Origin of the sequence: Microbacterium sp. WHRI 7836 (genome assembly GCF_040223885.2) — a bacterium.
Taxonomy (GTDB): Bacteria; Actinomycetota; Actinomycetes; order Actinomycetales; family Microbacteriaceae; genus Microbacterium; species Microbacterium oxydans.
This window is the reverse complement of sequence record NZ_CP168171.1, coordinates 167,199-224,869: the sequence shown is the minus strand read 5'-3', so window position 1 is coordinate 224,869 and position 57,671 is coordinate 167,199. Positions and strand designations below refer to the sequence as shown.

The 57,671-nt window shown below is 68.4% G+C and carries 47 protein-coding genes (2 of these 47 cut by a window edge); 18 read left to right on the top strand and 29 right to left on the bottom strand.

Annotated features, from left to right (window positions below; genetic code table 11):
• Both ABRP18_RS01060 and ABRP18_RS01055 read right to left on the bottom strand, forming a co-directional pair.
• A protein-coding gene (locus tag ABRP18_RS01060; protein WP_046748129.1) for a carbohydrate ABC transporter permease crosses the window boundary here: on the bottom strand, window positions 1-493 show its 5' portion. The gene continues 413 nt to the left of window position 1, outside the view; only the first 493 of its 906 coding nucleotides appear in the window; its start codon is at window positions 491-493; its stop codon lies off the left edge, out of view.
• A gap of 91 nt (window positions 494-584) precedes the next feature.
• Complete coding sequence (locus ABRP18_RS01055; RefSeq protein WP_113680801.1) at window positions 585-1,826, bottom strand: ABC transporter substrate-binding protein; 1,242 nt, start codon at window positions 1,824-1,826, stop codon at window positions 585-587.
• Window positions 1,827-2,027: 201 nt separating this feature from the next.
• Between ABRP18_RS01055 and ABRP18_RS01050 the strand changes: the two genes are divergently transcribed.
• The 4 genes from ABRP18_RS01050 to ABRP18_RS01035 all read left to right on the top strand — a co-directional run bounded on the left by ABRP18_RS01050 (window position 2,028) and on the right by ABRP18_RS01035 (window position 6,705).
• Window positions 2,028-3,212, top strand: a complete 1,185-nt coding sequence (locus ABRP18_RS01050; RefSeq protein ID WP_179516441.1) for an ROK family transcriptional regulator — start codon at window positions 2,028-2,030, stop codon at window positions 3,210-3,212.
• On the top strand, window positions 3,209-4,234 hold the full coding sequence (locus ABRP18_RS01045) for a Gfo/Idh/MocA family oxidoreductase (protein WP_349885286.1): 1,026 nt from the start codon (window positions 3,209-3,211) through the stop codon (window positions 4,232-4,234). The genes ABRP18_RS01050 and ABRP18_RS01045 overlap by 4 nt, the downstream gene beginning before the upstream one ends.
• On the top strand, window positions 4,231-5,256 hold the full coding sequence (locus tag ABRP18_RS01040) for a Gfo/Idh/MocA family oxidoreductase (protein WP_349885285.1): 1,026 nt from the start codon (window positions 4,231-4,233) through the stop codon (window positions 5,254-5,256). The genes ABRP18_RS01045 and ABRP18_RS01040 overlap by 4 nt, the downstream gene beginning before the upstream one ends.
• 444 nt (window positions 5,257-5,700) lie before the next feature.
• Window positions 5,701-6,705 carry a magnesium and cobalt transport protein CorA gene (locus ABRP18_RS01035; protein ID WP_349885284.1) on the top strand — a complete coding sequence of 335 codons (1,005 nt, stop codon included), beginning with the start codon at window positions 5,701-5,703 and terminating at the stop codon, window positions 6,703-6,705.
• Window positions 6,706-7,002: 297 nt separating this feature from the next.
• Here ABRP18_RS01035 and ABRP18_RS01030 read toward each other — a convergent pair whose 3' ends face one another.
• The 12 genes from ABRP18_RS01030 to ABRP18_RS00975 form a co-directional block, all read right to left on the bottom strand.
• Window positions 7,003-9,180, bottom strand: coding sequence for a S8 family serine peptidase (locus tag ABRP18_RS01030; protein ID WP_349885283.1), 2,178 nt, complete (start codon window positions 9,178-9,180; stop codon window positions 7,003-7,005).
• Window positions 9,181-9,314: 134 nt separating this feature from the next.
• A complete protein-coding gene (locus tag ABRP18_RS01025) occupies window positions 9,315-9,650 on the bottom strand; it encodes a hypothetical protein (protein ID WP_113680073.1) in 336 nt (111 codons plus the stop codon).
• An 85-nt stretch (window positions 9,651-9,735) separates the two neighbouring features.
• A complete protein-coding gene (locus tag ABRP18_RS01020) occupies window positions 9,736-10,266 on the bottom strand; it encodes a hypothetical protein (protein ID WP_061016051.1) in 531 nt (176 codons plus the stop codon).
• Between the two features lie 73 nt (window positions 10,267-10,339).
• Window positions 10,340-11,698, bottom strand: a complete 1,359-nt coding sequence (locus tag ABRP18_RS01015) for a glycosyltransferase family 2 protein (RefSeq protein ID WP_349885282.1) — start codon at window positions 11,696-11,698, stop codon at window positions 10,340-10,342.
• Window positions 11,699-11,720: 22 nt separating this feature from the next.
• A complete protein-coding gene (locus ABRP18_RS01010; protein ID WP_061016047.1) occupies window positions 11,721-12,362 on the bottom strand; it encodes an exosortase/archaeosortase family protein in 642 nt (213 codons plus the stop codon).
• Window positions 12,363-12,450: 88 nt separating this feature from the next.
• Window positions 12,451-14,193 carry a DUF11 domain-containing protein gene (locus ABRP18_RS01005; RefSeq protein WP_349885281.1) on the bottom strand — a complete coding sequence of 581 codons (1,743 nt, stop codon included), beginning with the start codon at window positions 14,191-14,193 and terminating at the stop codon, window positions 12,451-12,453.
• Between the two features lie 34 nt (window positions 14,194-14,227).
• Window positions 14,228-14,893, bottom strand: coding sequence for a hypothetical protein (locus ABRP18_RS01000; protein ID WP_061016043.1), 666 nt, complete (start codon window positions 14,891-14,893; stop codon window positions 14,228-14,230).
• Between the two features lie 97 nt (window positions 14,894-14,990).
• Entirely contained in the window at window positions 14,991-15,182 is a 192-nt protein-coding gene (locus ABRP18_RS00995; protein WP_061016041.1) for an LPXTG cell wall anchor domain-containing protein, read from the bottom strand.
• A complete protein-coding gene (gene wecB / locus ABRP18_RS00990; protein WP_061016039.1) occupies window positions 15,182-16,327 on the bottom strand; it encodes a non-hydrolyzing UDP-N-acetylglucosamine 2-epimerase in 1,146 nt (381 codons plus the stop codon). The genes ABRP18_RS00995 and wecB overlap by 1 nt, the downstream gene beginning before the upstream one ends.
• Before the next feature lie 58 nt (window positions 16,328-16,385).
• Window positions 16,386-18,518: a hypothetical protein gene (locus ABRP18_RS00985; protein WP_349885280.1), complete on the bottom strand. Its 2,133-nt coding sequence runs from the start codon at window positions 18,516-18,518 to the stop codon at window positions 16,386-16,388.
• Between the two features lie 107 nt (window positions 18,519-18,625).
• Window positions 18,626-20,062, bottom strand: coding sequence for a sigma-70 family RNA polymerase sigma factor (locus ABRP18_RS00980; RefSeq protein WP_349885279.1), 1,437 nt, complete (start codon window positions 20,060-20,062; stop codon window positions 18,626-18,628).
• A gap of 105 nt (window positions 20,063-20,167) precedes the next feature.
• Window positions 20,168-21,934 carry a DUF5979 domain-containing protein gene (locus ABRP18_RS00975; RefSeq protein ID WP_349885278.1) on the bottom strand — a complete coding sequence of 589 codons (1,767 nt, stop codon included), beginning with the start codon at window positions 21,932-21,934 and terminating at the stop codon, window positions 20,168-20,170.
• 598 nt (window positions 21,935-22,532) lie between these two features.
• Between ABRP18_RS00975 and ABRP18_RS00970 the strand changes: the two genes are divergently transcribed.
• The 5 genes from ABRP18_RS00970 to ABRP18_RS00950 all read left to right on the top strand — a co-directional run bounded on the left by ABRP18_RS00970 (window position 22,533) and on the right by ABRP18_RS00950 (window position 29,453).
• A complete protein-coding gene (locus ABRP18_RS00970; protein ID WP_349885277.1) occupies window positions 22,533-23,270 on the top strand; it encodes a GDSL-type esterase/lipase family protein in 738 nt (245 codons plus the stop codon).
• 100 nt (window positions 23,271-23,370) lie between these two features.
• Entirely contained in the window at window positions 23,371-24,111 is a 741-nt protein-coding gene (locus tag ABRP18_RS00965; RefSeq protein WP_349885276.1) for a peptidase E, read from the top strand.
• Entirely contained in the window at window positions 24,108-25,463 is a 1,356-nt protein-coding gene (locus tag ABRP18_RS00960) for an anaerobic C4-dicarboxylate transporter family protein (RefSeq protein WP_058633065.1), read from the top strand. The genes ABRP18_RS00965 and ABRP18_RS00960 overlap by 4 nt, the downstream gene beginning before the upstream one ends.
• 20 nt (window positions 25,464-25,483) lie before the next feature.
• Window positions 25,484-26,812, top strand: a complete 1,329-nt coding sequence (locus ABRP18_RS00955) for a threonine/serine exporter family protein (protein WP_349885275.1) — start codon at window positions 25,484-25,486, stop codon at window positions 26,810-26,812.
• Window positions 26,813-26,939: 127 nt separating this feature from the next.
• Window positions 26,940-29,453 carry a LuxR C-terminal-related transcriptional regulator gene (locus ABRP18_RS00950; RefSeq protein ID WP_349885274.1) on the top strand — a complete coding sequence of 838 codons (2,514 nt, stop codon included), beginning with the start codon at window positions 26,940-26,942 and terminating at the stop codon, window positions 29,451-29,453.
• A gap of 75 nt (window positions 29,454-29,528) precedes the next feature.
• Here ABRP18_RS00950 and ABRP18_RS00945 read toward each other — a convergent pair whose 3' ends face one another.
• The 3 genes from ABRP18_RS00945 to ABRP18_RS00935 all read right to left on the bottom strand — a co-directional run bounded on the left by ABRP18_RS00945 (window position 29,529) and on the right by ABRP18_RS00935 (window position 38,297).
• Window positions 29,529-34,724 carry an isopeptide-forming domain-containing fimbrial protein gene (locus ABRP18_RS00945; protein ID WP_349885273.1) on the bottom strand — a complete coding sequence of 1,732 codons (5,196 nt, stop codon included), beginning with the start codon at window positions 34,722-34,724 and terminating at the stop codon, window positions 29,529-29,531.
• A 286-nt stretch (window positions 34,725-35,010) separates the two neighbouring features.
• Window positions 35,011-37,530, bottom strand: coding sequence for an ABC transporter permease (locus ABRP18_RS00940; RefSeq protein WP_058632919.1), 2,520 nt, complete (start codon window positions 37,528-37,530; stop codon window positions 35,011-35,013).
• A complete protein-coding gene (locus ABRP18_RS00935; RefSeq protein WP_058632917.1) occupies window positions 37,530-38,297 on the bottom strand; it encodes an ABC transporter ATP-binding protein in 768 nt (255 codons plus the stop codon). The genes ABRP18_RS00940 and ABRP18_RS00935 overlap by 1 nt, the downstream gene beginning before the upstream one ends.
• Before the next feature lie 108 nt (window positions 38,298-38,405).
• Here ABRP18_RS00935 and ABRP18_RS00930 point away from each other — a divergent pair, with 108 nt between their 5' ends.
• The 6 genes from ABRP18_RS00930 to ABRP18_RS00905 all read left to right on the top strand — a co-directional run bounded on the left by ABRP18_RS00930 (window position 38,406) and on the right by ABRP18_RS00905 (window position 42,756).
• Window positions 38,406-39,638: a sensor domain-containing protein gene (locus ABRP18_RS00930; RefSeq protein WP_349885272.1), complete on the top strand. Its 1,233-nt coding sequence runs from the start codon at window positions 38,406-38,408 to the stop codon at window positions 39,636-39,638.
• Window positions 39,626-40,264 (top strand): response regulator transcription factor, encoded by a 639-nt coding sequence (locus ABRP18_RS00925; protein ID WP_349885271.1) that lies wholly within the window; start codon window positions 39,626-39,628, stop codon window positions 40,262-40,264. The genes ABRP18_RS00930 and ABRP18_RS00925 overlap by 13 nt, the downstream gene beginning before the upstream one ends.
• Before the next feature lie 234 nt (window positions 40,265-40,498).
• Entirely contained in the window at window positions 40,499-40,849 is a 351-nt protein-coding gene (locus ABRP18_RS00920; RefSeq protein WP_046748117.1) for a PadR family transcriptional regulator, read from the top strand.
• 1 nt (window position 40,850) lies between these two features.
• A complete protein-coding gene (locus ABRP18_RS00915) occupies window positions 40,851-41,222 on the top strand; it encodes a DUF1048 domain-containing protein (protein WP_349885270.1) in 372 nt (123 codons plus the stop codon).
• Window positions 41,219-41,992 carry an ATP-binding cassette domain-containing protein gene (locus ABRP18_RS00910; RefSeq protein WP_349885269.1) on the top strand — a complete coding sequence of 258 codons (774 nt, stop codon included), beginning with the start codon at window positions 41,219-41,221 and terminating at the stop codon, window positions 41,990-41,992. Before ABRP18_RS00915 ends, ABRP18_RS00910 begins: the two co-directional genes overlap by 4 nt.
• Window positions 41,989-42,756 (top strand): ABC transporter permease, encoded by a 768-nt coding sequence (locus ABRP18_RS00905; RefSeq protein WP_061017443.1) that lies wholly within the window; start codon window positions 41,989-41,991, stop codon window positions 42,754-42,756. Before ABRP18_RS00910 ends, ABRP18_RS00905 begins: the two co-directional genes overlap by 4 nt.
• A 151-nt stretch (window positions 42,757-42,907) precedes the next feature.
• On the opposite strand, the gene ABRP18_RS00900 is transcribed toward ABRP18_RS00905, so the two are convergent.
• The 4 genes from ABRP18_RS00900 to ABRP18_RS00885 are packed head-to-tail and all read right to left on the bottom strand — an operon-like array spanning window position 42,908 to window position 46,630.
• Entirely contained in the window at window positions 42,908-44,095 is a 1,188-nt protein-coding gene (locus ABRP18_RS00900) for an ABC transporter permease (RefSeq protein WP_058630819.1), read from the bottom strand.
• A 17-nt stretch (window positions 44,096-44,112) separates the two neighbouring features.
• Window positions 44,113-44,823: an ABC transporter ATP-binding protein gene (locus ABRP18_RS00895; protein WP_061017445.1), complete on the bottom strand. Its 711-nt coding sequence runs from the start codon at window positions 44,821-44,823 to the stop codon at window positions 44,113-44,115.
• Entirely contained in the window at window positions 44,820-45,875 is a 1,056-nt protein-coding gene (locus ABRP18_RS00890; RefSeq protein ID WP_349885268.1) for a peptidoglycan-binding protein, read from the bottom strand. The genes ABRP18_RS00895 and ABRP18_RS00890 overlap by 4 nt, the downstream gene beginning before the upstream one ends.
• Window positions 45,872-46,630: a hypothetical protein gene (locus ABRP18_RS00885; RefSeq protein WP_349885267.1), complete on the bottom strand. Its 759-nt coding sequence runs from the start codon at window positions 46,628-46,630 to the stop codon at window positions 45,872-45,874. The genes ABRP18_RS00890 and ABRP18_RS00885 overlap by 4 nt, the downstream gene beginning before the upstream one ends.
• 136 nt (window positions 46,631-46,766) lie before the next feature.
• Between ABRP18_RS00885 and ABRP18_RS00880 the strand changes: the two genes are divergently transcribed.
• Window positions 46,767-47,435 carry a response regulator transcription factor gene (locus ABRP18_RS00880; RefSeq protein ID WP_349885266.1) on the top strand — a complete coding sequence of 223 codons (669 nt, stop codon included), beginning with the start codon at window positions 46,767-46,769 and terminating at the stop codon, window positions 47,433-47,435.
• 5 nt (window positions 47,436-47,440) lie between these two features.
• Window positions 47,441-48,709, top strand: coding sequence for an ATP-binding protein (locus ABRP18_RS00875; RefSeq protein WP_349885265.1), 1,269 nt, complete (start codon window positions 47,441-47,443; stop codon window positions 48,707-48,709).
• 6 nt (window positions 48,710-48,715) lie between these two features.
• Here the strand turns inward: ABRP18_RS00875 and ABRP18_RS00870 are convergent, their stop codons facing one another.
• Genes ABRP18_RS00870 through ABRP18_RS00845 form a run of 6 tightly spaced genes read right to left on the bottom strand, consistent with a single transcriptional unit; the run spans window position 48,716 to window position 55,028 of the window.
• Window positions 48,716-49,570 (bottom strand): ABC transporter ATP-binding protein, encoded by an 855-nt coding sequence (locus tag ABRP18_RS00870; protein WP_046748107.1) that lies wholly within the window; start codon window positions 49,568-49,570, stop codon window positions 48,716-48,718.
• Window positions 49,567-50,364 carry an ABC transporter ATP-binding protein gene (locus ABRP18_RS00865; protein ID WP_113680819.1) on the bottom strand — a complete coding sequence of 266 codons (798 nt, stop codon included), beginning with the start codon at window positions 50,362-50,364 and terminating at the stop codon, window positions 49,567-49,569. Before ABRP18_RS00865 ends, ABRP18_RS00870 begins: the two co-directional genes overlap by 4 nt.
• On the bottom strand, window positions 50,365-51,213 hold the full coding sequence (locus tag ABRP18_RS00860) for an ABC transporter permease (protein ID WP_061017457.1): 849 nt from the start codon (window positions 51,211-51,213) through the stop codon (window positions 50,365-50,367).
• Window positions 51,210-52,160 carry an ABC transporter permease gene (locus ABRP18_RS00855; RefSeq protein ID WP_349885264.1) on the bottom strand — a complete coding sequence of 317 codons (951 nt, stop codon included), beginning with the start codon at window positions 52,158-52,160 and terminating at the stop codon, window positions 51,210-51,212. The genes ABRP18_RS00860 and ABRP18_RS00855 overlap by 4 nt, the downstream gene beginning before the upstream one ends.
• Window positions 52,161-52,165: 5 nt before the next feature.
• Window positions 52,166-53,809, bottom strand: a complete 1,644-nt coding sequence (locus ABRP18_RS00850) for an ABC transporter substrate-binding protein (protein ID WP_349885263.1) — start codon at window positions 53,807-53,809, stop codon at window positions 52,166-52,168.
• A gap of 34 nt (window positions 53,810-53,843) precedes the next feature.
• Entirely contained in the window at window positions 53,844-55,028 is a 1,185-nt protein-coding gene (locus ABRP18_RS00845; RefSeq protein ID WP_349885262.1) for a C45 family peptidase, read from the bottom strand.
• Window positions 55,029-55,131: 103 nt separating this feature from the next.
• Between ABRP18_RS00845 and ABRP18_RS00840 the strand changes: the two genes are divergently transcribed.
• Window positions 55,132-56,019 (top strand): MurR/RpiR family transcriptional regulator, encoded by an 888-nt coding sequence (locus ABRP18_RS00840; RefSeq protein ID WP_193762169.1) that lies wholly within the window; start codon window positions 55,132-55,134, stop codon window positions 56,017-56,019.
• Between the two features lie 41 nt (window positions 56,020-56,060).
• Here ABRP18_RS00840 and bsh read toward each other — a convergent pair whose 3' ends face one another.
• Both bsh and ABRP18_RS00830 read right to left on the bottom strand, forming a co-directional pair.
• A complete protein-coding gene (gene bsh, locus ABRP18_RS00835; RefSeq protein ID WP_141368065.1) occupies window positions 56,061-57,038 on the bottom strand; it encodes a choloylglycine hydrolase in 978 nt (325 codons plus the stop codon).
• 143 nt (window positions 57,039-57,181) lie between these two features.
• Window positions 57,182-57,671, bottom strand: the 3' portion of a protein-coding gene (locus ABRP18_RS00830; RefSeq protein ID WP_046748102.1) for a glycine betaine ABC transporter substrate-binding protein. The gene runs 419 nt beyond the window's last position; the window shows 490 of its 909 coding nt (coding positions 420-909); its start codon lies off the right edge, out of view; the stop codon is at window positions 57,182-57,184.

The following is a 57,671-nucleotide window of genomic DNA, read 5'->3' as shown; positions in this document are numbered from 1 at the left end:
CGGTGCTGCCGAGCCAGGAGCCGCCGAGCCCCAGCGGAGTCATCAGCGCGGACCACGGCCCGTTGGCGGAGAAGATCCAGACGAAGATCGACCCGGCGAGCACGAGCGAGGTGATGACGGGGAGGAAGAAGATCGAGCGGAAGAAGCGCGCGCCCCGGAAGGCCCGACGCACGCCGAGGGCCATGACGGTCGAGAGCACGAGCGCGATCGGCACGGCGAACACCGTATAGATCAGTGTCGTACCCATGGCCCGCCAGAACAGCGGGTCGGCGATCATGCGCTGGAAGTGGTCGAGACCCCGCCAGGAGATCTCGCCGGTGATGTCGTAGTCGAAGAAGCTCAGTGCCACACCGGCGATGCTGGGGCCGAAGCGGAAGGCGATGAACAGGAGGAAGGCGGGGAGCACGAACAGGAACGCGATCCGCGCCTCGCGTCGTGCGATCAGCCTCGTCACCCGCCCTGCGGGCTTCTTCGCCGTGGTTGCCGTGGTCATCAGTGCTACCTCACGTGGGGAGAGGGACAGGGTGCGGGGGCATGCGGAGTTCGGGTTCCGCATGCCCCCGGTCGACTACTTTCTCGATCGACTACTTCTTGATCAGAGGAGCCGCAGCCGTCGCGGCGTCCTTCAGTGCGTCCTCGGGAGACTTGTCGCCGAGGAGGGCGGCCTGGATCTCGGGGGCGAGCACACCCATCAGCGCGCGGGACGAGGCGTTGAGCTCACCCACGGTGGTGTCCGGGACGTACTTCTCCACCTCGCCGAGCAGCGGGTCATCCGCGTACAGAGGCTCGGTGGTGCTGAGCGCCGAGAAGTAGCCGGCGGCCTTGAGGTAGGGCTCGACGACGTCCGCACCGGTGGCGTACTCGACGAACTTGGCCGCCGCGTCCTGTGCCTTGGAGCCCTTGAGCACCGAGAGCGAGCCGACCGTGCCGTAGGCCACGGACTCCTTCTCGGTCAGCGGCGCCAGCACCTTGACGTTCTCCTCGCCCCAGAACGGCACGACCTCGTTGACCGCGTTGTTCCAGGTGCAGGCGACCTTGCCCTGAGCGACCGCGGTCTGCTCCAGCGGCACGTTCGTGGTGAGCGCCTCGGGGTCGAGCGCACCAGCCTCTGCCAGGTCGGTGAGGAAGGTGAGCGCCTGCACGCCCTCCTTGCTGTCGAAGCCGACGTCGCCGTCCTTGGTGTAGACCTCGCCACCGGCCTGCCACAGCAGCGGGTAGTACGTGAGGTTCAGGGTGTTCTCGGCCGATGCCGGGTAGTTCAGGGCGTACATGCCCTTCTCCGTGAACTTCGGCGCCATCGCGGTGATGTCGTCCCAGGTCTCGGGGTACTCCGTGACACCGGCGGCCTCGAAGGCGGCGGTGTTGCAGATGAGGGGCTGGGCGCTGGTGAGGATGGGCGCGCCGAGGATGTCGCCGTCGAGCGTGACCGACTTCTTCACGTTCGGCAGCAGGTCGTCCTGTCGCTCCTGGCTCAGCAGATCGTTGAGCGGAGCGATCGACTTCTGGTACGCCGCGAGCTGGTCGGGGATCAGGTAGACGACGTCGGGCCCCTTGCCTGCGGCGATCGCCGTCTGCAGCGCCTCGTCGCGGTTGGCCCACGGGAAGATCTCGTACTTCACGTTGACGTTCTCGTTCTGCTTCTCGAAGTCGGCGATGGTCGAGTCCCAGAAGTCCTTGTGCACCGCCTCGTCGGCGATGACCGGGTAGAGCCAGACCGTGATGTCCTGCTCACCCTCTGCGGTGTTGCCTCCGCCGGCCGAACATCCGGCCAACAGGGTGGCGGCCGCGAATCCCGCGACGACGCCGGTGATCTTGCTGACGCGCATGGTGCTCCTTTGCTTATACCGTGCTGAGTACGGTTCATTATGACACTGCAATGGGATAATTCGTCAAGTACAAGTTCTCAGGCCCGTGTTTCAGCGGTGTTTCCGGTTCGAGAACAACAAAGCTTGATCTGAGAATTCGGTGTGCTAATTTGATCGCACCCGACGTTGATCGCAACGAAGCCGGAGAAGAGGGGGCAGCACATGGCCGTGACAGGTCCGCTTTCGATCGTTGCTCGATCCGCACTGCAGCTGCGTGATTCCGGCCCCGCCACCGTCAACGATCTGTCTCGTTCCCTCGAGATCTCGCGCACCTCCGTCGAGAATGCCGTGACTGCCCTGACCGACTCCGGTCTGATCGTCGACGCCCCCGCGCAGAACGCCGGCGGCGCGGGTCGGCCGGCCCGCCGCTACTCGTTCCACGCCGCCGCCGGAACCGTCGTCGGCGTCGACATCGGCGTCGCGAGCGTGCGGGTCGTGCTGGCCGACCTGGCCGGACACGTGATCGCGCAGCGCAGCTTCCCCGGCGTGGCCGAGCGGCCCGATGGCGCGTCCAAGCTGGCTGCCGTGATCGAGGACGTGCGGGGTACGCTCTCCGCGGTCTCGATCCCGGGATCGAAGGTCCGCGCGGTCGGCGTCTCGCTTCCCGGCATCGTCGACGACACGGGACGCGTCACCACCTCGGTCGTCATCCCCGAGTGGTCGGGCATCGACATCGGCTCCCAGCTGCGCCAGGCGTTCGGCTGCCCCGTCGCGGTGGACAACGGCGTTCGTCTCGCGGCCGTCGCCGAGCATCACCTCGGCGTCGCGCAGCTCGTCGACGACGTCATCTACCTGTCGGTCGGCAATCGCATCGCGATGGGACTGATCCTCGGCGGACGCCCGCGCCGCGGAATCCACAACGCTGCGGGCGACATCGGCCGCCTCGCCTTCCGGGGACTGAACACCGAGACGGGCCAGATCACGTGGCGCACCGCCCCGACCGCTGCCGAGGTCTTCGCGAAGGCACGCGGCGGTGACGCGGCCGCACAGCAGGAGCTCGACGGATTCATCGGCGAGCTCGCCCATGGCATCGCGACCCTGATCATGACGGTCGACCCGGCCATGATCGTGATCGGCGGTGGACTCTCGGCAGCGCATGAGCAGCTGCTCGACCCCCTGCGCGCGGCACTACCCGGCCACCTCGGCCTGCCGTTCCAGGTGCCGATCGCGGAAGCGCGCCTGGGCGCCGAAGCCGCCGCCCACGGAGCGGTCGTGCACGCGTTCCAGCGGCTCGCCGCCGAGATCTACGGCATCGAGGACATGCCGGCTCCGCCGATCACCCCCCTGCGGGTCGCACCTTCGGTAGCCGCTGACCCGACCGACGAGACAACCGAGGAGAAGCAGTGAGCACGTTGAAGGTCGGACTCATCGGCGCGGGCGGGATCTCCCGCGTGCACGCCGACGCCTGGCGGGCGCTCGGGGTGGAAGGCTACGTCACCTCGCTCGTCGGAGCAGAGGAGATCGCCGCGGAGTACGAGTTCGAGCTCGTCGACGATGTCGACACCCTCATCGGCCTGGTCGACATCGTCGACATCGTGACCCCGAGCAGCACGCATGCCGACTTCGCCCTGCGCGCCATCGCCCGCGGGCTCGACGTGATCTGCGAGAAGCCGCTCGCGGAGACGGCTGAGATCGCAGCGACCGTCGCCCGCGCCGCCGAGGAAGCGGGCGTGCGCCTGTTCCCCGCCCACGTCGTTCGGTACATGGGCGAGTACGCCCAGATCAAGGCGGGCATCGACGCCGGTCGGATCGGCACGCTCGCCGTGCAGCGGTTCAGTCGGGCAGGCTCCGCCCCGCAGACCCCGTGGTTCTTCTCGGAGCGCGCGGGCGGCGGTGTCATCCGCGACCTGATGATCCACGACATCGACCAGGCGGTCTGGTTCGCCGGACCCGTCGAGTCGGTCTACGCGGTACAGAACCCGCCGACCGTCGACGACCGCGTGCCCGCACCGGTCACTGCACACGTCGTGCTCACGCACCGCAGCGGCGTCATCAGTCACATCCACGGCAGCTGGGTCGCGCCGGGTATGCCGTTCCGCACGAGCGTCGAGGTCGCGGGGTCGGAGGGTCGCCTGCGCTACGACAGCGCCGAGGACAACGCGCTGCGCACCGACGCCGTGCTTCCCGAAGCCGACACCGACTACCTGCCGCCGATGTCGCCGCAGGAGAGCCCGTACTTCGCCGAGATCGCCGACTTCGTGGCCGCCCTGCGCGAGGGGCGCGACGCCAGGGTCAGCCCGGCGGACGGAATCGAGGCCGTCGCCGTCGCCGAGGGCGCGTACGCCTCGATCGCCTCCGGCGCCCCGGTCGCTCTGACCGTCACCACTCCCACATCATCTGCACGCACGGCCGAGGAGGCCACTCGATGACCGCCACCACCCCGCTGCGGATCGCCGTCCTCTCGTTCGCGCACACGCACGCTCTGAGCTACGTCCACGCGCTCAACGCGATGCCCGGCGTCGAGCTGATCGCCGCCGACCCCGACGGTGCCACGGCGCCCGACGACGCACCCCGAGGAGCGACACTGGCGGCGGAGCTCGGTGTCGCCTACGTCGAGACCTACGACGAGGCCTTCGCCTGGAAACCCGATGCGGTCGTGATCGCCGCGGAGAACTCCCGACACCGCGCCCTCGTCGAGCGCGCGGCCGCCGCCGGGGTGCACGTGCTGTGCGAGAAGCCCCTGGCCACGACGGTCGAGGATGCGATCGCGATGCGCGAGGCGTGCGAGCGTGCCGGTGTGATCCTGATGGTCGCCTATCCGGTGCGGTTCGCCCCGAGCGTGCGCGACGCGATCGCCGAGCTGCGCAGCGGACGCCTCGGCACGGTGCTGGGCGTCACCGGGATCAACAACGGCAAGCTTCCGCAGGACCGGGCCTGGTTCACGGATCCGGAGCTGGCGGGGGGCGGCGCACTCGTCGACCATGTCGTGCACTGCGCCGACCTGCTCGACGAGCTGCTCGGCGAGCGTGCCCAGTCCGTCCGCGCCGTGTCGAGCGGGATCCTGCATGCGGAGCGCGACCTCGAGGTCGAGACCGGCGGCCTGGTGACGATCCAGTACCCGAGTGGGGTCATCGCCACGATCGACTGCTCCTGGAGCTGGCCGATGAGCTCGGCCACCTGGGGTGGACTCACCCTGCAGGTGATCGCCGAGCGCGGCACCGTGACCGTCAGTCCCTTCGCCAAGGGCGTCGCCGGGCACGACGCGCACGGCGAGACATGGAACCCTGTGGGCGCCGACCTCGACGCGCTCCTGCTCGACGAGTTCGTGCACGCCGTGCGCCAGGGACGCCAGCCACAGCCCGACGCCGGCGTGGGCATCCGTACCGTCGAGATCGCCAAGGCCGCCCAGGCTTCGGCAGCTCGCGGCGGCGAGGTCGTCACGCTCGTCTGATCCACCGAAGCTCCGACCATCGTCCATCGACCCTGGACAAAGGTCGCTATACGGTGTTGACTGAACCGGGCCGCACGCCCGATCACCCGACTGCGGTCGGGGCGCCGCGAGTCGGCAGATCAGGATCCGCCTTCGACCCGAACGAAGGCGGATCCTGATAGCCGGCGGGTCGAGGCAGCCCCAGCGGGGCCGGCGCTCAGCATCGAGGAGTATGCTGACCCCTTGGGTCGTTCGGCCCGACGAGTCCCGAAAGGTGGTGATGGCGATGTCCGGTGATAGTTACGACGCCGCCTTCGCTGCGTCGAGACTCCCTGCGCTAGCGCGTTGACCCTCTGGTCCGCTTTCGCACGTCCTTCCCCGCAGCCGTCGGCGGCGTCATCCGCCCCCTGACGAACCGCGCACGGAGCTCTCCGCTGCCGTGCGCCTGCGAGAACGGAGCCGATCATGGCCCTCATCGACAACGGCGTGTACGTCCACGGACGTCGCGTGGAGACCCCCAAGAACCTGGACGAGACCTACCGGATGCTGGACGCCGCCGGAGGCATCGCGTGGATCGGCCTGTACCGACCCAGCCCGGAGGAAGTGGCGTCCGTCGCTCGCGAGTTCGACCTGCATCCGCTGGCCGTCGAGGACGCCCTGTCCGGCCACCAGCGGTCGAAGGTGGAGCGCTACGGCGACACCCTGTTCGCCGTCCTCCGCCCCGCCCGGTACCGCGACAAGGAGGAGTCGATCGAGTTCGGCGAGCTGCACCTGTTCGTGGGCCCCGATTTCGTGGTGACGATCCGGCACGCCGAATCCCCGAACCTCGCCGCCGTGCGCGCCCGCATGGAGGCGAACCCCGAGCTGCTCGCGATGGGACCGGAGGCCGTGCTCTACGCGATCCTCGACGAGGTCGTCGACGGGTACGAGCCGATCGTGGCAGGGCTGCTGAACGACATCGACGAGATCGAGGACCAGCTCTTCGGCGACGGCGACGACGACAGCGCGCTCTCCCGCCGCATCTACGAGCTGTCCCGCGAGGTGATCAACTTCCAGCGGGCGGTGCATCCGCTGAACGGCATGCTGGAGTGGCTGCGTCGGGGCTCTGCGAAGTACCGCATCGACGAGGAGCTGCAGCGCTCCCTGCGCGATGTGCTCGACCACACGATCCGTGTCAACGAGAAGATCGACTCGTTCCGGGCGATCCTGGAGAACGCGCTGACCGTGCACTCCGCACTGGTCGCCCGGCGTCAGACCGAGGCCGGGTTGGCGCAGAACGACGAGATCAAGAAGATCTCCTCCTGGGCGGCGATCATCTTCGCCCCGACGCTGGTCGGCACCGTGTACGGGATGAACTTCGACGTGATGCCCGAGCTGCACTGGGCCTTCGGCTATCCGATGGCCATCGGCGCGATGCTCGCCTTCGCGCTCGGCCTGTTCGGGGTGTTCAAGTACAAGAAGTGGCTCTGACACGGGCATCGCTCATCGTTGGCGGCGGGTGCGGGCGAGGTCCGACGACCGACCGTAAGAACTTCACCCGTTCGTCGTCTTGCTCATGCCACGCTTGCTCGGCGCGTCGACAGGATGGGGATCCGTCACGCAGGCGGACGGTGAAGCCACCCGGCTCACCATCTGGTCCGCAATCAAGCACGCGGCTGCGGCGGGGATCTTCCCGGACCCGTCGCAGCCGCACTCTCCACGGGGAGGGGGCGAAGCCGATCGCACAGGGATATGCGGATAGCGGACTGGTCTTTCCCCGCGCACGCGCTACTTCACGACGATCACCGCGAACGACAGGTCACCGGCGCCGGCATTCACCGGGATCTGCAGCTGAACCTTCTGCGCCGAATCGAGCGTGAGCTTCCAACGCAGGCCCCTGTCGGTGCGCTCGACCTCGCCTGTCGGGGGCACCGGGACCTCGAAGCCGTCGTAGTCGGCGAGGTCGATGTCCACCACGGCCTCCCCGCCCGACGCCCCTGCGTTCGTGAGGTCGAGGAGGATCAGGCTGTCCTCAGCGCCCACCTGCGGGGCGATCTGCACCGAGTACGACATCGCCGACGCTGTATGGACGGAGAACTTCGTTGGGGCTGTCACGGCTGACATGTCCGATCCGACGAACGTGCGCGCCGTCAGCTCATAATCCCCTTGCGGAAGTGATGCAGTGGTCGACCACCGACCGTCCATGCCTACCCGCAAGAACCGGACGAACGGGGTGAGTTCGCCGACGAAGACGTGCACACGCACCAGAGAGCCGGGGACTCCCGTGCCCGTGATGTTCGTGCTCTTGGCATAGACCGTCGATCCAGCGACGGGAGTGACCACAGTCGGAGCCGCTGGGGATTCGCGGATGATGACCGGGGCGGATGCGCTTCCGCCCGTGAGGGTGGCCTCCCCCAGGGGTGCGTCCGCCGGAACGTCGAAAACGGTGGCGAAGCGACCGGCACCGTCGGTACGCACCTGCTCGACAGCGTCGCCGATCTTCAGGTCGACGGTGGTGTTCGCCGGGTATCCGCTGCCGTTGACGCGGAACGGCTGCCCGGTGAGGGCGACCTTCGAGTAGACGCCGACCGCCGGAGTCGAGCTTGCTCCGGCGTCGACGAGTCCTGCCCCGACCCGGTCCGCGCTGAGCCCAGCGAGCGGATCCGCCGTGTCCGTGATGCGCTGGGTCAACTGGTCCGGCGTGAGACCTGGAGTCTCCGAGAGGATGCGGGCAGCGACCCCGGCCACGTGCGGGGACGCCATCGACGTTCCGGGATACAGCGCGTAGACGGAGCCGTCGTCCTGGCGCGGCACTGCTGACCACACGAAGCCCGGCGCGGTCACCGTGACCTTGCCCGCACCGTAGTTCGAGAATCCCGCACGCACGATCGCGCCCGTCGCCTCGTCCTGATCCGCGGCAGCGACGGCGATGACACCCGGCAGCGCGCCAGGTGCCTGAAGACAGGAGGAGTTCACCGGCCGAGGCTCGAGCGTCCCGTCGTTCGGACTCATCTCATCCGTGCTCATGGTGGCGAGATCCTGACCCTCATTACCGACCGCGGCGACGTTCAGCACGCCCTGGTCGTGGGAGTAGGCGTACGCGCGACGGAGCGCTTCGAGAGCCGCACCCTGTGAGTCGACATCAGCGCACCAGAGGTACCAGGGGTCGACGTAGTAGCTGTGGTTCACGATCGGGATGTCGTGGTCAGCAGCCCACATGGTCGCGCAGATGCTGGCCTCCGGGTAGATGTGGCCGTCGTCGTTGACGACTTTGATCGAGGCGACGCGCGCGTCAGGGGCGACGCCGACGATGCCGGTGCCGTTCGCCGCTCCCGCCACGCTGCCGGCCACGTGCGTGCCGTGCGCGCTCGCGCCGTCGGTTCCCGGCTGCCACGCCTCGGGTCTCGTGTCCGGTATGCCGTTGACGGTGCAGCCGACGGACAACGCCGGGTCGATCTGGCCGGCGAGGTCCGGATGTCCGGTATCGATGCCGCTGTCGGCGATGCCTACCACCACTCCCTTCCCCGACGGTGACGTCGCCCCGATGGCGACGGTGTTCCACGCGGTGCCCTCGGCCGGCATCGTCGTCGGCTCCGTCGTGTCGCCGGCGATCGGTGGCCCGGGTGCGGTCGGCGTGTCCGGATCGGTCGACGTTCGGGTCGGGCCAACGGACTGGACCCAGGCGAGACTCTCGAGCTGAGTGGGGAAGTCGCCGTCGGGTGCGCGGGCGACCGTCACCCCGATCTCGGGATAGGTGATCAACAGCTCCCCGCCGGCTCCTTCGATGGCCGACCGCAGCACATCCGCGCTCGGCGCTTCTGGTCTCGTGTTCACCACCCAATTCAGTGCGGACTGCTCCGCTGCTGCGGCGACGGGCACGGCGGCCGTCAGCGGGACGCTCATTGCGAGCGCCGCGCCGACGGCGAGGACTGCACAGGTGCTGCGGACGATCACGCGGCTGGTCATTCAGGTCTGCCTTTCCGCAACGCTCGACGGAACACCGTCGAATCGAGTTCTCTCCTGCGTACAGGAGTGAAAGGTCGCGGCACCATTACGCGATCCGTTTGCGATCGGCGCGTTCCGCCTGCGGGCGTTGAGTCCTACTCCCGGCGGAACATCCCCATCAATGCGGGTAGAGCGACCATGCCCACCAGCCAGAACGCCGCGCCCCAGATCACACCATCGGCGATGAACGGCAACCACTCGTATTCGGTCGGATAGGCGATGCCCGTTCGACCGGTCAGGCGCAGAACCACCTCTGCCGGATAGGTGGCGAAAGGGTTGGACGAATGGTCCTGCGAGACCCACGGAAGAGGGAAGCCGAACGAGACGGATGCGAGGTCGGCGTCGGACCTCACGGGGATCCGCTGGACCGTGGTCACCCACCAGGCGACGGCGAACCCCGCAACGATCGCGCCCAGCACGGACAGCACCACGCGTGCTGCTCCCCCGACACGATACGGAGAAGACGCAGCAGAACGAGGATCCGCGGTCATCAGCAGGAGGTCGGCACTCAGCAGATCAGCTGTCGGAGCGGCTGATCTCGTCGAGCAGGTCGTCGAGGGTGTCGAAGTCGATCGTCTCCGAGCCGTCGAGGTCGCGCACCTCGACGCCGTCGACCTCGAAGTCCTCGTCGAGCTGCACGAGGATGCGCGACTCGGGGAACTGCTTCGGCGCGAGGAAGGCGAGAAGCACCGCGTCGGCGAACACGACGACCGAGGTGGCCTCGAGATCATCGCGCAGGTCGATCTGTTCCGCGACGGGCTCGTCGTCGACGGCATCCTCGATGTCGGCGACGATCTCGTCGATCACCGAGCGCCACCGAGACTCCCCGACCGAGAGGGTGCGGGCGACTGCCGCGACCAGCGCCTCATGATCCACGTCATCGCTCTGGACGTCCTCCAGCTCCGGATCGACGTTCACGTTGACGGTCGTACCGGCGGCGTCGATGATCGCGCGCCCGTACACCAGCCCGTTCTCGGCGATCGGATCCTCGAGCAGTCCGCTCTCGACGATGCGGGCCAGGAGGGTGTCGAGTGCAGGCGAAGTCATGCCTCCAGTCTTTCGCATCTCGCTCGTGCGGGGGCTGCGAGCCGTGAGTTCGCCGGAACGGGCGTCCCCCGCATCACACCTCGACGGCGACCGAGCCCCCGACGACGACGTGCGCTTCCGCATTACGTCGCGTCTTCGCCCAGCCGTTCTTCCGGCGCATGATGCGCAGGAAGGCCCGCGCGATGCAGATGTACATGTAATACACGTAGAGCCAGACACCCAGCCCCCACATCAGGGCCGTGAACCAGCTGGCCTGCGGCTCGCAGCGCACCTTGTAGACGAAGCCCCAGACAGCGAAGGGGGCGATCGAGAACACCGAGAGAAGTCCGACGAGGCCCAGGACGCTGCCGAGCGCGAGCTGCACCTGAGCGGGATCCTGGATCAACAGCGAAACCTGCGCACCCACCAGGATCGTGAATGACAGCGCGCCGAGCATCTGCAGGAACGGGAGGACGAGGTAGTAGCTGGTCTCGATCACACCCGCGCTGTCGACATGAGGAGACTTCACCACTTCGCCGATGTACTTCACGCACTGGATGTTGCCCTGCGCCCAGCGCGTGCGCTGTGTGAGGAGACGGCGGATGGACGGGAGCGCCTCCTGGTTCACATGGGTGTCGTAGACGTGCTTGACCTGGAAACCGGCGAGCACGACGTGCACGCCCAACTCGTAATCCTCCAGGAGAGCTCCGTGCCATGGTTCGCCGAACTTCTCGCCGATCGCGTCGAGAACCGACAGCCGCGTGAACTGTCCGTTCCCCCCGAGCCCCACGGTTCCCGTCTTCGCGCGCAGCGACTGCATCGCTGCGATGGTCGTGCGGAATTCGAGGTCCTGCATGCGCAGCAGGAAACGGGCGAAGGTGTTCGCGAACCGGCCACTGTTCGGGTAGGGCTTCTTGTCGTCGCGGTTCTTCATCCACACCGCGATCTGCGCCGCACCGACCGCGGGATCGCCGAAGGTGTCCTCGGCCGAGCAGATCTCCAGGGCGTTGGGCTCCATCTCGCCGTCGGCATCGATCACGACGACGACGATCCGTTCATGGTCGGCGTCTTCGGGCAGCCAGCTCAGCAGCTGATGGTAGGCCGCATTGAGGGCGTCGCCTTTGCCGGTGCGGGCTTGCGGACGGCGGCGCTGCACCAGGTGCACGTGCGAGTCCTCTGCGGCCCACCGCGAGACGATCGCCGAGGTGGCGTCTTCGCTGTCGTCGTCGATCACCCAGGTGTGCGCACCGGGGAAGTCCCGACGGGCGCGCGAGATGGTGGTGTCGATGACCGCCTCCTCGTCACGGCACGGGATGAAGAAGTGCCATTCGAAGTCGGCGGGGTCCCCCGGGACCGCCTTCGGGTACCGGAGGTACGGAACGAGGATGAAGACGACGTAGGTGACGAAGGCGACGCCGAGAAGAATCGTGAAGGCGTTGAGTATGGAGAGCATGGAACGGCCTTTCAGGTTCGCGTCAGAGCGCGCCGTTTCGGTGGTAGCGAGGCCCCTCGGTCTCTTCCGGCACGACGCGGCGACGGCGACGCGGCCGCACGCCGACGATGAGCAACAGGGCGGCGAGCCCGAGCGCATAGCCGATGATGCCGACGACGGAACCGACGAAGACATGGCTGATCTCATAACCGGGGTCGAGACCCCAGGTCTGCGTCGACCATCCGATGATCACGAGCCGGAGGAGGTTGACGACGAAGATGATGGCCCACATCGCCAGGATCCCGAGCACACTGCGACTCCATGGCACTCGCGTGCTGGCGAGGATGACCGCGCCGACGACCGTCAGGGGAACGCCGATCAGCAGCGTGGTGCACTCGACGGTGACGCGAAGGGCGATGAGCTCATGCTCGGGCGTCCGCACGAAGTAGTGCTCGGCGATGGGAAGACGCTGACCCTCGACGAAGGGGGAGAGAGCCCAGGTCGCAGCAGAGGCTTCGAAAGAGCGGAACGCCTCGTTGACCCAGACGAGGGCCAGCACCGCGAGGATCAACAGCAACGCCGCGAGGATTCGAGCGGCGCGGTCCCCCTTCGGCCCGCCGAGCGCGAACCGCACAGGAGGTCGGAGTTCTCTTCGCGGGTCTTCGACGATCGTGCTGCTGGCCATGACTACCTCTCACTGCGGGTGGTGCAAAACGGGGCGAGGAGAGGACCGCCCTGGAAGGACGGCCCTCTCCTGTTCGCCGGGGCGCTCCTTAGCGGGCGCTCCCGTAATAGGTGACACCGGGGAAGGCGAAGCCGTCTCCGTTGCCGTTCCAGACACCGGTGAAGGTGATCACGACGGTCTGGCCGGACGCCAGCGGACCCTTCCAGTCGATGGTGTTGCCACTGACCACGACGGTGCCGCTGTTGGCCGTGACGCTGGACGGGTTCCAGGTGGAATCATCCAGCACGCCGGCCAGGGCGTACTCGATCTCCGCATTCGCCGAGTCGACGTTGCCGTTGTTGCCGAACTCCATCCGGTACGTGACCGCCTGACCCGGCTGCGGGTCGGTCGGGTTCGAGTTGAACGTGTACTGGAAGAACTCGCGCTTGACGGTGTCGGTGTCGGTTGCGCAGACGTTCGCTGCGTTCGACGCGGCGGCGCACGCCTGGTTGGACAATGCACCCGGCGCTGCCGACTGGTTGACCTTGGCGTTCACCTTGAGCGTGACCGACTGCCCTGCGGCGAGGTCGCCGAGGTCGGCGGTCACGTTGCGCCCGGAGGCCGTGACCGTGATGCCGGCAGGACCGCTGCCCGACACGAAGTCGAGACCGGCCGGGAGCGGATCGCTGACCACGACGCTCTTGGCAGCACCGTCACCGGTGTTCCGCACCACGATGTCGTAGGTCAGGTTCTGACCCAGCTTGACGTCACCCTGCTGGTCGTCCTTGGTGATCGTCAGGACGGGCTTGGTCTGCTTGTCGATGGTCGTGTCGTCCCCGTCGCACGCCTGGTTGGACGAGGTCGCGACGGCACAGGCGTTGTTGCGCAGGTTGCCGAGCGGAGTCGACGTCCCGACCGTCGCCTTCACCGTCAGAGTCGACGAGGCTCCGGGAGCGAGCGACGGGATCGTGCCGCGCACCTGCTGTCCGGAGACCGTGACCTGACCCAAGGTACCCGCCGTGTAGGACGCGGTGATACCGGTCAGACCGGCGGGCAGATCGTCGCTGATGGCGACGTTCGTCGCCGCCGCATCGCCGGAGTTCTTGACGACGATGTCGTAGGAGAGCTGGTCGCCGATGACAGCCGCGTCGCGGTGGTCGTTCTTGTCGACGGTCAGCACGGGCTTGGTGGGCTTGTCCACATCGATGTCGATGCTGTGCAGGTCGCTCGGCACCTTGGTCCACGTGGGGATCAGGCCGAGGAAGGCACCCTTCGACCGCATCGTGACCTGGAACACGACCCTGGAGACCGTGCCATTGACCCGCACGGTTCCGCTCTTCGACGCGAAGTTGGTGGACGTGATGGTGTTCGAGGTGACGTCGAGGTCTCCGGACGTCGAGCTCAGTGTCACGCCGGAGGTCGTCAGCGTGTACTTGGCGGAGCTGTTCACGACACCGCCGAGCGCGTAGACGTCGCCACCGAGCTTGTCGAGCTTGATCTTCGGGTTCGTCACCTGCTGACCGAAGTCGACCACGACGTTGCCGCGGACGCACTCGATGCCGTTCTTGCAGGGAAAGTCCTCGTGGAAACCGATCACGTTCAGCCCCAGCTCACCGCCGTCGCGGACGGTGGCGAGGTTGACGACATCACCGGAGCTCTTCACCTGGATCTTGTCGGTGGTGGTGATCTTGGCAGTGGCGCCGGCCGCGGATGCGGTGCGGGTGTCGCCCGAACCGGTCCAGCCGTTGACGTCTGCGGCCGTGGCAGCCGGGGCCGCCGCGAGGGCGCCCACCGCCAAAGCGGCGAGCAACCCCCCGGCCAGCGCACCCCGGAGGATGGATTTCTTTTTCACTGTGGTTTCTTCCTCTTGAGTGAGCCGAGCGCGGTCAGTCGGTGGCCGTGGAACGACGGCGCAGAGCGAGCGCGCCGAGCGCGCCGACCCCGATCACACCGGCGCTGGCGAGTCCGACACCGGCATCGATCACCGGCACCGGAGGGCGCTGCGCGAACTGGTGCGCATAGTTGTAGGTGAAACGGACGTCGTCCGTGAACACTCCGCCGGTGTAGACGACTTTGGCGCTGTTGGTGATCGTCGGTCCCCAGTAGTCGTCGGCGACCGTGAACGACGCCATCGGCTGCACGATCCGCGTGCCACCGTCATGCGCCACGTTGAAGGTCCACACGACGTTGGAACCGACCAGCGCGCCGCCCTCGGTCGCCGAGGCGAACGTGGTGTTCGCCGGTACCGGAAGGATCACCTTGTAGACGCCGTCGATCTGCTCATCATTGACGAGCTGCACGACGGCACCTTCTTTGATCTCCGATCCGGGAGTGACCCCGGTGGCAGCCGTCTGTGTGGCGCGACCGAGGTAGCCGCGGACCAGCTGGGGAGAGCTGACCCTTTCCGTTCCGCTGGTGCTGGTGGTCGTCGTCGACGAATCCGGCGTGACCGGCTGGTCGTCGGCCATGGCCACCTGCCCACCGAGCACTGTGCCTCCCACGATCAGCAGGCCGATGCCGGCGGTGCAGGCAGTCTTGAGGATGCTCTTCATCTCGAGCCCCTTCCTTCCATTTGAGTGACGCGCAGAGTGCATCGCCGCCGATAGGACCGCGGATCGAACGTTCGATTACGCCCGCCCGGGAAACGCCTCAACGGCATGGCCGGCGTCGATCCCGCCCGACGGGGGCGGCCCTGCGCAGCACGCGCCGACGGACGGTGAGCAACGCTCCAGCTCCCATGGCTGCCGCACCCACGATGACCCAGGTGAGCACCGAATCCGGACCGGTCATCGCGAGGAGGCCGACGGCGGCGAGAGGCGTGGTGAGATCGCTGCTGTACATCAGGACTCCTCTGCGGCGAGGCGGACGACGGAATGGATGTGCGTGGCGATGCGTGCCGTGGCCTTGCCATCACCGAACGGCGACGGCAAGGCGCTCAGCTTCTCCAGGGTCCCCTCGACATCGGCGAGCACAGCCGCCGCCTCGCTCGCGAGCGTCTGAGGTGTGACGAGCTTCGTGAACGATCCCAGCGCCTCAGGGCGTTCCGTCGAATCGCGCACGACGAGCACCGGTCGCCCGAGCACCGTGGCCTCCTCCTGGATGCCGCCGGAGTCGGATACCAGCACTGCCGCGTGTGCGGCGAGGGCGAGGAAGCGCTCATAGCTGTACGGCTCCTCGGCGATCAGGGCGTCGAGGAGATGCTCCGCGTCCAGTGAGGTGAGCATCGCCCGCGTTCGAGGATGCACGGGGAAGACGACGGGCCACCCGGAAGCGGCGATCTCGTTGAACGCGTGCAGGGTCGAGATGAGGTTGGCCGGGGTGTCCACGTTCTCCTGACGATGCAGGGTCGCGAGCACGTAGCGGTCGGGGTGGACCCCGAGCCTGACGAGCTCGTCGACGTCCGCGGCGACGTCGGAACGCTGCATGCGAACCGCCTCGACCACGGGGTTGCCGGTGACGAGGATGCGCTCGTCCTCGATTCCCTCCTCGAGGAGATTGGCCCGGTTGGTCTCGGTCGCGGCGAAGAGGTCATCGGAGATGTGGTCGACCATCACCCTGTTGTGCTCCTCCGGCATGCGACGATCCCGCGCCCGGAGGCCGGCCTCCACGTGCCCCAGTCGCACTCCCGCCGCGTTCGCGGCGAGCGCGGCGGCGAAGGTCGCGTTCGTGTCGCCCTGGACGACGACGTATTTCGGGTCGAGCTGGGTGATCGCCTGTGCGATCTGCTCGGCTGCTCGGCCGATCTGCGCAGCGCGTGGGAGTCCGCCGACATGCAGCTGGAGATCGACGCGCTTGATACCGCACGCCTGCAGGAAGACACGGGACATGCCGGGGTCGTAGTGCTGGCCGGTGTGGACGATGTAGGCGGCGTCGCCGAGGCTTCGCACCAGAGGGGCGAGCTTCACGATCTCAGGACGGGTGCCGAACACGACCATCACCGAGGATTTCGGAAGCTCAGCGGACGAAAGGAAGGAAGAGGATGTCATTTCTGGGTACTCCGATCAGTCCCCGGGGATTTCCCGGGGACGACGTGTGTGAGGGGATCTAGCGGTTGGACCTGCGGCGCACACCGACGACGATGAGGAACGCCCCACCGGCGAGGAGGATGATCGCAGGGACGGCCAGCGCGAAGGTCGCACCGGTCTGGGCAAGAGCGGCCGGAGCCGGAGTGACCGTGGTGACGGCGCACGACCACGAGGGGTCATCCGCACACGCATGCACTGCGGTCAGCGGAGGCAGTGCCGGCAGCTCGGACAGGTCGGCATTCTCAGGAACAGGCATGCCCGCCTGCCTCGCCGCGCTGCGGAGGGATTCGTTCATGACCTCGTCGTAGGCGACCGTGGCACGGTTGACGATCTTCCCGTTCTGGGTTGCCGGAACCTGAGCCCGGAGACTCATCGTCGCCGACTGGCCAGGGAGGATCTCCTCCACCATCCACCCGACGCGGTCCTTGACGGCGACGCCGCCCGTCGAGGCGGAGATGAACCGCGTCCCCTCGGGGAGGTCGTCGACGACCGGGATCTGCGTCGCGGTGCCAGGACCGGTGTTCACGACCGTGATCGTGTAGTCGAGGATCGCGCCGGACTGCGCGGCGGCCTGCGCCACCGTCTTGCTGATCTCCAGAGAAGCGAGCGCGGGGACCGCCGTCACCGCACATGCCTGCGCGACGTCGTCGACGCAGGGCGTGAGGATCGTCGGATCGGGCGTGCCCGCCGGGACTCCCGCAGGGTTCTGCACCGTGGCCCTGTTCACAAGCTGAGCCTCGTCGAGTCCGCCCGGGGTGGTTCCGACGACGTGCAGCTCGACCTGACCGCCTGCCGGCACCTCGGCCACCGTCCAGCGGACGGTGTCGTCCTCGATCACACCGCCCTGGTCGGCAGAGACCTCCGTCAGCGTGGTCGGAAGGTGATCGACCACCGGCACGTCCGCGGCCGGTGCGACGCCGGAGTTCGCGACCACGACGGTGTAGGCGAGGGCCTCACCGTGGCCGGCGACCTGCTTGTCGACGACTTTCGAGAGCGAGAGCGCCGGCAGCGCGGCCACGACGGTGGTGGCACATGCCGCGGATGGATCGTCGGTGCACGGGGTGGTGCTCGTCGGAGCCGGGGTGCCCGCAGGCGAGTCGACGGGGTTCTCCACCCCGGCGCGGTTCACGAGGGTGGCGCCCGCACTGGAGGGATCGACGGTTCCCGTGACATGCAGCCGGCTCTCGCCGCCCGCCGCGATCCTGTCGATCGTCCACGCGATCGTGGAGCCCTCGATCGTGCCGCCCTGGTCGGCCGACACGGTGGTGAGGCCACTCGGAAGCACGTCCGTGACGGGAACCTGGCGAGCCTCGGCATCACCGGTGTTCTTGACGGTCACGGTGTACGCGAGCTGCTCACCCGGCACCGCGGCACCCTTGTCCACGATCTTGGACACGGACAGCGCAGCGTACGTCGGCTCAGGGGTAGGAGTCGGGGTCGGCGTGGGAGTCGCGGTCGCGGTGACACCGAAGGCGTACCCGTCGGTGAATCCGGCCTGAGTGCCACCGAGTGCGAAGCGCGCGACGTCGAACACGATCTCGGTGATCTGCTTTCCCGTCACCGTGAAGCTTCCGCACCCACCGGGCTTGCTCGCCGCAGTGCACTTGATCGCGGCGTCTCCCCGGTAGTAGCCGTCCCCTCCATCGGTGAACGTCGCTCCGCGAGAGACGGCGGCGCTCGATGCGCCGCCGGCAGCGGAGGAGAAGCGGATGCCGTCGGCGGCGGCGACCCCGCCACCGAACGGGTTCGCGGATGCAGTTCCGGCGCCGAATTCGGCGATGTGGATGGCCGGGTCGTCGACCGGTCGGTCGAAGCGGACGGTGATCTGACCCTCCCCACACCGCTTCGACGAGCCGCAGTCGTTCTTCGAGTGGATACCGACGACAGGAAGATCCTTCGTCGACACTCCCTCGGCGTACATCGCATCGGTTCCGCTCCACGCGCTGAGGGACTTGCCGTCATCGGCGAACACACGATCACCCCCACCGGAGATCGTGGCAGTCGCCACGGTGCCATCGGCGAGGGTGAAGGTCGCGGTCTTGGCGTCTTTGACGCTGGCGGATCCTGCGGCTGCGGCGGGGAGTGCCGTCGTCGCGACGGCGCCCAGTGCGAGCAGGAGTCCGAGCATGAGCGTGCCCGATCGTTTCCACATGCGGTTTGGTTCCAATCTGATTCCCGGTCGTCCGATCGCGCACTCGTCAGAGTGCCGGACAGATACTGGACGGCTGCGAAACACATCCATTACGCGTGCGCACGAAATCAATCGATGATGGTCACCTGGGCCGAGGCGCTCCCGGAAACCCCTGCGATGTTCGACTGCACGAAGTCGAACGTGATCACGGTTCCGGCCGCCACCGGGTAGGAACCGACGTCGACGCTCGCCTGCCAGGTGCCGCTACTCAAGCAGGTGCCGACCGCGGCCGTGACCCCGAAAGCCGAGACAGTGACATCGGCACCGGCCTCGCAGCGGATGCTCGCCGAGACCACCTGCGTCCGTGAGACCTGGGAGGGGATGGACAGGATCACCGGAGGGCCGGGCGTCTGCGCCACGGGTGGAGCGGGCGCAGCAGGAGGCGGTTGCGGTGCCTGGGCGGGAGTAGAGGTCTCCGGGACGGGGACGGGGACATCTTGCGGGGGCGGGGGCGGGCTCGCTTCACTGGGGATGGCAGTCGGCAGCAGCGTCGGCAGCCGGTCCGACTCCACCACATCGAGTCTTTCGGCGGCTGCACTGGTCTCGACCGTCTCGACGTCGCTCGTCACCGTCGAGGTGATTCCCGCGGACAGCGTCACGACCGCGACGGCCGCCGTCATGAGGATGCTCGTCTTGGTCGCCATGAGCCCGACAGCGGGCAGAGTGATCGTCGCCGGCATGGATGATGCGCTGGCCGATACCCCGGACGTCGTGAGCGTCTGCCACAGCTGAAGACCCGTGCCGACGCCGATGCCGGCGGGGAACAGCACAGTGAGGATCCGCGAACTCGCCCGACGCGCCTCCTCAGCTTTTGCGCTGCAGTCGGCGCACATCGCGAGATGTGCTCGCACCCGGCGATCATCACGCGTGGTGAGACGTCGACGGGCATGAGCGCCCAGCTTGCTGAGCGTCCACCGACACTCCTTGAAGGCCGGCGGTCTCGACGTCAGGTGAGCCGAGATCCAGGCCTGACGGAGCCCCTCTCTGGCCCGGAACGCGAGCACTGCCGCCGCGCGTTCGCTGATCTCCAAGCGCCTGCCGATCTCGAGCATCGACAGGTCCTCGACCTCTGCGAGCCACAGCACGTCCTGCCAGCGCATGGGCAGCGTGAGGAGCGCCTTGGAGACGAGCGCGGCATCGAAATCGGAATCCGCCGCCTGGTCCGTCGAGGCCGGATCCTCGACGGCTTCGATGTACTCGATGGGCACCTCGCGTCGGGAACGTCCCCAGCTGATCGCGAGATTGCGCATCGTGGCGAAGAGGTAGGGCTTGAAGGCGGTGGTCGGCCCCTTCCCCGTCTGGATGGCCTGGTAGATCCGCGTGAACGACTCCGCCACGAGGTCGTCGGAGTCGGCCGACCACCAGTAGGTACGAGCGACCGCCCTGGCGACCTGTGAGTAGCGCGCCCAGAGCTCAGCGTAAGCGCGTTGGTCGCCGGTACGCACACGAGCCAGGAGATCGGAGTCTCGATCCCCTGGCTGTGTGATGTCTTCTTCTCTGTTCATGGATTCTCCCTTTCCCCCAAGGGATCTCAGGACGGGATGGAGACGCCGTCCTTCACGAGTCATGCCCGAGTGGGCCGGGTGCACCGGCCCACTCGGGCGATGGATTCAACGAGAACGGTTGAGTCGTCGTCGCATCACGAGACGCGTACCTCCGATCAGCAGCAGGCCCGCGAGCAGCAGAGTCGAGGTGGCGGCCTGCATGCCGGTGGCCGCCAGGGTCATCACCTCAGGAACGCCGGCCGTGGGCGTCGGCGGCGGCGTGACGGTCTTCGTCAGCGGGTTGGTGACCGCGACGGTGACCATGTCACCGCTCACCGTGAAGTGGGCGGGTGAGATCACCGGCTTGCCCCACGTGATTCCGTCGATCGGCTTCGGAGTGCGCTCCCGCACGGTGACGTCGGCACCCACCGGGAGCGCCGAGCTCGAGACGGGAGTTCCCGCTTTGAGAGCGAGCTCCCCCGAGCCCGCTTCGAACCCCGGACCGGCCGGGTACGAGTACTCGAGCACGTACTCGGTGTCCGCCGGGACGAGCGAGGTGGCCGCGGCCGCACCGTCGAGCGACTTCAACGCCGAGAAGGGCAGGGTGCGCAACGTCGCCGTGTTCGTGAGTGCGACATCGATCGTCGCCTCGCCCTTGATCTGCAGCCTCTGCGGCGAGAACACCGGAGCCGCCCACTCCAGATTCCACGGAAGACCCTCGAGTGACTCCGTGAGTGCGATCGTGGTGCCTTCGGCGAACGACGGGCTCACCCACGGCGTGCCGGCCTGCACCGCGAACTCGCCCGACGTGACGACGCCCTGGGGGTCCGTGGCGATGTACCCGCCGCGATACGTCACGTCGCCGAGGTTCGCCGTGTCACCGAGCACCTTCTTGTCGATCGTGAAGGTTCCGACCCTGGTGCCGGTTCCCGTGCCCGACCCTCCGTGACGCGTGACCTCAGCGGTGGTGGTGCCCGTGCTCTCCGTGCCGATGCGGATCGTCGCGTCGTTCTTGTAGACGCCTGCCGTACCGCCGTCGGTCACCTTCGAGAGGTAGTGCACGTTGTAGAAGTAGCCTTCGCGTGCGGTGAACGTGACGGTGGTCCCGTCAGCGGAGACGGTGTAGTCCGTCGACGCCACTTCGGTGAACGGCCCGGGGACCACCAGTCCGCTCGGAAGCGTCTGCAACTCATTGGCCGCCCACAGGCTGGGGTAGTGCTCGCCGGTGGCCGACTGGGCGATGAGCTCTTGGTTCGCGCCGATGACGTCGGTGACGACGACCTCCTGCCCACCGATCATCCCTTTCGCCCCGGCAGCGACCGCGACGTCCCAGAGGATGGTGTCGGTCCCGTTCTGGTACTCGCCGCTCTTGAAGTTCCAGCGACCGGCGAAGTCGCAGTCCTCCTTGCAGATGAACGGGTCGGGCCGCACGTCGACCGTGGCCTTCGCGTCGCCGAAGTCATAGGTCACGGTCTTCTGCTCGGTCACCTCCGTCGTGACCGTCACCCAGAAGGAGAAGCCGCCGGACAGACCCCGTGGATGCGTACTGAGGTAGTTGCTGTCGAAGTCGCACACCAACTGGGTGGCTGTGGTCACGCAATTCCCCGCCGCGGTTCCATCGGCGTCGAGCAGGGGGAAGGCATCCGGCAACCCGCGCAGGTCGTCCGGGAGGTCGACCACGAAACCAGCGGGACTCACCGGGTTGTCCGGGAGAGACCATCGACCGGTCAACTCCGCCTTCGTCCCGCTCGTGACCGCGCTCTCCGTGAACGCCACCGAGTCGACCTTCGCCTCTGTCGCATAGGGAGGTGCGGCCGACGCGGCGACCGGAGCGGCGATCGCACCCGCCGCCGCGGCGACGAGTACCACGGCAGCGGCGCCGATTCGCATCATTCGGCGAGGACGGGACGGTGAATGCCCACGGGCGACTGGCTGATGGTTCACAGGGTTCCTCCGGTTGTCGAATGGCGAGCAAGTGCGCAGCACGCCATGCCGGATAAGACAGGGGATGCATGTTCCGATAACGGCCGTCCCGGCCATTTGGAGGTGACCGATAACGTCGTTGCGCCTTTGCTCTAAACCGAGCCGGCTCTCGCCGTTCGCCGCCATGGATTCGAAGGCTTGCGGCCCAGAGCGCAGCACCGAGGATGACAGCAGTCGCCGAGCGGACACGAAGCGACAAGCCGTGAACGTTCGTGACATATCGATGTGCTGGCATTCGTGCCGCCGCCCAGTCGTCCAATGAAGAATGCGCGGCGGGTCCGGGGAGAACCCGCCGCACGGAGGGCCGACCTCTGGGGAAGCATCGACGATTTTGGGGAACCGCCGTCGGGGCGGACGGAGTATTCCGTGAGAAGCGCCCCATCGAACCCTCGAAGCTACGACGGCACACCTGTCGATCCATTACGTGCGATGGCCGTCATTTCTCGTCGACGCGGTCCCGGGGGGTCAGGCCGATCACCCGCACCGCCCTGCCGATAGGCTCGGTGCCGTGCCGAACGTCGAGCCCTCCGCCCCCGCATCCGCCGCCTCCGATCTCCTCCGCATCGCCGCGGCGCTCGAGGGCCCACAGCCCCTGAACTGGGTGATCACCGGCGACTCGATCACGCACGGCCTGGTGCACACGCAGGGCGGCCGCAGCTATCCGGAGCACTTGCACGAGCTGATCCGCGGCGAGCTGGAGCGTGTGCGCGATGTGGTGATCAACACCGCGATCAGCGGCAATCGCATCGTCGACCTGCTCGATGACTGGGATCGTCGCATCGCGTCGTGGCGGCCCGATGTCGTCACCCTCATGATCGGCACGAACGACGCCTCCGACGGCGGGCCGCGCGAGGTCATCACGGCAGACGACTACGCGGCGTCCTTGCGCGACTTCGTCACCCGCGTGCGTGCTCTCGGCGCCGTCCCCGTCCTGCAGACACCGCCGGCGATCGACATCCGCAACGCTCCGGAACGGGCGCGCATCGGGGAATTCGCCGAAGCTGTACGCCAGGTCGCCGTAAGTGAGGACGTGATCCTCATCGACCAGTACGCCCGCTTCGCCGAGCTCGGCGCCGGCTCCGTGCCGTGGGGACTGATGAACGACCCGTTCCACCCGAACACGGAGGGTCACGCGGCTCTCGCCCTGGAACTCGCGCGCGGCCTCGGGATCCGCCCGCAAGCACCGCGCGCACGCACCTTCGCACTCCTCGAGGGACTCGTCGCCACCGCTCGACTGAGCGGTTAGACCTCGCGGACGCCCTCACCCGCGGTGGACGAAAGACCTCTGGACGCGACGCTCGGCACCGCACTAGGTTGAGCGCATTCGCAGTCGGAGAGGTGGGGGCATGTCTCACGTGGTGGCAACAGGGGCCGGCAAGGCCATGATGGAGCGTCGGAACGACCCGACGCACGACTACATCCTCGGCCTCACCGGCAAGGAGAGACCGCGGGTCCTCTTCGTCGGCACGGCCACCGGCGACGACGCCGCCTACATCGTGAGCTTCTACTCCACGTATGACTCCGACAGGTGCGCGCCGCACCACCTCCCCCTGTTCCACCGTGCGGTCGACGACCTGGCCGGTTTCGTGAAGGGCTTCGACGTGATCCACGTCGGCGGCGGCAACACCGCCAACATGCTCGACGTCTGGAAGCGCCAGGGCCTCGACGAGATCATGCGCGAGATGTGGGAGGACCCCGACTCGAACGTGGTGTTCACGGGCGGCAGTGCAGGAGGCATCTGCTGGTTCGAGGGCGGGACCACCGACAGCTACGGACCGACCCTGCAGGTGCTGCCGGAGGGACTCGGCTTCCTGCACGGCAGCTTTTGCCCGCACTACGATGCCGAGGACCAGCGGCGTCCCCTCTTCCACACGTCCCTGCTCAGCGGAGAGCTCTCGACGGGGTACGCGGTCGGCAACCTGCAGTCGCTGCACTTCGAGAACTCCGAGTTCGTCACCGCGGTGAGCCCGGTCGACGATGCCCTCGCCCTTCGCGTGGAGGCCATAGGCGGGAAGATCGTCGAGACCGAGCTGCCCACCGAGGTGCTCAGAGGCGCTGCGCCCATCGTGAAGGGACCGTCGTCATGAACGACAACGTGTGGATCCTCGTCGCCGAACTCATCGTCGTCATCCTCGCGATCTTCATGGGGACGCGCACGAGCGGGATCGGTCTGGGCGTCTGGGGGCTCGTCGGCGTCGCCGTGCTCGTCTTCGTCTTCGGCGAAGCGCCGGGCAACGCCCCGGTCGACGCGGTCTTCATCGTCATCACGGTCATCACGGCGGCATCGACCATGCAGGCGGCCGGCGGCATCGACTGGATGGTGTCGGTCGCGGCGAAGGTGATCAGACGCCGACCCCGATCGGTGGTCTTCCTCGCCCCGGCGATGTCATTCCTGTTCACCGTCGGCGCAGGAACGGGCAACATCTTCTACCCGCTGCTGCCCGTCATCTACGACGTCTCGTACCAGCAGAAGATCCGACCGGAGCGGGCGCTCTCGGTGTCGGCCGTGGCCTCGCAGGTCGGCATCCTGTGCTCTCCTGTGTCCGCCGCGACCGCCTCGATGGTGGTGCTGCTCGCCCCGCAGGGCGTCGACCTCGGCGGACTGCTGCTGATCATGTGGCCCGCCTCCATCGTCGGCCTCTTCGTGGCGGCACTCGTGATGATGCGCCATGGCAAAGATCTGGAAGACGACCCCGAGTTCCAGAAGCGCCTCGCCGATCACCAGATCAAGCCGCCGGAGACCGACGCGCACGAGAAGAAGCTGCCTCCCACCGCGGTGCTCTCGGCCTCGCTGTTCCTCGCCGGCGTCGCTGTGATCGTGCTCTTCGGCCTGTTCGAGAACCTGCGTCCGGTCATCGGGACCGATGACGCCGGCGACCCGGTGCGCCTCAGCGTCACGGTCATCATCGAGGTCGTGATGGGCATCATCGCCGCCCTGATCTTCGTCTTCTGCAAGGTCAAGGCCGCAGATGTGCCCAAGCAGCCGACGTTCCCCGCCGGTATCGTCGGAGCCATCGCCCTGTTCGGCATCGCCTGGCTGGCGAACACCTTCGTCGCCGCGAACCAGACCCTCATCGTCGACGGCCTCGGCTCCGTGGTCTCCGGCTCCTCGGCGTTCCTCGGCGCGTTGCTGTTCGCGCTGGCCCTCTTCGCGGTCGCCATGCTCACGACGAGCCAGTCGAGCGCGACGAACGCGATCGTGCCGATCGGCATCACGATCGGCCTCCCCGCCTCCCTCCTGGTGGGCCTGTGGCCGGCGGCGATGGGCATCTACACGCTGCCGGCCAACGGCAGCCAGGTGGCCACCGTCGCGTTCGACCAGACGGGCACGACCAAGATGGGCAAGTTCGTCTTCGACCACTCGTTCCAGCTGCCGAACCTCATCTACGTGGCTGTGGCGATCATCGTCGGCGTGCCGCTCTCGTTCCTGTTCACCTGAGCCGAGCGGCCGGCCACGACATGACCGACGGCCTCGACCGGGCGACGCTCCGGCAGTTCCTGCTGGGGCTGGCGCAGGGCATGAACGCCTCCGCCGAGTCGGTCGACCGCATCCGCGACGTCATCGCAGAGGTGGCGAGGGCCTATGGGGGCGACGACGCCGACTTCGTGGTGCTGCCGACGATCATCCTCATCGAGAGCGGCGAGTCCGATGAGTCGCGCGTCGCGATCCGCTCGGCGACGAACGCCTCGTTCCGTTTCGATCAGATCGCCGCCCTGTACGAGCTGATCGCCCAGGCGAAGACCGGCTCGGTCACCCCGCTCGACGGCATCAGACGCCTGAACGAGATCGGCGCGATGCGCCCGCGGCTCGGCTGGATCACCCGCACGTTCGGGCATGCGGTGCTGACGACAGGGCTCTCTCTCCTGCTCGCCCCCACATGGCAGGGCGTGATCGTCGCGTTCGTGCTCGGAGCGCTGATCGGATTGCTGAAGCTGGTCCGCTCTCCGACGCTGCAGCTGATCATGCCGGTGGTCGCGGCGTTCGTGTGCGCCACCGCGGTCTTCCTCCTGGCCGAGGTGATCGAGATCGGCGATCCGATCCGCCTGCTCATCGCCCCGCTCGTCACCTTCCTGCCCGGCGGCGTGCTGACGAGCGCCACCGTGGAGCTCGCAGCAGGGCAGATGATCTCCGGCGCCTCCCGTCTGGTCTACGGCTTCGTGCAGCTGGCGCTGCTGGCGTTCGGCATCCTCGCCGCCGGCACCGTCGTGGGGGTCGACTCGTCCTCGTACGAAGCTCTCGACGGGGGCTCGCCGCTCCCGTGGTGGGTGGCGCTCATCGGGATCCTCGTGTTCGCGCTCGGGAACTATCTGCATTTCTCCGCGCCACCGTCGACCTTCGGGTGGGTGCTTCTCGCACTCGTCGTCGCCTACACGGGCCAATGGGCCGGCACCGAGTTCGTGGGCGCGACGGTCGGCGGGTTCGTCGGTGCCGTCGCGATGACCCCCGTCGTGCTGTGGATCGCGACCCTCCGCCACGGAGCACCGTCGCAGCTCACCTTCCTCCCGGCCTTCTGGCTGCTGGTCCCCGGGGCCGCCGGGCTCGTCGGGCTCACGGAGGCGGTCGCGACCGACGGCGGACTCTCCGACTTCACCACGGCGCTGGTCTCGGTCATGTCGATCGCGCTCGGCGTGCTCATCGGTACCGCGCTGTACCGCGTCGTGCACCACGGCGCCGAGGAGATCGTGCAGTTCGCCGTCGCCCTTCCCCCCGCCTCGGACGAGAGCGCCCCTGCTTCGAACCTGTGGTCGCGGATCACGGCGCCCTGGCGCCGGAACGGTCACCGCTGACGGTCACGGACACGCTCCGCTCGCCCGGCATCGCTCGTCTCTGCGTTCGTCGATGTCCCGGCGGGCGTCGCTTGTCCGTGCAGGATTTCGGCATATCGTAGAGGGAGGGGACCTGGGGAGGTACGGGGTGTCGGCATTTGTCGCGCAGGGGGACGGACATATACCGCGAGTATCGGCGCACGCCATCAGGCGTCCGCGACTGAGCGCCGAGTTCGAGACCGAGACGCCCCTCACACTCATCCGCTCGGCGTCCGGCTCCGGCAAGACCACGGCCCTGGTGGACTGGGCGGCCACCACATCCGCCCACGTCGTGTGGCTGACCGTGACGCCGGCGATCACGAGGAGTGAGGCACTCGCCGGAGCGCTGCTGCGCGTCCTGCCCGGAGCCGACCGGCGGGACGACGGCGACGAGGGCTGGGCCGCCGTGGCCGCGCGTCTGCACGAGGCGGAGGGCCACCTGGTCGTGGTGCTCGACGATGCTGCCGCCGTCGAGCGCGATGGCGCGTTCGCGCTGTGTCGCGCCGTCGGTGCCGCTGCCCGCACCCGTCTGATCGTCGCAACGAATCGGCCGAGCCCCTTCGACAGCGAGGGCCTCGACCTCTTGATCGACACGACGCTCGTCGCTCCCGAAGACCTCATGTTCGATGATGAGGAGATCCGTCGCGCGCTCGACGTCGACGAGGACACGGCGGCTGCGACACGAGAGGCGACAGGAGGATTCCCCGCGCTCATCCGCGTCCTGGCGCTGCGGGGGACCGGCATGGATGCCGCGTCCTTGCGAGCCGCCACCACGGTGATCGAGGACTACCTGCAGGACAGGCTCGCCGAGTGCGGCTTCGACCCTCGGGCGCTTCGAGGCATGCTCCGGATCAGCGTCACCGATTCCGTCGACGTTCCGCTCGCCACGGCGCTCACCGGCGATCCGGACATCGTGAGGGCGCTGGACCAGGCGGAGATGTTCGGTTTCGGCCGCTGGGCTGCCGACGGCCGCAGCTCGTTCGAGCTCACGCCCCTGACGCGCGGGATGCTGCGCCGCGAGCTCCGCGCAGCCCTCGCGGACGAGGTCCCCGGGCTGAGGCGCATCGCCGCAGAGGGTGCCGTGCGCCGTGACCTGCCCCTCGAAGGACTGCGGCTCGCCGTGGAGGGCGACGACCTGCGTCTGGCGACCCACGTCACGATGTCGGGGTGGAACCGACTGCTGCACCGAGATCGGAACGGTGTCGTCGAACTGCTCGGCGACGTACCGGTGGCACGGCTGAAGCAGGAGCCGCTGGTGGCCATGCTGCTCGGGATGTGCCTGAAGCCCAGCCGCCTGCGGCGCCAGCGCGGACTCCAGCTGCTGCGCATCGCGGTGGCGGCCGCGAACGCCCGCCGGACCACGCTCTCGGCCACGGAGCGGATCTTCATCTGGGCGGCCGAGAGTGCGTCGCTGCGCGCCATCGGACGACCGGAGCGCGCCGCACAGGTGGCAGCCCGATCTCTGGCCCTGTTCAACGAGACCCCGGAATCGCAGTGGCAGCAGTACGCCCGCGACATGCCGCTGCTGTGCACGCACCTCGGCATCTCCCTCTACTACGGCGGGCAGCAGCAGGAGGCCATCCACCTCTGGGAGCAGGCCACCGCCCTCGCCGCCGCGCACGGGGGCAGCAACGCCTTCCACGGCATCTGCCTCCTCGCCGGCGTGCACGCCTTGAACGGAGACCTCCCCGAGGCCAGGCACTACGTCTCCCTGATCAGAGACGGCGGCTGGGACGCGGCGCTGCTCGACAGCTACCGCGGCACGTTCTACCGTGTGGCCGAGGCCATGCTGGCGGTGGAGGACGGCGATCTCGCTGCCGCGAAGCAGCACATCCGGTACTTCGAGCCGTACCGCGCGACCAGCGAGCACTGGACGACGATGGCCTCCGTCGAGGCATGGATCGCTCTGCACGAGGGCGACGCCGCCGCGGGATTGGAACGCCTGGAATCGTTCGCGCGCCTGCGGGGCAAGGAGGCCGGTGCACCGCACGTGCGCCAGGCGCTGTCGCGCCCCCGGATCCTCCTCCATCTCGCCCTCGGTGACGTGAACGCGGCCAAGGCCGTGGTGCAGCGGGATGCGATCCCCGACCGCTTCGCGACCGTCCTGAAGCGGGCACGCCTGGCCCTCATCGACGGCAAGGCGGCCGACGTGGTCCGGCTTCTGGGACAGACCCGCCTGCGCCCCACGAACGCCAGGGAACGCGCAGAGGCCTCGGCGGTGCAGAGCGCCGCCCTGCACCGGGTGTCGCCGGCGGCCGCGCAACCGTCGAGCGAGGCGCTGAACGCCCAACTCGCCGATCGGGGCCTCACCACTCCCCTCGTGCTGCTGAGCGCGGAGGACTTCGGCACGGTGCGAGCCGACCTCGACCCGACCGGCCGTGGGACGTTCCCGCTGCGATCCGCGCTGCCGTCATTCGCGGCCCGACCCCGCCTGTCGTCACGCGAGCAGGTCGTGCTGCGCGCCCTCACCTCCGGCGCATCTCTTCCTGCGATCGCCCTGGAGCTGCGCGTCTCGCAGAACACCCTCAAGACACAGCTCCGCAGCATCTACCGCAAGCTCGGCGCGCACAACCGCACCGAAGCGGTGGAGCAGGCGGCGCGTCACGGTCTCCTGCCGGAGTAAGCGCAGACCCTTCCGGGGAAGACACGGAAGGCCCCGCCCGTCGAGTTCGACGGGCGGGGCCTTCTTTCATGACCGTCAGGCCTGGGAGCGGCGTCGACGCAGGATCAGCAGCACGGCACCGCCGAGCAGCAGAGCGATCGCAAGACCCAGCACCCAGGGCGCGAGGATTCCACCGGTGAGCGCGAGCGGCGTCAGCACCGGGTTCTCGGTCGTGCTGGGCGGCGGCGTGATCGTCCCACCGCCGGGAGGGGTGGCCGTGCCCACAGCCGCGTTGCGGAGAGTCGCACCCGCCGCGTTCGCATGCACGGTCACGGAGTAGGTGATCGTCACGCTCTCACCCTCGGCGAGGCTGCCCGTCCAGCGCAGCTGCGTACCGTCGACCACGGGTGCTGCCACCGTCCGCTCGCCGACGACCGCGGTCGCACCGGGCTTCAGATCGGCGTGCGACAGCACTCCGGAGAGGTCGTCTGTGATGACGACGGCGTCCAGCCCCGTCTCGCCCGTGTTGGTGCCGACGAGCGTGTACGTGACGGTGCTTCCCGTGGCGACCGCCGTGCCCGATCCCGGGTTCGCGGTCTTGAGGAACGCGAAGCCGGGGGTGCCGACAGGGTTCTCGGTCGTCACGGGCGGAGGCGTGAGCTCGCCGCCGCCAGGCGGTGTGGCGGTACCTGCGACCTTGTTCGCGATCGTCGCACCGCCCGCGTCGCCGTTCACGGTCACCGAGTAGATGATCGTGACGCGCTGCCCGATGGCGAGGGCACCCGTCCAGGTGAGCTCGTCGCCGTTCACGACAGGAGCGGGTGCGGATCCGTCGACCACGGTCGCCGTCGCGTCGCCGTTGTAGGCGGCGTGGTCGAGCACGCCGGACAGGTCGTCGCTGATGCGCACGGGATCCAGCGCCGTCTCACCGGTGTTCACGCCGGTCACCGTGTAGGTGATGACGCTGCCGGGGTCGACCCTGGTGCCCGAGGCGGGATCGGCCGACTTGCGCAGCTCGAAGCCGGGCTCGTTGACCGGGTGCTCCGTCGTCGCCGGGGGCGTCTCGATCGGCGGCACGCCGCCCGGCGGGGTCGCCGAGCCTGATGCCGAGTTCTCGATGATGGTGCCGCCGGCGTCCGCCTTCACGGTCACCGTGTAGGTGAGCGTGACGGTCTCGCCGATCTGGAGCGCGCCCGTCCAGGACAGACGCTCACCGGTGACGGCGGGTGCCGTCGCCTCCGTGTTCCCGATCTTGGCCGTCGCATCGCCGTTGTAGTCGGCGTGCGCGAGCACACCGGAGAGGTCGTCCGTGATGGCGACGGGGTCGAGCACGGTCTCGCCGGTGTTCACGCCCGTCACGGTGTACGTGATGACGCTGCCGGGGTCGACCGCCGTGCCCGCTGCCGGGTCGGCGCTCTTCGACACCGAGAATCCGGGCACGTTCACGGCGTTCGTCGTGGTGCCGGGCGGCGGGGTGATCTCCTCGCCTCCCGGCGGGGTCGCCGTCGCCGTCGCACTGTTCTCGATCACGGAGCCGACGCCTTCGGCCTTCACTGTCACGGAATAGGTGACGGTGACGGTCTGACCGACCGCGAGGGCGCCCGACCAGCTGAGCTTCGCGGCGTCGAACGCCACTGCTCCTGCCGGTGCTCCGGCGACGACCGCGGCGGCATCCTCGTTGTAGGACGCGTAGGGCAGCACCTTGGACAGGTCGTCCGCGATCGCGACCGGGTCGAGCACCGTCTGACCGGTGTTCACGCCGGTCAGCGTGTAGGTGATCACGTCGCCGGGGTCCACGGCCGTTCCCGCGACGGGGTCGGCCGTCTTGGCGAACGTGAATCCGGGCTGGTTGACCGGGTGCTCGGTGGTCGCCGGCGGGGGCGTGATCGGCGTGCCAGGGGTCGTCGGGCTCTCCGGGTCGCTCGGATCCGTGGGGATCAGCGGCGTCGCCGTGCCGGTCACGGTGTTGGCGATCGTCTCGCCACCCGCATTCGCGTCGACAGTCACCGAGTAGGTGATGACGACGTCCTGTCCGGGGCGCAGCGTGCCGCTCCAGGACAGCGCCCCGTCGGCCACGCGGGCGTCGCCACGGCTGGCCGAGACGTCGTCGTTGTAGGCCGCGTGAGCCAGCGCGGGGCGCAGGTCATCGGCGATCGAGACGGGATCGAGGACGGTGTCGCCCGTGTTCGTGCCCGTGACGGTGTAGGTGATCACGCTGCCAGGGTCGACACGCGTGCCCGTCGCCGGGTCGGCCGACTTCGACACCGTGAAACCGGGGGTGGCGACCGGGTGCTCCGTGGTGGAGGGCGGGGGCGTCACCGGGGTGCCCGGCGTGGTCGGGCTCTCGGGGTCGGTCGGGTCGGTCGGGATGAGAGGGGTGCCCTCACCCGTGACGGTGTTGCGCAGCAGCACGCCGGTCGCATCGGCATCGACCGTCACCGTGTAGGTGATGTCGACGCGAGTGCCGGGTGCGAGCGCTCCGTTCCAGGTGAGCGTCGTGCCGACGACGGCGACCGCGCCGGCGGAGGCCGTCACATCGCCGTTGTACTGTGCGTGCGCCAGGACGGCGGACAGGTCGTCGACGATCGTCGCGGGGTCGAGTGCGGTGTTGCCCGTGTTGACGCCGGAGATCGTGTAGGTGATGGTGTCACCCGCGCGCACGGCGGTGCCGGAGGCGGGATCGGCGGACTTCGTCACCTCGAAGCCGGTGTCGACCACCGGGTGGTTCGTCTCCACGGCGGGCGGCACGATCGGCGTGCCAGGCGTCGTGGGACTGTCGGGGTCGCTCGGGTCGACCGGGATGCGCGGCGTGGCCGTGCCGGTGGCGGTGTTGTGAAGCAGCGCCTTCTGGACATCGGCGTCGACCGTGACGGTGTAGCGGATGACGACGGACTCGCCGCGCGGAACGGCGCCGGTCCAGGTGAGCGTGGTGCCGGACACGGCGACGGAGCCGCGGTCGGCGGTGACGTCGTCGTTGTAGGCGGCGCTGTCGAGCACACCGGACAGGTCGTCGACGATCTTCGCCGGGTCGAGGTCGGTGTCACCCGTGTTGGTACCGGTGATGGTGTACGTGATGGTGTCGCCCGCGGACACGGCCGTGCCCGACGCGGGGTCGGCGGACTTGCTGATCGTGAAGCCGGAGCCGACGACCGGGTGCTCGGTGGTCGTCGTCGGCGGGACGATCGGCTCTCCCGGCACCTGCGGGCCCTCGGGGTCACCGGGCTTCGGGGTGGTCGGCGTCGCCGTGCCGCTGACAGTGTTCTTCAGGATCTTGCCGGAGGTCTCCGGTCCGACGGTCACGGAGTACGTGATGGTCACAGCCTGTCCCGGCTGCAGCGCGCCGGTCCAGGAGAGGGCGTTCCCGTTGATCGTCGCCGCCCCAGAGGTCACGGGGGCACCGCCGACGGTGGTCGCGATGTCGGAGTTGTAGGTGGCGTGAGCCAGCACACCCGACAGGTCGTCGGCGATCGATGCCGGGTTCAGGACGGTGGCGCCGGTGTTGGTTCCGGTGACCGTGTAGGTGATGACCTGACCGGGCTCCACGACGGTGCCCGATGCCGGGTCGGCCGTCTTGACCACCGTGTACCCCGCCACGGGGTGCTCGGTCGTGACGGTCGGCGGAGTGGGCGGGGGAAGGGTGCCCGGCGGGGTGCCGGAGGCGGTGACGCTGTTGGCGATCCGCTCTCCCTCTGCGCCCTCGTCGACGATCACCGAATAGGTGATGGTGACCACCTGGCCGGGCTCGAGCACGCCGGTCCAGGCGAGGTCGTCGCCGGTGACGGTCGCGGCGCCGGAGGTGACGGTCGTTCCGTCGATCTTCGTGGCGATGTCGCCCTGGTAGGTCGCAGACGTGAACACACCGGAGAGGTCGTCGGCCACCTGCACGGGGTCGAGACGCGTGTTGCCGGTGTTCTCCGCCTCGACCGTGTAGGTGATGCGCTGGCCGGCGTGCACGGCCGCCCCCGGGGCGGGGTCGGAGGTCTTGCGCAGTGCCAGATCCGGAGCGAGGCGCACGTTGGTGAACGTGCACGTGACGTCGGTGCCGAGCGATCCGGCGGGCTGAGTCACCTGACCGTCGGCCGTCACGGCGACCGGCACCGTCGAACCGTCGGGATTGACCTGCACGCAGTCGAGGGATTCGGCGTACCTCGTACGATCCGTCGTGCCGGATGCCGCCTCGCTCAGTCGGAACACGTCGCCCTGGTTGGTGAACACGGGGCCCGCGTAGTCGGGCTGCAGTCCGGTGCGCTCACCGCGCGTGACGGCGTCGGTCTGGGGGACCTGGTACCCGGCGGGCGACTGCACGCGCAGGGCGAACTGATCCGTGGCGAGGTGACGCCCCTCCGGGAGATCCTTCTTCAGCGTGAGCGTGTTCGGGAACGTGCAGCTCGCCATGTCGGTGGGCTGGAACGTTCCGAGCGACGTCGTGTTGACCGTCTCGCCACGGGGCAGGTCGACCTCGATGATGCGGTTTCCGCCGCCCGAGACCGAGACGAAGATGTGGCCGAGGTTTCCGAACGCGATGCCGTTGCCCTGGACGCCGGCGCCCATGTCGTGCACCTGCTTGGCGTCGATCGTGGCGGTGCTCGGGGTGAGCGAGGTGGGCAGGTCGGAGGAGTAGATGAAGTTGTCCGCCACGAGCACGAGCTGACCCGAGGCGCTGAACGCCATGTCCCCGTTCGCACCGAAGGCACTGCTGCCCGCGGTCGGGCGGAGCGTTCCGACCTGGACGAAGGTCTGCGGGGTGACGTTCTCTTCCCACGCGTAGAGGTTGATGGCGCCGTTCACCGTGCCGCTGGCGAAGTAGTAGACACCCGTGACCGGGTGGACGGCGCCGCGGAGCACGGACGAGTTCAGCGAGAACGTGGTGCGGGTCGTGGTGTCGGTCACGCGATCGTGCTTGGCGAGGGTCTTGGTGCCGGCGGCGTTGGTGACGGTGTACGCGTAGCGGCCGTTCGAGGAGATGCCGAGGGCGTTGTTGGAGTGGTCGACGCCGAGCGTGCTGGCACCGAGCGTTCCACCGTTGCCGGGCGTGCCCTGCTCGTTCACGACGAACTCGCGCACCTCGGTGGCGCTCTGCACGTACACCGCTCCCGGCGTGCAGAGGAACGGGTCGGCCGCGGCCGCGGGAGCGGCGGTCAGCGTTCCACCGATGAAGACCATCGACGAGGCGACGAGCGCCGTGCTGACGGCGCCCCCGATCAGCTTCTTCGCGCGGCCCCGCCAGCGGCTGAACCGCTCGGACGGAAGGCCATCGGATGTGTGGTCCTTGCGGGCAACACGGAATCCCATGACTGTCTCCCCATTCATCGCTTCGCCGCTGCGCGTTCGCGCACGGAAGCCCCCGCCCCCTCAGGCGACCGCCGAGCACCATTCGGGCATGGTGGACTCGGTCCGGGCCACCGCCAGCCTGGCGTGGGCGCGAGGTCCGTTCCGGGCGGGCGCAGGTTTTTCACCCCGCCTTTTCACCCCTCCCTCCCGTGCCACCTCCCCCACGCGCGAGGGGGACCGCCGCGCGCGGGGGAGACGCCGAGCAGGCGCACCGTGGAGACCGGTGCGCCTGCTCGGGTGCGGGGCGCTACTGTCGCGACCCGATCTCGTCGATCGGACGCGTGCGCATCGACGAGACGGTGCCGATCCACATCGCCACGAGCGCCAGCGCGCCCATGACACCGACGATCGCCAGCGAACCGAGCACCGGGAGGGCGGGTACCGGCTGGCCCGAGATCCCCATGCTCACCCCGATGAGCGGAGGGATCGCGACCACGACACCGAACACCATCGCGATCACCGCCACCAGCATCGCCTCGACGCGCATCATGGCGCGCACCTGCCTGCGGGACGCGCCGATCAGCTGCAGCAGAGCCAGTTCGCGCGAACGCTCCCCCGTCGCCATCACGAGCGTGTTCACCACCGCGATCGCGATGTAGCCGAGGATCACCAGCAGAGCAATGAGGTTCGTCCACCCCTGCTGGGCCTGCGCTCCCGCACCCGCAGCCCGCAGCCCCGATCCGTCGGTCACGAGCAGACCGCTCGCGCCCAACGCTGCACGGACCTCATCCGTTGCGCCCGCGTCGACCGCCACGAGCGCGAAGGCATCGAGACCTGCCGTGGTGTGGGCACTGACCGCATCGGCGGCCATGGTGAGGTCGCCGAAGCCGAGACCCCGCTCGTACACCGCGACGACCGCGGCCTCGAAGGGCGAGCCGTCGCCCAGGTACCCGACGACCGTTCCGCCGATGTTCAGCCCCAGCGCCTGCGCGGCGTCCGTGCTCACCGCGACCGTGGTGGTGCCGTCGAGCTGCGCGAGCGCCCCCTCCCGCACCCGCAGATCGAGGCTGTTCGCGATGTTCGTCGGATCGATGCCCTGCAGCACGTGCTCGTCTCGTTGGAGCTTGCCTTCGAAATCGAAGGAGTCCACCACCGCCGCGCTGAGGGCGACCCCCGAGACCTCGGCCACCCCTGGTGTCTCACGGATGGTGTCGATCATGTCGGGCGAGAGACCCGCCGGGGCCGTCACGCGCAGGTCGGCGATGACGCCGGCACTGGCCTGCGTCGCCGCCTCGGCCGCGATGATCGACGGCGCCCCGATCTGCACGAGTCCCAGACCGATGCCGAGGGCGATCGGCAGGATCGCGGAGGCGAGGCGCCTGCTGTTGGCCGCGGCGTTCGCCGAAGCGAGGAAGCCGGCGGATGAGAGCCGATGCAGCACCGCTCCGATCAGGCGGACGCTCAGCGACACCAGCCACGGGCCGAGCACCGCCAACGCGATGATCAGCAGCATGGCTGCGCCGGCCGCCGCACCGGCCGCGATCTGCCCGCGCACCACCAGCGGCACGGTCGAGACCGAGATGCCCGCAGCGGCGAGCACGATGCCCGTGATGATGCGAGGCAGTCCGATGGCGGGGGCACCCGTCGCCGACTCGCGCAGAGCCTCCACCGGATCGAGTTTCGCGACCCGAGCCGCCGCGATACGCGCGGCACCCCAGGCGGAGGCGAGCACGAGCAGCACCGCTCCGACCGCGGGAAGCGGACTGAATGCCAGGGCGAAGTCGCCCGGGATCACACCCCCGGCGACGAAGGCCGACTGCAGCACGGTCGACAGCAGGTATCCCGGCACGATGCCGAGCAGAACGGCGACCGCCGACACCCACAGCACCTCACGGGCGACGAGCGCGTGCACCTGGGAAGGGCTCGCACCGACCGCGCGCAGCAGGGCATAGTCACGACGGCGCGACTGCACCGACAGCGACAGCGTGCCTGCCACGATGAACATCGCCACGAGGATGCAGGTGCCGACGAACGCGCTGCCGATGGCCACGAGCGTGGACCGCGCCGCACCCGAGTCGAGGAACTCCACGTCGCCGCGGGCGTCACCCGTGCGGGCGACCAGGCCGGGGTCGGCCTCGTGGATCGCGCTCGCCGTCTGCTCGGGATCCGCCCCGGAAACGAACACGCCGAGCGCCTGCGGGGCACCCCCGTGCGGGTCGAGCTGGTCGATGCGGCGCTCGCTCAGGAAGACATGTGCGCCGCGTTCGGGTGCGACCGGAGCGGCGACCTCGCCGACGACGCGGTACTCCGACGGCACGCCGCCGTGGGCAAGGACGACCGTGTCGCCCACGGCACGACCGCTGCCGACGGTGACGACGACCTCATCCGCCGCCGCGGGTTCCTGCCCCTCATGCAGCTCGAAGCCGGTCAGAGCGGTGGCGGGCCAGGGGTGCGCCTCGACCACGACGGCACCAGCCGCATCCGCTTCCTGCAGGACGAGAGGAACCGTGACGTCGGCGACGACGCGGTCGACTCCCGGAAGGGCGGCGATGTCGCGCACCGCGTCGACCGGCAGCGGCGCGCGCTCCCGGAGGGGAACCGGCAGGTCCTCCGGCACATCCACCTGCTGTGGCGCACCGACCACGATGTCGACCGCGGAGTAGCGCTCGGGCGCCAGCCCTCCGCGCATGCCGGATTCGACGAGCACGCCGAGGCCCGTCACCAGTGCGCTCGCGACGAACACCGCGACCGCCACGCCGACGAAGCTTCCGCGGTGATGGCGAAGGTCGGCGCCGACAAGTCGCCCCAGACCCAGCGACCCCGACATCACCACTCGCCCAATGCGCTCATGCGGGCGTTGATCTGCGCAGGGTCGGCACCGTCGAGGTATCCCGCGAAGGCTCCGTCGGCGAGGAAGATGGTGCGATCCGCGTGCGCGGCCACCACGGGGTCGTGGGTCACGACCACGACGGTCTGATTCAGCTCTCGTGCCGTGTGCGCGAGCAGATCGAGCACCTGCTTGCCCGAACGGGAGTCGAGGGCGCCGGTCGGCTCGTCGCCGAACACCACATGGGGCCGGGTGATGAGCGCGCGGGCGATCGCCACCCGCTGCTGCTGACCGCCGGAGAGCTCGGACGGGCGGCGGCGGCGGAACTCGGTGAGCCCCACGGCGTGGAGCAGGAAGTCGAGCCACTGCGTTTCGAGACGACGGCCGCCGAGCCGCAGCGGCAGCGTGATGTTGTCCTCGACGTTCAGAGCCGGCAGCAGGTTGTACGCCTGGAAGACGAATCCCACGTGATCACGACGGAACGCCGTGAGCTGGCGCGCCTTCAGCCCCGAGATCTCGGTCCCGCCGAGGTGCACGGTGCCGCTGCTCGGCCGGTCGAGTCCCGCAGCGCTGTGCAGCAGGGTGCTCTTGCCCGAGCCGGACGGGCCCATGATCGCGGTGAACGTGCCCTTCGCGATGGCGAGATCCACGCCGCGCAGGGCGGTGACGCGGCTGGCGCCGGAACCGTAGGTCTTGACGACGGACTGCAACCGGAGTGCTTCGGAGGGCCGCGTGTTCACGGCCGAGGCGAGTGGTGTGGAGGTCATGATTCGACGCTAGGGACGGGCCGGGCGGCATCCCATCCCGCCCGCTGCCGCTTCGATGGTGGGGCTGGCTATACCGTGCCGTCGCGATCGCTCGGGCAGACTGTGAGAGTGAAGGACCGATGGATGCGCCGCTGGCTGCGAGCGTGGGGATACCTGGCCGTCGAGGCCGCGGTCTCGATCGCATCCGTGGTGTTCCTCTGCCTGGGCATCGTGCTGCTCCCCTTCATGATCCTCACGGGCGGCGTGCTGCTCATGCCCGAGACCGTGCAGCGCCTGCACCGCTGGACAGACCTGAACCGTCGACGTGTGGGCGCCTACCGGGGAGAGGAGCTGACGCCGATCGGCCACGTGCTCCCGCCGGGCTCAACGCTCGACGATCGTCTGCGCTTCGCGTTCTCGCGCGCCACCGGCCGAGACGTGCTGTGGCTGGCGGTGCAGGGGATTCCGGTGCTGTTCGTCTCTCTTCTGACGATCTCGCTCCCCGTCGCGGCGATCAACACCCTCGCCATCACCTACTACTGGCAGTTCGCCCCCGCCGACGACCCGGTCGGCTCGGTGTACCCCGTCACGTCGTGGGAACTCGCGGCCACGATGCCGCTGCTCGCGGTGGCGTATGCGCTCCTCGCGGTCTTCCTGATCCCGGCCGTCGCCCGTCTGGTGTCGTTCGTGTCGGCGAAGCTGCTCGCGACGCCGGAGAAGTCGCGCCTCGCGGCCCGTGTCGACGCCCTGACCCTCAGCCGTGCTGCCGCGCTCGACGCCCACGCGGCCGAGCTGCGCCGGATCGAACGCGATCTGCACGACGGTGCGCAGAACCGCCTGGTCAACGTGGTGATGATGCTCGGGATCGCCGAGCGCGCGCAGGAGATCGGCGGCGACGTGCTCGAGCCGCTGCGGCGAGCGCAGGATGCCGCAACCGAGGCGCTCGCAGGGCTCCGCCGCACGGTGCACGACATCTACCCGCCGATCCTCGATGAGCTGGGGCTGGAGGGTGCCCTGGCGTCGCTCGCCGGGCGCACCGTGGTGCCCTGCACGGTCGAGACGGACCAGATCGGACGTGTGCCGGCGGCGGTCGAGTCGGCCAGCTACTTCGTCGTGGCGGAGGCGCTCACGAACGTCAGCAAGTACAGCGAGGCGACCCGGGCCGCGGTGCGGGTCGAGCGCGACGGCGAGCTTCTGGTCATCACGGTCGAAGACGACGGTGTGGGCGGCGCGGTCGAGCGACCCGGCGGTGGGGTCGCCGGCATCCGTCGCCGCATCGAGGCGTTCGAGGGCACCCTTGACGTGACGAGCCCAGTCGGGGGCCCCACCACCCTGAGAGCGGAGCTGCCATGCGGATCGTGATCGCCGAAGACGACACCCTGCTGCGCGAGGGGCTGGCGCTGCTGCTGCGTAGCGAGGGGTTCGAGGTGGTCGCGGCCGTGGACAACGCCGAGGACCTCCTCTCCCGGCTCGACGAGGCGGATGCCGCGGTGGTCGACGTGCGGATGCCGCCGACCTTCACCAGCGAGGGCTTGAAGGCCGCCGCCGAGGCCCGTGCCCGTCGCCCCGGCTTCCCCGTGCTCGTGCTGTCGGCATACGTCGAGGATCGCTACGCCGGTGAGCTGCTGGCAGCGGGAGCCGACGGTCTCGGCTACCTGCTCAAGGAACGCGTCGGCAAGGTGGCCGCGTTCATCGACGCCCTGCGCCGCGTCGCCGCGGGTGGCACGGTGATGGATCCCGAGGTGATCTCGCAGTTGATGAGCCGTCGTCGCGCCGACGACCCGGTGCAGACGCTGACTCCGCGCGAGCGCGAGGTGCTCGGCCTCATGGCGGAAGGCCTCGACAACGGCACGATCGCCGACCGGCTCTTCGTGACCGAGACCGCGGTGAGCAAGCACATCGGCAATATCTTCGCCAAGCTCGGTCTCGCCTCGAGCGACAGCGGCCACCGCCGCGTGCTCGCCGTCCTGGCCTACCTCCGCTCCTAGCCCCCCCACCTCCCTCCCTCCTCCACCCCCTCTCGGCGCTGAGACCCACTCTTGCCGCCGAGACCCACGGCTCTAGGCGCGTGCAGGCGTGGGTCTCGGCGCAGGCGATGGGTCTCGGCGTCGAGCGCGGGAAGAAATTTGGTATTTAGTGTTGCTAAGTACCGGTACTCAGTGTTACTTTGTACCGGTACCCAGCAACACTGAGTACTGAACCGAGAAGGAGAGGAGGACCTGATGGGCAAGCAGATGACCGAGATGCTCAAGGGCACTCTGGAGGGCATCGTTCTGGCCCTCCTCGCCGAGCAGCCGGCATACGGGTACGAGATCACCACACGCATCCGCGACCACGGATTCACCGACATCGCCGAGGGCACGATCTACGCACTCCTCGTGCGCATCGAGCAGAAGAGCCTCGTCGACGTCGAGAAGGTCCCGAGCGAGAAGGGTCCGCCCCGCAAGGTGTACACCCTGAACGCGCAGGGCCGGCAGGAGCTCGAGGAGTTCTGGAAGACCTGGGATTTCCTCAAGACGCACATCGAACAGCTGAACAGCACGAACACCGACACCACGAACAAGGAGAACTGACATGGCCGCGAAGTGGATCGAAGCGATCACCGGATCACTCGAAGAGAAGAAGCTGTACAAGCAGGCGCAGGCCCGCATCAACGCACTGCCCGAGCCGTACCGGGAGATGGCGAAGGCCCAGCAGCGCTACAACATGTATTACGGCGGCGTCACCGACGGCGACACCATCGTGAAGATGTTCCTCGACATCGCCGACATGTGGGAGCGCGCCGCACTCGACGGCACCCCGGTCAGCGCCATCGTCGGAGACGACCCGGTCGAGTTCGCCGAGAACTACGCCGCCGCGTACGGCGGACGGCAGTGGATCGACAAGGAGCGCGCACGCCTCATCAAGGCGTTCGACGACGCGAAGAAGAAGGAGAACGAGTCATGACGAACCCCGCCATCTCGGTGCGCGGCATCGAGAAGTCCTACAAAGATCTGCACGTGCTGCGCGGCGTCGACTTCGAGGTCGAGAAGGGCAGCATCTTCGCCCTCCTCGGCTCGAACGGCGCCGGCAAGACCACCATGGTGCGCATCCTCTCCACCCTGCTGAAGTCGGATGCCGGAACCGCGACGGTGCAGGGCGTGGATGTGGCCGCAGACCCGGTCGGAGTGCGCGAGCGCATCAGCCTCACCGGACAGTTCGCCGCGGTCGACGAGATCCTCACCGGACGCGAGAACCTGGTGCTCGTCGCGAAGCTGCGGCATCTGCCCGACGCCGGGAAGGTCGCCGACGACCTGCTCGCCACGTTCCGTCTGACGGAGGCCGGCGGGCGCAAGGTCGGCACCTACTCAGGCGGTATGCGTCGCCGGCTCGACATCGCGATGAGTCTGGTCGGCGACCCCGAAGTCATCTACCTCGACGAGCCCACGACCGGCCTCGACCCCGAAGCCCGCATCGAGGTGTGGGGCGTGGTCAAGGAGCTCGCGAACACCGGCACCACCGTGCTGCTCACCACGCAGTACCTCGACGAGGCCGAGCAGCTGGCCGACCGCATCGCGATCCTGCACGAGGGCCGCATCATCGCGAACGACACCCTCGCCGGGCTCAAGCGCCTGCTTCCGGCCGCGAAGGTCGAGTACGTCGAGAAGCAGCCCACCCTCGAGGAGATCTTCCTCACCCTCATCGGCCCCTCATCCGGAAAGGAGAAGGCAGCATGACCACGCACTTCGCCGCCGACACGGCGACACTCACCGGCCGCTCCATGCGGCACATCTTCCGCAGCCCCGACACGATCATCACCACGGCAGTCACCCCGATCGCCCTGATGCTCCTGTTCGTGTACGTCTTCGGCGGCGCCCTCCAGCAGAGCACCGGCGTCGACAACTACGTGAACTACCTGCTGCCGGGCATCCTGCTCATCGCGATCGCGTCGGGCATCGCCTACACGGCGTTCCGGCTGTTCACCGACATGCAGAGCGGCATCTTCGAGCGGTTCCACTCCATGCCGATCGCCCGATCGAGCGTGTTGTGGGCCCACGTGCTCACGTCCCTCACGGCGAACGCCATCACCCTGGCGATCATCTTCGGCGTCGGATTCCTCATGGGCTTCCGCACCGGGGCGAGCTTCTGGGCCTGGCTCGGAGTCATCGGCATCCTGATGCTGTTCACGCTGGCACTCACCTGGCTGGCGATCATCGCGGGCCTGAACGCCAAGACGGTCGACGGCGCGAGTGCCTTCTCGTACCCGCTGATCTTCCTGCCGTTCATCAGCTCGGCGTTCGTGCCCACCGACACCATGCCGGCACCGGTGCAGTGGTTCGCAGACAACCAGCCCGTCACCTCGATCGTCAACACCATCCAGGCGCTGTTCGCGCAGGAGCCGGTCGGGTCCGAGATCTGGGTCGCCCTCGCCTGGTGCGTCGGGATCCTCGTGGTCGCCTACGTGTTCGCGATCATCTCCTACCGGAAGAAGGTCAGCTGATCGACGCCAAGCGAGACGGAACGCTCCGACCGGGGACTTCTCCCCGGCCGGGGCGTTTCGCCGCGCTCGGCGGCACCTTCGAATCGCGCGAACGGTTCTATCCGCGCCGTGAAAGGGACCATTCGCGCGATTCGAAACCGAACCCAGGGCCTCAGACCGTGCGGAGTGCCGCCGTGGGCGACAGGCGCGCGGCGCTGATCGCGGGGTAGAGCCCGGCGATCACGCCGACCACCAGCGCCACGACCGGGCCACCGAACAGCACGACCGCAGGGATCGTCACCGCCTGCCCCTGGATCGAGGCGTAGACGACGACCCCGAGCGCGCCGACCGCGGCTCCGGCGAGGCCCCCCAGCCCGCCGAGCACGATCGCCTCCGCCACGAACTGACCCGCGATCTGCCCCGAGCGCGCGCCGAGCGCACGTCGAAGACCGATCTCGCCGCGCCGCTCCAACACCGCCACCACCATGGTGTTCGCGATGCCGATCCCTCCGACCAGCAGAGCGATCGCCGCGAGTCCGACCGCGAGGCCGGACAGCGAGTCATCCGCGGTGTCCCGCGCACCGGCGAGGTCGCCGAGCCCGTTCACCTGCACATACGGGGACGAGGGGTTCGCTGCGCGGGCGATCGCATCGCGGACCTTCTCCCCCGTCGCACCGTCGGCCATGCGCACGTAGATCGCGGCGATCCTGCCGTCGCTCTTCTTCGCCACGTGCTCGGCCGCCCACCGGTCGCCGAGGAACGCACTCGCGTCGATGGATTCGGCGAGGCCCGCTGCGTCGAGGATCCCGATCACGGTGTACCACTGCTCGCCGATCCATACCCGCACGCCCGGCTCCGTGATGCCCATGCGCGCCGCAGCCGCCGCGCCCAGCACGGTCACCGGCAGCGAGCGATCCGTCTCGTCGAACCACGAGCCCTTCGCCACGGATCCCTCCACCGACGACAGGAAGTCGGGACTCGCCGCATAGGCGGTCAGTCCGTTGCCCTGACTCTTCGGCATGAGGTCGTTGCGGTACACCCCCGTGTCGTCCGGCACCTTCTCGAGCACCCCGATCCGTTCGACCCCGTCTACCCGCTCGATCATCCCGGCGGCCGTCTCCGGCAGCTCGACCGGCTTGTTGTCGGGCCCGTAGCCCGGCTGCACGACGATCATGTTCGCGCCGAGGGAGTCGAGTTCGGCCAGCAGCTGGGCCTGGTTCGAGGCGGCGATGCCCGTGATCGCGGTGAGCGCCGCGATGCCCACCGCCACGCCGAGCGCTGACAGCGCCGTGCGCATCTTGCGACTGCGGGGACCGATGAGTGCCGTGCGGATGCTGTCAGCGACACTGAGTCGCGGCATCCGCTCCCCTCTGCGTCTCATGCGGCGACCTCTTCCTTCACGCGCGAGCCGGTGTCGCTCACGATCCGGCCATCGTGGATGCCGACCTGCCGCTGCGTGCGCTCGGCGATGTGCGGATCGTGCGTGATGATCACGACGGCCGTGCCGGAATCGGCGATCGAGGTGAGCAGTTCGAGAATGCGATCGCCCGTCGTCGAGTCGAGCGCACCTGTCGGCTCATCGGCGAACAGCACCGACGGAGCGCCGACGATCGCCCTGGCTATCGCCACGCGCTGCTGCTCACCGCCGGACAGCTGACCGGGTCTGTGCTTCATGCGCGCGCCGAGGCCCACCCGCTCCAGCGCTGCGGCCGCCCGGGTGGAACGCTCCGCCGACGGCACGCCGGAGTAGAGCAGACCGAGCGCGACGTTGTCGAGCGCGCTCAGTGCGGGCAGGAGGAAGAACTGCTGGAACACGAAGCCGATGCGGCGAGCGCGCAGCACGGCACGCTCGCGTTCGGGCAGAGCCGCGGCGTCGGTCCCATCGATCAGCACGGTGCCGCTCGTGGGGTCGTCGAGGGTGCCCATGATCGAGAGCATCGTGCTCTTGCCCGATCCCGAGGCTCCGACCACGGCCACCAGCTCACCGCTCTCGATCGCGAGGCTCATGCCATGCAGCACGCGCAGCGGCGGGTTGCCCGGGTACTCCTTGATCACGTCGACGAGCTCGACCACCGTGTCCGGGCTCATTGCGCCACCACCACGGCATCGCCGGCGGCGAGTTCTCCGCCCGTGACCTGCACCTTGGTGTCGGCGATCAGTCCGACCTCGACGGCGACGCGTTCGACCTTTCCGCCCTTGCGCAGCACGTCGACCGCGTAGCCGCCGTCGGTCGTCGCCACCAGGGCTGTGACCGGCACGACCAGAGCATCCTTCACCTCCGACGTCGCGAACACGATCTTGACCGCGCGCAGCCCGATGCCCTCGGCGACGGCCGGGTCGTCGAACTCGACGTCTGCGGTGGGCGGAGTGGTCTCGCCCTCCTTCTCGGTCGGCTGCCCGCCGGGGTCGACGGCGGTCACGGTCGCCGGCGCCTCCGTCCCGTCCGGCAGGATCACGGTCACCTTCGTGGCGGGCAGGATCTCGCGCGCCTGTGCATCCGTCAGCTTGGCGACCACGCGCAGCGTCGTGCTCGTGTAACTGAGCGGACTCGACCCCGCCGGGTCTCCCAGCTTCGCCGTGACCGACTCCACCCGCACGGACGCGGCGCTGATCGCGACGATGTCACCCAGCTTCACGATGCCGTCCTGCGGCACCCCGAGCGACTTCTGCCAGGCCTTGACGTTGGTCTCGGTGACCGCGGTGAACTCGTCGTCGATCGTCATGTTCTTGCCGAATCCGAGATCGGCGAGAGCCTGTTCCAGCTGCCTGACATCCGGCCCCTTCTCCGCGCCGAGGCCCAGGTCGCGCCAGAACGGACGGTCCCCCCGCATCGCGATCACCGGCTTCCCGTCCACTTCGTAGATCGCCTGCCCGACACCGATCTGCTCCCCCGCCGCCGGCAGGCGGGTGATCGTGCCGGCACGGCCCGGCAGGGCGACCGACGCCCCGTAGCTCAGGGTTCCGTTGAGGCGCAGATCGGAGGTGAGCGTGGTGAGCTCCGCCTCGACCGTCACCGGCGCCTTCTCCTCATCCGGTGACTCGGCCACCGAGCTCCAGGGCTGCAGCACGGCCACGGTCACGGCGGCCGCCACGAGCAGCACTCCGACCGGGACGAGCACCTTGGTCAGCCGGCGGCTCATTCGTCGTCCTTCGACGGAAGGACGGTGGCGGCGGAGACCATGCCCTCGAAGTACTCGCTCATCACCGCGAACCAGTCGAAGTCGACGGCTTCGATGCTCTCCTGTGTGAACATCGGGGGCATGTCGCCCGTGGTGTCCGCGCAGGCTTCGAGAAGCGTGCGCGCCTCGTCTTCACTGATCCCCTTCGGCAGGGTGAGCATGCCGTCAGCATCGGGGTCGGCGAAGTCGGCGAAGCCGTTCTTTCTGGCGCAGGAGGCGAAGGCGAGACCGGACTCGATGATCTCCTCCGGCGAGATCATCTGCGTCTGCGCTCCGGAGTCCGAGATGTCGGGCTTCGGCTGCGTGAACTCGGGGACCTTCTCTTCACAGGTCTCCCACGCGGCGCGCTGCCCGCCCTCCTCCGGGTAGCCCGATGCCGCAGTCGATGCGAGCCACGTACCGTCGTCGTCCGAGAAGACCATCGTCATGGCGAGGTCCTCGTCGTCGCCCGAGCCCGCTTCGACCGACATCATGCCGCCCGTCGAGGTGCCGCTCGCGGGACCGTCGGGCATCAGCATCCCCACCTGTCCCCCCTCGACGATCTTCGCGGTCTGCCCCTCCTGGGTGAGGCAGGTCACGAACCGGGCGGCCGCCGCATCGTTGGCCCCGTCCTTCGCCTTGTCGTCTCCCGATGGTGCGCTGCACGCGGCGAGCGTGAAGAGTGCGAAGACAGCGGGGATCGCCGCCCACGATCGGACTGCTCTCGAATCGAACATGAGGTTCCCTTTCTCGCGGTCGCAGCTCATCCGCGACGTGCAGTCAGTTCTACGGAGGCGGTGGTTTGCTGTCGGTATGACGGCGCCTAACCGGAAACTAACCGCGGCACACGCACCCTCGGATGACGGAGGTGCCATGCGACTGCTGCTGGTGGAAGACGAGACCGACCTGGCCGACACGCTCGCCGACGGCCTGCGCCGCGAGGGCTACCTGGTGGAGGTCGCCCGCGACGGAGCCGCAGCCCTGACCTCCGCGGCCTCGAACGACGTCGACGTGATCGTGCTCGACCGCGACCTGCCGGTGCTGAGCGGCGACGCGGTGTGCCGCACTCTGGTCGCGCAGGAGTATCCGGCACGCATCCTGATGCTCACGGCCGCAGGGACCCTGAACGACCGTGTCGAGGGCCTCGACCTCGGCGCCGACGACTACCTCGCCAAGCCGTTCGCGTACGTGGAGCTGCTGGCCCGCATCCGAGCGCTCGGCCGTCGTGGCGGATCTGCGCGCACGAGTGCCGTGCAGGAGTTCGCCGGAGTGCGCCTCGACAGCGCTCGACGCATCGTGGAGCGCGACGGCAGCCCGATCCGGCTGACGCTCAAGGAATTCGGGGTGCTCGAGACGCTTCTCGCCGCGGAGGGCGGCTACGTCAGCGCGGACGACCTCCTCGACGAGGTGTGGGACGAACCGCAGGAGCGCACACGCGGTGTGGTCAAGATCGTGGTACACACGCTCCGACGCAAACTCGGCTCGCCCGAGGTGATCCACTCCGCGGCAGGACACGGCTATCGAGTGGGGACGACCGCATGAGACGTATGAGCTTTCGCACCCGACTGGTGATCATCATCACCGCGGTCTTCATCGCGGCCGGTGCCGCCCTGCTCACCGTGCAGTACCTCGTGGTGCAACAGCTGTTCTCCACGGCCATCACCACCACCGAGGCCAGTTGCCTCCCGATGGCGGCGGTCCTGCAGGTCGGCGAGGGGTCGAGCGCGACCGATGGATCCGACGTCAGCGAGGTGACTCCGCTCCCCGACGGCAGCAGCCTCCTCTGGGGCCAGGCCAGCACCGGCTGCGGGTACTACGCCGGATCCATCGACGCGCAGCTCGCGGTGCCGTCCCAGACCCTGACCTTCGACGCCGTGGAAGGCGCGGTGCTGCAGCAGTCGAGCTTCCTCGCCGACGAGGTGGGCAACGGGCTGCTGCTGTGGTCGGTGGTCGTGCTCGTGGCCTTCACCGGGGTGGCCGCCGCGATCGCGTTCTGGCTCGCGCGCCGCTCGCTGGACCGCATCGGAGAGGTCACGGCCGCCGCGCGCGACATCTCCGAACGCGACCTCGGCCGACGCCTCGCTCTGCCGGGGCCCGACGACGAGATCAAGGAGCTGGGCGACACGATCGACGGGATGCTCGACCGGCTGCAGTCGGCGTTCACCGCCCAGGACCGCTTCGTGGCGAACGCCTCGCACGAACTGCGCACCCCGCTGACGACGACGCGCACCGCGCTGGAGATCCCCCTCGAACAGGGAGCGGTGCCGGCGGACCTGCAGGCCAACATGCAGCGGGCACTGCGGGCGACCGAGCAGAGTGAGCGGCTCATCACGGCGCTGCTCGCCCTCGCGCGTGCCCGCACCGGCCTGGAAGAGGTCGAACCGGTGGAGCTGCGCACGCTCATCGAAGACCAGGTCGGCGACCTCGACGCCCAGGAGATCGAGGTGCACACGAACCTGCGCGACCTCACGGTCGAGGGCGATGCGGTGCTGCTGGCCAGGGGCGTGCGCAACCTGCTCGAGAACGGCATCCGCCACAACGTGCCCGGCGGTGAGCTGTGGGTGCGCTCCCGACGGGAACGCGGACGAGCCGTCATCGAGATCGAGAACACCGGGGCGCAGATCCCCCCTGCCACCGTGCAGCTGCTCACCGAGCCGTTCTACCGCGGCGATGCGAGTCGCACCTCGGCCGGCCCGGACGGCACCGGGCTGGGACTCGCGATCGTGCAGAGCATCGCCAAGACCCATGGCGGCGAGGTGCGCCTGCGCGCCCGTAAAGGCGGCGGCCTGATCGCCGCGATCGTCCTCCCGCTCTGACCCGGCCTACTTCCGGTCGCCCCGACCGACGACCTCCATGCGCTGCGTAAACGTCATCCGGTCCTGCACGACCCGCTCCGGGTCCCACCCCGGACCGGGGGTCGATGCGATGAGGAGCTGCGAGTACGGGTGCTGCGGGCTTCGCAGCACCTGGCCGGTCTCTCCGTGTTCGACGACCGTGCCACGGAACAGCACGAGCACACGGGAGCAGAGCTCGCCGATGACGGCGAGGTCGTGACTGACGAACAGATAGCTCACCCCCGACTCCCGCTGGATCTCGGCGAGGAGTTCGAGCACCTGCGCCTGCACGGAGACATCGAGTGCGGACACCGCCTCGTCGAGCACGACGAGACGGGGAGACACCGCCAGGGCGCGCGCGATCGCGACGCGCTGTCGCTGACCGCCCGACAGCTCATGGGGCTTCGCGTCAGCGTGCCGCTCGGTGAGCCGCACGCGATCCAGCAGTTCGCCGATCGTGCGGTCGGGGTGCGACCCCGTGCCCTGCTCCCGCAGCCTCAGGGTTCGCCGCAGCGCCTCGCGCACGGTCAGCCGTCGATCGAGCGACCCGTTCGGATCCTGGAACACCATCTGCACCGCACGAGCCCTCGCAAGACGCTCGGCTCTGCCGCGCGGTCGACTGAGGCGGTCGACGCCGTCGATCACCGCGGACCCCGCGTCGGCGCGTTCCAGACCCACGAGGATCCGAGCGATCGTCGATTTGCCCGAGCCCGACTCACCGACGAGGCCGAGCGCCTCACCCGACTCGATGGCGAAGCTCACGTTGTTCACCGCGACGACGCGCTCGGATCCCGGACCCATCCGAAAGGCCCGATACAGCTCGGAGACCTCCACCAGACTCATGACGCCTCCTTCGTGTCGAGTACAGGGGCCGCGGCGATCAGCGAGAGCGTGTACGGATGAACCGCGTCCGCGAAGAGCCCCGGCTTCGTGAGCGTCTCGACTATCTCGCCCTGGCGCAGGACATGGATCCGATCGCAGATCGCCCCGGCCAGAGCCAGGTCGTGGGTGATGAAGAGCATGCCGAGACCACGGTCGCGGATCTGCCGTTGGAAGATCGCGATGATCTCGGCCTGCGTCGTCACGTCGAGCGCACTCGTCGCCTCATCGGCGAGCAGGAGCGCGGGATCGGTGCTCAATGCGGAAGCGATGACCACGCGCTGGAGCATGCCGCCCGAGAGCTCATGCGGGTACTGTCGCATTCGCCGCTCCGGGTGGGTGAGTCCCACCGCGGCGAGGAGCTGGACGATATGCGCCTCGGCGCGGCCCCGTCGCCAGCCGTGCACGCGGACGAGTCGTTCGGCGAGTGAATCCCCGATGCGACGCACGGGGTTGAGCGCGGAACGCGGATCCTGCTGCACCAGCGAGACGGATTCGGAGCGCACGCGCCGCCGGGTCTTCTCATCGGCCGCCACCATCTGGGTCCCGTCGACGCGGATGCTCCCCGCGATCGTCGCCTCATCGCCGTAGAGGGCGAGGGCCGCGCGCGCCGTCGTCGACTTGCCCGAGCCCGACTCCCCGACGAGCCCGACGAGCTCGCCGCGGTCCACCACGAGGCTGACGCCGGTGAGGATCCGAACCGCGTCGTCGCCTTCGCCGAACGCCAGATCAAGGTCCTGTATGTCGAGGAGCATCATTCATCCCTTCGCAAGCAGTCGGTCGGCCACGCGCACCCCGGCGACGTTCACCGCGATGACGACGATGGCGATGGCGGCACCGGGGACGAGCGTGGGAAGGAACTCCCCCTGGATGATTCCGGGTTGCCCCTCCTGGACCATCAGGCCCCACTCCGAGCTCGGAGGCTGCGCCCCGAACCCGAGAAAGCTGAGCGTCGCGAGACTCATGAGGGCTTCGCCGAAGAGGACGACGAGATACCCGACGAGCGGAGGGAGCAGATTCGGGATGACTCCGCGCACGCAGATCGTCAGGCCGCCGAGCCCCTGAACCCGGTACGCGTCGATGTAGGGCCGCGTCATCTCGCTCAGAGCCAGGCTGCGCGTGTACTTCGCGATGACCGGCGCGTATGCGAGCGCGAGCGCCACGATCGCCGTGGCCGGTCCCTTGCCGAACACGGCGATGACGAGCACGACGAAGAGCAGTCCGGGGAACGCGAACATGACGTCGGTCACGCGGGCCAGGACCGTATCGATCCATCCGCCTCGCCACGCCGCCAGGACACCGATCGCCACCCCGAGCACGGTGGCGAGCGCGAGCAGCACGACCGGTCCGACGAGTGTCTCACCCGCTCCGATGAGAAGCCGGGAGAAGAGGTCGCGCCCGAGCTGGTCCGTGCCGAGCAGGTGCTGTGCGCTCGGCCCTTCCCAGATCGCTCCGAAGTCGACGCTGTCGGCCTCGTAGGGGGCGAGGAGCGGGGCGAAAGCTGCCGCGACCGCGATGAGCGCGAGGAGGCCGCAGGAGATCCAGAACCCGACGTCGGATCCGGAGCGCCGACGGCGGCGCACCCGTGGGAGGAGCACGGAGGTCATGCGGACACCGTCCTTCGTCGGATACGGGGGTCGAGCACGGGAAGGAGCAGATCGACGATCGTCGTGACGATCATGTAGGCGACGACCATGAACAGGAGCACCGCCTGCACCACCGGGAAGTCGTGCGTGTTGATCGCGTCGACGAGGAGCGAGCCGACGCCGGAGATCCCGAACACCGTCTCGACCGCGACCGTTCCGGCGATCATGCTCGCGATGACGAGCGCGACCATGGTGATGATGGGGCCCCAGGCCCCGCGCAGGACATGATCGCGCACGATGTACCGCTCGCGGAGACCCGAGGCTCGGGCGGCCTCGACGTGTTCCGAGGAGAACTGCTCGATCATGGACTGTCGTGTCACGCGGCTCACGATGGCGAGCGCGGTGATGGCGAGGGTGAGCGCCGGGAGCGTGAGCGCATACAGACGATCGAGTCCAGCGGAACCCGCACCTGCCACGGGGAACCATCGCAGTTCCACGGCGAAGAGCGCGACGAAGGCGATTCCCAGCACGAAGGAGGGGATGCTCGCTGCGAGAGTCGTGAATCCGATGATGGCGGTATCGGCCCCCTTTCCTCGGCGCACGGCCGCGACGATGCCGAGGCCGATGCCGACGACCGTGAGCACGACGGCCGCGTAGGCGACGAGCGACAGGGTGATGGGCACCCTCGCCGCCAGGAGCGCGCTCACGGGCTGGTGGTACTGGAACGACTGTCCGAAGTCGCCGGTGAGGACTCCGGAGGCCCAGTGCCAGTACTGGACGAGCATCGGCTCGTCCAGGTGGTACTGGGCCCGGACGCTCGCGATCCGCTCCGGCGTCAGGTTCTCGGGGTTGCCGATGAGGAACGTGACCGGGTCACCCGGCGCTGCGTACATCGCAGCGAAGATGATGAAGGAGGCGATCACCAGCGTGAAGACCATGCCGGCGAGCTTGCGGAGCGCGAATGGCATCGTGACTACCCCTTCGCGCTGCCGAGATCGACGGCCCACGGGTAGTAGATGAACGCTGCAGAGGCGGGGACACCCGTGACCGCCTTCGACATGATGAGCGTCGACGGCGTCGCGACGACCGGGATCCACACCGCGTGCTCCACCCAGCGCTTCTGCAGCTCTGTCGTGATCTCGGCGCGCTCGACGTCATCCGTCGCGGCGTAACCCTCGTCGACGAGCGCATCGTATTCCGGGTCGGAGAAGACGCCGAAGTTCACGCTCGCATCGGACGCGCCGTTCTTGTAGAAGCCGAGGGGGTCGTTCTTCGAGATGTAGTACTCGTCGGGCCACAGATCGGCCTGGCCTCGGAGGTCGGGGTCGGAGTAGAAGTCGCCGTACTGCACCTGCGGGATCACGGTGATCTCCGCCTCGAGCCCGATCGATTGCGCCGCGGCGACCAGCGCATTCGCGATCACGTTGTGCGTCGAGGAGCCGTTCGAGGCGACGACGATCGGGGCGGAAGGGGCGCCGGCCTCGGCGATCAGGTCCTTGGCCGCCGCGAGATCGGCCTCGCTCGGCTTCGCGGGCGCGCCCTCGAGAGCGTCGTAGGCCTGCTCGAAGGTGTCGGCCTCGTATCCCCAGGCTCCCGAACCGACGGGTGTCTTCCACGGCTGGGCGAGACCGCCGAAGGCAGCCGTGGCGACGCCGGTCCGGTCGAGGGCGAGCGAGAGGGCCTGCCGGATGCGCTCATCCGTCAGTGCGCCGCGATCGGTCGTCTCGAGCACCCACGCGTTCGTCGAGGGTCCTTGATACACGGACACATCGGCGCTCCCGATGAAACTCCGGGCGGCGCCGGCGTTCTCGAGGAACGACCCCTGGGCCTCGCCCGTCGTGACCGAGTTGGCTATCGCGGTCTCGTCGGCCCATCGGAAGACGACCTCGTCCGTGAGGGCATCGACGTCGGAGTTCCAGTACTCGGGGAACCTGGTGATGGTGAGCTGCGACCCCGCGTCCCACGACGTCACCTGGTACGGCCCGCTGCACGCGGAGGCGGAGCCGGGGCTGCCGAAGCCCTCCCCTTCGGCTTCGATGACGCGCGGGTTCCAGACGATACCGCCGTCGCCCGCCATCGCCTGGAGCAGAATCGCATCCGGCTGCGATGTCGTGACAGTGATCTGGTCGGTGCCGGTCTGCTCGATCGAGACCACGTTCCGGTACTCGTCGGATTCGGCGGCACCGTCCTCGGAGTGGCGCTGCATGCTCCACACGACGTCCGCCGTGCTCACGGGGCTGCCGTCGTGGAACAGCGCCCCCTGCCTGATGGTGAAGACGAGATGGGTGTCGTCGGTCCACTCGGCGTCCGATGCCAGCCCGGGACCGAGGGTCAGGTCGGGCTGCACCTGCATGAGCCGGTCGCAGACGTTCGCGAGAACCGTGTCGTCGGCGGTGGTGGCATCGATGTCGGCATCGAGTGTCGTCGGCTCGCCGCCGAGCATCCACGTCACGCTCTCGAGCGGACCGGAGGCGGCGGGTGTCGTCGCACCGAAAGGCACGTCGAGGGCGGCGTCGCCGTCTTCGCCCTTCGACCCCGAACTGCAGCCGGCGAGCACGAATGCCGAGGCGGCGAGCACGCCGATCGTCACGGTGATGGGGTGATGCTGCTTCTTCATTGAACGCTATCTCCTCGGGTTCTCAATCTGTCGGTCAGGGGGAGGGGAGTTCGTCGTGCGGGCCGTCGTAGAGATTCCAGGGCAGCACCTCGTACTCGGTTTCGCAGGGGAATCCGTTCGCGACGCGGTATTCGCCGGTGGTGAGGTCGACACAGCTCGAGAGGAGCGTCGACCACTGCTTCACCGAGGGGGAGTCGGGATGCGGATGTGTGCAGACGCCCTCGGGGAAGCCGAGGTGATCCGACATCGCCTCACGCACGAGCGCGTAGCTGTGTTCGGGGTTCTCCGCACGAGCGACCGCCGCCAGCCCGGCCTGGACACGCGGCAGACGAAGCAGCGAATCCGCTGCCACCGGAAGGTAGGACCCGGCGAGCTGCGGCGGCACGGAAGCCTGGAAGTGGTTGGTGTGCGCGATCACGCCGCGTTCGGGATAGATCCAGTCCACGCCGCTCGGCGTGGTCTCGAGGTCGATGCCGAATCCGCTGCGGTCGGCGAGGAGCGCATTGCTCGCGATATGGGGACGGGTCTTGACCAGCATCCTGAGCGCGCTCGCGATATCGCCCTGATCGAGCACGAGCCGGCGGATCAGGGTCTGCGGCACGCCGACCGCCGCCCCGAAGCTCCCCCCGAGGCCGTTGGCGTTCAGCGAGATACCGGCGGAGTTGGCACCGTGGCGTCCCACCTGCCCGGCTTCCACCTGCATGATCACCGTGGGAAGCGGATCCTGCACGACGCGGACGATGAGGGTCGTTCCCGCGGTGCGCGTGCGCCAGTCCCAGTTCTGCCCGACGAGCGTGTGCCCGGTGCCGCTGCCCTCACCTGTCAGGAAGAACGACGTGCAGCCGTCGACGGCGTCGTCGCGCTCGTCGTCGGCGGCACGGGCCGCGGTCCTCGTGACTCGCGACGGTCCCTGGTGGTCGTAGACGAACTCGCCGCGCACGTTCAGCGTGACGATCTCGGCGAAGGCGACACCCGCCCCCTCCGCGATCCCCCGCATCTCCTCGACGAGGTGCGGCGCGATCTGCTCGCTGATCGGAACCCATCGCGAGACGGAATCCGTGATCCCGGCCCAGCTCATGCCGGTCTGTTGGGTCAGCGCTTCCGTGTAGTACTCGATCGAGCCGGCGATGAGGTCGGCGGCGGCTTCGCCGTATCGGCGCCCGCGCTCGCGGGGCGCCCCACTGATCTCGATGGTGCGGATCGGTGTCGTGGCCGCCATATGACCTCCCTGTCAGGTGCGCCTGTTGCGCAATGAGGTTGCACCCGGGATGATTGAATCATCCGTTACGGATGATGCGCCTCTCGAACAGAATGATACAGCAATGGAACCGTTTGTAACAAGCGATACAGAGAACCCTGCGCTCTCCGGCCTCCGCGCGCGCATCGCCAGGACGTGGAACGACCTCTCGAAATCCGAACGTGCCGTCTGCCGCGTGCTCTCATCGACCTCAGCCGAGCACATCCTCTATGCGAGCGCCGCCGAACTCGGCACCCAGAGCGGCACCTCGAACGCCTCCGTCGTGCGCACCCTGCAGAAACTCGGATACTCGGGCCTCTCGCACCTGAAGCAGGAGGTGGCGGCTCCGTTCTCGAGCAGCGTCTCGCCCGAGGTACGACTCAAGACCCGCATCGAGCACATCGGCCAGGACCTCGCCCGCATCCAGCAGGAGACCTGGGATGAGGCGGCGTCGCTCATCGAACTCGCACGCAGCTCGAACGACGACGCTGCGTATTCCGCCGCCATCACGCTGCTCATGCGCGCCGAGAGCATCTACTGCTACGGCCTCGGCGCCTCCGGGATCGCCGCTGACAACCTCGCACTGCGCCTACGACGGACGGGACTCTCCACTCGGCGGCTCAGCACCGACGGATTCCGTCTCGCAGACGAGGTCCTGAACCTCGAGGCGAAGGACGTCCTCGTCATCTTCGCGCCTGGACGGGTCACCCGCGACATCGATGTACTCCTGGACCACGCACAGTTGATGGGCGCCGGCGTCATCCTCGTGACCGACGAGCTCCACGAGAGGCTCTCCTCCCGTGTCGACGCGATCCTGACCGCACCCCACACCCCCACAGGACTGACTTCCGAGAGCCTCTCGGCGATCCTCATCTCAGACGTACTGGTCCAGGGCATCTCCGCTGTCGCGCCCGATGCGGCATTGCGCTCTTCGCAGCTGCTCAACGACGTTCGGGCACGACTGGGTTACTGAGCCCCCGGCCGCTGCCCCCCTCTCACACGGCTCCGGTCTTGTCAGTTCTGCATGGAGATCTGCTGCCCTTCGACGAGCGGGTAGGCGACCAACTCGGAGCCATCGAGGTCCTCACGGTGCATGTCGACCCCGGTGATCTGGCTGTTCTCATAGGTCGTGTAGTAGTAGATCCCCTTGTCGGCGTTGCAGCATGACGAGTAGATGGTGATCTCGTACTTCTCCTCGTCGCCCACTTGCACGCATCCGCGCTGCTGGGCGACAGAGCCGAGGATCTGGAAGAACTGGCTGATCGACTCCGACTCGGAGCTCCCCGAAACGGAGTTCATCCGCGTGAACACCGCCTTCACGAATCGTGATGACGACGACAGGTCCCCGGGGAGACCCATCCCGCCCATCCCCCGGCTGTAGGTATCCAGAGGCACGTCAGGGGCGAACGTGTTCTGCGGCTGCCGGGTCGACAGATGCATGTAGTCGTTCAGCCGGAAGCTCTGGATGTCGAACGTGGGATTGTTGGTGAGAACGCCCCAGGGATTGTCGTACACCTTCAGGCCGTCGTGGACGCTCTCCACCGTGATCGAGGCCGCACCGTCCGAGATGATCCAGTGCAGCGGCGACAGCGGGAACTGCGCGCTGAACGAGATGTCGGCGAGGTTCACGGTCTCCAGCGCTTCCTTCACCTGCGCCACGGAGTCGAACTGCCCCAAGACCCACGGGATGAACTCGAAGGGGGTGACGTTGGTCGCCTCGGAATCCTCCGCCGGGTAGTACGCGTTGTCGGGGAAGTTGAGCCCGGCCATACCGAGCCCCTTCTCATTGACCGCGTCGTAGTACAGCGGGTACCCGTCCGAGATCGTCGCGATGCCGATGATCGCGTGATGCGTAGGCATGGACGCGAGTCGGCGGAACGGGAACGAGAAGTTCCTCGGCGTGATGGTGACCGTCTCGTTGTACGAGAACTCGAGATCGAGATTTCTCCCGAAGTAGTGGTCGACGGTGGTGAAGCTCAGTCCTGTGCACATCGTTCCCTCTCCGTTCCGGGGCCCGGTCGGGTCCTCGAACGGCCATGGTCGCACTCGTGGTCGCCCAGCGTAAGGGGGGTGACGCAAGCGCGAAGGAGGGCCTCCCGGCGCGGGAGGCCCTCCTTCGTGAAGCGGGAGCGGTGTCAGCTGGTGACGGTCCAGTCGAACTGGTCGCCGTACTGCTTCAGCCACTCGTCGACCGCGTCGGCTTCCTTGCCCTCGCCGTACTCGTTGACCACGAGGTCTTCGAGCGCACCGTACTGCTCGTCGTCGAGCTTGATCTTCTCGATCAGCTCGGCGGCCTCGGGGAACTCCTCGGCGAAGCCGTCGGTGCCCAGGAAGTGCAGGCCCTCGGCCTTGCCCATCGCACCCTTCGGGTCCTCGAGGTCCTTCACGGGGAAGGCGTCGTTGGCCCAGAACGGACGCCACAGCGTCACGACGATGTCCTCCTGCTTGTCGGTCGCGGTCTTCAGCTCGGTGAGCATCGCCGCGGTCGACGAGGTGACGAGCTCGTACTCGCCATCGAGACCGTACTCGGGCATCATCTTCTGCGTCTGGGCGGTGAGGCCCGCGCCCGGCTCGATGCCGTAGATCTTGCCGTCGAACTCGCCGCCCTTGCCCACGAGGTCTTCG

Excerpts from the sequence above, each read along its gene's own strand:
- ABRP18_RS01035 (WP_349885284.1), top strand. The coding sequence starts at position 5,701 with ATGGCCCTCATCGACAACGGCGTGTACGTCCACGGACGTCGCGTGGAG.
- ABRP18_RS00900 (WP_058630819.1), bottom strand. The coding sequence starts at position 44,095 with ATGCCGCGACTCAGTGTCGCTGACAGCATCCGCACGGCACTCATCGGT.
- ABRP18_RS00925 (WP_349885271.1), top strand. The coding sequence starts at position 39,626 with ATGCGGATCGTGATCGCCGAAGACGACACCCTGCTGCGCGAGGGGCTG.
- ABRP18_RS01010 (WP_061016047.1), bottom strand. The coding sequence starts at position 12,362 with ATGGCCAGCAGCACGATCGTCGAAGACCCGCGAAGAGAACTCCGACCT.
- ABRP18_RS00960 (WP_058633065.1), top strand. The coding sequence starts at position 24,108 with ATGAACGACAACGTGTGGATCCTCGTCGCCGAACTCATCGTCGTCATC.
- ABRP18_RS00975 (WP_349885278.1), bottom strand. The coding sequence starts at position 21,934 with ATGATGCGAATCGGCGCCGCTGCCGTGGTACTCGTCGCCGCGGCGGCG.
- ABRP18_RS00985 (WP_349885280.1), bottom strand. The coding sequence starts at position 18,518 with ATGTGGAAACGATCGGGCACGCTCATGCTCGGACTCCTGCTCGCACTG.
- ABRP18_RS00935 (WP_058632917.1), bottom strand. The coding sequence starts at position 38,297 with ATGACCTCCACACCACTCGCCTCGGCCGTGAACACGCGGCCCTCCGAA.
- ABRP18_RS00940 (WP_058632919.1), bottom strand. The coding sequence starts at position 37,530 with ATGTCGGGGTCGCTGGGTCTGGGGCGACTTGTCGGCGCCGACCTTCGC.
- ABRP18_RS01015 (WP_349885282.1), bottom strand. The coding sequence starts at position 11,698 with ATGCTCTCCATACTCAACGCCTTCACGATTCTTCTCGGCGTCGCCTTC.
- ABRP18_RS00885 (WP_349885267.1), bottom strand. The coding sequence starts at position 46,630 with ATGTTCGATTCGAGAGCAGTCCGATCGTGGGCGGCGATCCCCGCTGTC.
- ABRP18_RS00955 (WP_349885275.1), top strand. The coding sequence starts at position 25,484 with ATGACCGACGGCCTCGACCGGGCGACGCTCCGGCAGTTCCTGCTGGGG.
- ABRP18_RS00945 (WP_349885273.1), bottom strand. The coding sequence starts at position 34,724 with ATGGGATTCCGTGTTGCCCGCAAGGACCACACATCCGATGGCCTTCCG.
- ABRP18_RS00905 (WP_061017443.1), top strand. The coding sequence starts at position 41,989 with ATGACCACGCACTTCGCCGCCGACACGGCGACACTCACCGGCCGCTCC.
- ABRP18_RS00980 (WP_349885279.1), bottom strand. The coding sequence starts at position 20,062 with ATGAACAGAGAAGAAGACATCACACAGCCAGGGGATCGAGACTCCGAT.
- ABRP18_RS01020 (WP_061016051.1), bottom strand. The coding sequence starts at position 10,266 with ATGACTTCGCCTGCACTCGACACCCTCCTGGCCCGCATCGTCGAGAGC.
- ABRP18_RS00920 (WP_046748117.1), top strand. The coding sequence starts at position 40,499 with ATGGGCAAGCAGATGACCGAGATGCTCAAGGGCACTCTGGAGGGCATC.
- ABRP18_RS00890 (WP_349885268.1), bottom strand. The coding sequence starts at position 45,875 with ATGAGCCGCCGGCTGACCAAGGTGCTCGTCCCGGTCGGAGTGCTGCTC.
- ABRP18_RS00855 (WP_349885264.1), bottom strand. The coding sequence starts at position 52,160 with ATGCCATTCGCGCTCCGCAAGCTCGCCGGCATGGTCTTCACGCTGGTG.
- ABRP18_RS00965 (WP_349885276.1), top strand. The coding sequence starts at position 23,371 with ATGTCTCACGTGGTGGCAACAGGGGCCGGCAAGGCCATGATGGAGCGT.
- ABRP18_RS01040 (WP_349885285.1), top strand. The coding sequence starts at position 4,231 with ATGACCGCCACCACCCCGCTGCGGATCGCCGTCCTCTCGTTCGCGCAC.
- ABRP18_RS00865 (WP_113680819.1), bottom strand. The coding sequence starts at position 50,364 with ATGATGCTCCTCGACATACAGGACCTTGATCTGGCGTTCGGCGAAGGC.
- ABRP18_RS00870 (WP_046748107.1), bottom strand. The coding sequence starts at position 49,570 with ATGAGTCTGGTGGAGGTCTCCGAGCTGTATCGGGCCTTTCGGATGGGT.
- ABRP18_RS01050 (WP_179516441.1), top strand. The coding sequence starts at position 2,028 with ATGGCCGTGACAGGTCCGCTTTCGATCGTTGCTCGATCCGCACTGCAG.
- ABRP18_RS00880 (WP_349885266.1), top strand. The coding sequence starts at position 46,767 with ATGCGACTGCTGCTGGTGGAAGACGAGACCGACCTGGCCGACACGCTC.
- ABRP18_RS00860 (WP_061017457.1), bottom strand. The coding sequence starts at position 51,213 with ATGACCTCCGTGCTCCTCCCACGGGTGCGCCGCCGTCGGCGCTCCGGA.
- ABRP18_RS01030 (WP_349885283.1), bottom strand. The coding sequence starts at position 9,180 with ATGACCAGCCGCGTGATCGTCCGCAGCACCTGTGCAGTCCTCGCCGTC.
- bsh (WP_141368065.1), bottom strand. The coding sequence starts at position 57,038 with ATGTGCACAGGACTGAGCTTCACCACCGTCGACCACTACTTCGGGAGA.
- ABRP18_RS00850 (WP_349885263.1), bottom strand. The coding sequence starts at position 53,809 with ATGAAGAAGCAGCATCACCCCATCACCGTGACGATCGGCGTGCTCGCC.
- ABRP18_RS00910 (WP_349885269.1), top strand. The coding sequence starts at position 41,219 with ATGACGAACCCCGCCATCTCGGTGCGCGGCATCGAGAAGTCCTACAAA.
- ABRP18_RS00915 (WP_349885270.1), top strand. The coding sequence starts at position 40,851 with ATGGCCGCGAAGTGGATCGAAGCGATCACCGGATCACTCGAAGAGAAG.
- wecB (WP_061016039.1), bottom strand. The coding sequence starts at position 16,327 with ATGACATCCTCTTCCTTCCTTTCGTCCGCTGAGCTTCCGAAATCCTCG.
- ABRP18_RS01000 (WP_061016043.1), bottom strand. The coding sequence starts at position 14,893 with ATGAAGAGCATCCTCAAGACTGCCTGCACCGCCGGCATCGGCCTGCTG.
- ABRP18_RS00845 (WP_349885262.1), bottom strand. The coding sequence starts at position 55,028 with ATGGCGGCCACGACACCGATCCGCACCATCGAGATCAGTGGGGCGCCC.
- ABRP18_RS00895 (WP_061017445.1), bottom strand. The coding sequence starts at position 44,823 with ATGAGCCCGGACACGGTGGTCGAGCTCGTCGACGTGATCAAGGAGTAC.
- ABRP18_RS00875 (WP_349885265.1), top strand. The coding sequence starts at position 47,441 with ATGAGCTTTCGCACCCGACTGGTGATCATCATCACCGCGGTCTTCATC.
- ABRP18_RS01055 (WP_113680801.1), bottom strand. The coding sequence starts at position 1,826 with ATGCGCGTCAGCAAGATCACCGGCGTCGTCGCGGGATTCGCGGCCGCC.
- ABRP18_RS00840 (WP_193762169.1), top strand. The coding sequence starts at position 55,132 with ATGGAACCGTTTGTAACAAGCGATACAGAGAACCCTGCGCTCTCCGGC.
- ABRP18_RS00995 (WP_061016041.1), bottom strand. The coding sequence starts at position 15,182 with ATGTACAGCAGCGATCTCACCACGCCTCTCGCCGCCGTCGGCCTCCTC.